The sequence below is a fragment of the Chryseobacterium sp. WG23 genome, from assembly GCF_024586575.1.
GTDB lineage: Bacteria > Bacteroidota > Bacteroidia > Flavobacteriales > Weeksellaceae > Chryseobacterium.
On the sequence record NZ_JALCZE010000009.1, the window covers coordinates 115343 to 173013 of the forward strand.

Below are 57671 nucleotides of genomic sequence, written 5' to 3' on the forward strand. Positions count from 1 at the left end.
AACCATTGGGGAACTTCACACTGGATGATCAAAGATCTTCCAACAAAAGACTGGATTCATTGGTTTAAGGACGGAGATGAAGGTTTCAAACGCTCCAATTATAAAACCACCACACAGTTTGATACCAATGCTTCAGATATTGATAAAAAATATGCGCTGGATGGCTGGTTTGATAAAACAATGCCAGATATCAATCAAAACAATCCTTTAGTTTTAAAATACCTGACGCAAAATGCAATCTGGTGGATAGAATATGCCGGATTAGGAGGATTTCGTGTAGATACTTATCCTTATAATGATAAAGAAGCAATGGCGAAATGGGCCAAAGCGATTACCGACGAATATCCCAAATTTAATATCGTAGGCGAAACCTGGCTGTATACAGCAGGGCAAATTTCAGCCTGGCAGAAAAATTCCAAAACAGGAGAAGCAGCAGGCTATAACTCCAATTTACCATCAGTAATGGATTTTATGCTGTTTGCAGATATGCCTAAAGCCTTTAAAGAGAAAGAAAGCTGGAATACAGGAATGATAAAAATTTACGATTCCTTTACCAGTGATTTCCTGTATCCGGATATTAATAATATGCTGGTATTTTTTGAAAATCATGATACCGAAAGATGGAACGAGATCTTCAATGCTGATCCTAAAGCCTATAAAATGGGTCTTGCCATGATTTCCACAGTTCGCGGAATCCCCCAGATTTATTACGGATCAGAAATAGGAATGCGTGGAGATAAAAACAAAGGAGGAGATGCAGATATCCGCAGAGATTTTCCCGGCGGATGGAAATCAGATAAACAGAATGCATTCAACCCATCTTCACAAACCGCTGAACAAAAAGAATTCTTTCAGTTCACCAGCAAATTACTGAACTGGAGAAAAGGTAAAGAGGTGATCCATAGTGGTAAAACTAAAAATTACGTTCCGCAGGATGGTATTTTTACTTATTTCAGATATAACGAAAAAGAAAGCGTAATGGTGATCGTGAATAATAATGAAAAAGATCAGACGTTAGACTTAAAACGTTTTGAAGAATCACTCAAAGGATTTTCAAAAGGAAAAGATGTTATTTCAGGAAAAGAATTTATGTTGCAAAATACGATCAATATTTCTGCAAAAACGCCATTGATCATTGAACTTGAAAAATAATTAATACATATGAAAAAACTAACGACAGCTTACATATTAATCCTCTTTGTACTGGGATTTTCTGTATTTTCTGCACAATCAAAAAATGGGTTTGAAAAAGAAAAGTCGGAAATCAGCACCATGCTGGATGCCTTTAATGTAGCAGCCGCAAAAGCAGACTATAATACCTATTTCAATTATTTTGCAGACGAATCAACATTTATTGGAACAGATGCTACCGAAATCTGGGATAAAAAGGCATTCATGGTATGGGCAAAACCTTATTTCGATAAAAAGAAAACCTGGAACTTTACTGCGCTGAAAAGAAATATATATTTCAGCAAAGACGGAAAGTTAGCCTGGTTTGATGAGTTATTGGATACTCAAATGAAAATATGCAGGGGTTCCGGAGTGGTAGAAAAAATTAATGGAAACTGGAAAGTAAAGCAATATGTTCTTTCTGTAACAGTTCCTAATGAGGTGGTAGATAAAGTGGTTGCCGAAAAAACAGCCCTTGAGGATGTGCTGATCCAACAACTGAAAACTAAATAATACCATCAAATAATGGCTAAAAAAATAAAACCGGAGCTGTCAATTAACCGGATTATCAACATGAGTATGGGATTTCTGGGAATCCAGATGGCTTTCGGACTGCAGAATGGAAATGCAAGCCGTATCCTTGCCAATTTGGGAGCCGATGTTCATGAGTTGTCATGGTTTTGGCTGGTAGCACCCATTACCGGACTGATTGTTCAACCCATTATAGGACATATGGGAGACAATACCTGGAGTCCCTTAGGAAGAAGGAAACCCTATTTCCTGATTGGAGCCGTTTTGTGTGCCATAGGATTGGTATTACTTCCTAATGCAGCTTCCGTAACTCAGATGTTTGCTGCCAATGCACTGTTGTTAGCTGTTATTTTTCTTGCTATGATGGATGCTTCTGTTAATATTGCCATGGAACCCTTCCGGGCGCTGGTGGGAGATATGCTTCCGAAACATCAGGGAACATTAGGGTTTTCCATACAGACGATTTTAATTGGTATTGGAGCGGTACTAGGCTCATACCTGCCGGATTGGTTAACCAAACTAGGCGTTTCTAACGTTGCTCCAGAAGGCTTTGTGGCAGATAATGTGATTTATTCTTTTTATGTGGGCGCAGCATTGCTCTTGGCAGCTATCCTGTATACCATTATAAGTACCCGGGAATATTCTCCTAAGGAGTTTGAAGAGTTTGAAGAAGAAGATGATAAAGAAAAAGAACATTCCAGGTTTTCAGATATTTTTAAAGATTTCGCCACCATTCCAACCCAGATGAAAAAGCTGGGTATTGTTCAGTTTTTCTCCTGGTTTGCACTGTTTACCATGTGGGTATTTACGACCAGTGCACTGGCTACTCATCACTTTGGTCTCTCCCCGGAGGATACCCATTCCAAAGAATTTAATAATGCAGGAGATTTAACCGGCAAACTATTCGGAATGTATAACCTCTGGGCAGTTCCATTTGCCTTCTTATTAACTCCTATCGCCAAATGGATTGGTAAAAAACAGACTCATGCATTGGCATTACTTTGTGGGGGGCTGGGACTGATTTCTATGTATTTTATTAAAGATGTAAACAATCTCTGGATCTCAATGATCGGCCTGGGATTTGCCTGGGCAAGTATCCTGGCAATGCCCTATGCAATGTTGATTGAGGTAATTCCACAAAAGAAAATGGGAGTTTATATGGGAATATTCAACTTCTTTATTGTAATCCCACAGATCATCAATGGCTTGTTTGGAGGACCTATCGTAAGCAATATCTTTGGAAATCAGGCAATGGATTATGTAGTAGTAGGGGGTATTTGTATGCTGATTGGAGCAGTGGTTACCATGATTTTTATTCAGTCAGACAACGAAACACCAAAAGAAATTGAAAAAGAAATTCAGCAGGTGCATTTTTAGTTAGGAGTTAGGAGTTAGGAGTTAGGAGTTAGGAGTTAGGTGGGGTGTTGTAGGAAGAACTGAAAGTACAAACAATAGAATTAATATCAATAGGAGTGGGCTTTAGCCCACTTTCTCTTTAAGGATTCATCATTTGGCTTTAGCCAAAACTTACTATTCAGAATCTATTAATCTCCCACAGATAGCACAGATGTTTGCACTTATTCATATAATCTGCTTAATCTTGGAAAAAAAGCATATTCGGGCTTGAAATTTTATCGCAGATAAAACCCTTGCCTCTTAAAAAATATCGAATGTAGAAAAATAGCGTCTTTGTGTAATCCAACATATCTATATTTTCACTTCCTCAACCATTTTACACCATAAACTTCCTTTCTTAACCTATATCAACTTTTAAAATTCAGCAAGTGCATTTTTAGTTAGGAGTTAGGAGGGTGTTGTAGGAAGAACTGAAAGCATAGCGTCTATAGTACAAACAATAGAATTAATATCATTAGGAGTGGGCTTTAGCCCACTTTCTCTTTAGATATTCATCAATTGGCTTTAGCCAAAACTTACTATTCAGAATCTATTAATCTCCCACAGATAGCACAGATGTTTGCGCTTATTCATATAATCTGCTCAATCTTTGAAAAAAAAGCATATTCGGGCTTGAAATTTTATCGCAGATAAAATCCTTGCGTCTTAAAAAAATATTGAATGTAGAAAATCGCGTCTTTGCATAATCCAACCTATCCTATATTTTCACTTCCTCAGCATTTTTACGCCATAAACTTCCTTTCTTAACCTACATCAACTTTTAAAATACCCGTATCCCGTACATTTGTACCATAAATAATCACAGAAATGAAAACAGTATATCATAAAGCAGATTCAAGAGGCCATGCCGATCATGGTTGGTTAAATTCATACCATACATTCAGTTTTGCAAACTATCAAAACAGAGAAAGAACAAACTTTGGTGTTTTGAGAGTATTGAATGATGATACCGTTTCTCAGGGAATGGGATTCGGAACACACCCGCACAGAGATATGGAAATTATATCCATTCCTTTAGAAGGAGATCTGGAACATAAAGATTCAATGGGAACTACAGCAGTGATCAAAAAAGGAGAGATTCAGGTGATGAGTGCCGGAACCGGTGTAATGCACAGCGAATACAATAAAAATAAAGATGAAGCGGTAAAATTTCTACAGATCTGGATTTTTCCTAAAGAAGTGAACGTTGAACCTAGATATGATCAGAAAAGCATTAAAGAAGGAGAAAAGATCAACGGGTTCCAACAGATTTTATCACCCAATAAAAACGATGACGGAGTTTGGATCCATCAGGATGCATGGTTTAATCTGGCTAACTTTAAAAAAGGAAACGGTAAAAACTATATGCTCAACAAGAAAGGAAACGGAGTCTATGCTTTTGTTTTAAAAGGAAGTGCTAAAGTGGGAGACCGCATCCTCAATGAAAGAGATGGTTTGGGAATCTGGGATACCCAAAGCTTTACTATCGAAGCAGTGGAAGACACGGAAGTATTATTAATGGAAGTGCCAATGGAATTGCCGGCCTATCTTAAATAAAAAACTAAATTTGTATCCTTAAAAAATAAAAATAATATGAAATTACCATCAACGAAAATTCTTGCAGATAGTGATTTTATATAACAGAAAAATAAATACTACATATGAAAATTTTAGCAATAGCGGGAAGTAATTCTGAGGCTTCAATGAACAAGCAGTTAGTGGCCTATGCATCAACATTATTTGAAAATGCAGAAGTAGAAGTAGTGGATTTGAATCCTTTCGAAATGCCTATCTATAAGCATGAGAGAGAATTAGCAGGAGGAGTTCCTAAGGAAGCTCATGATTTTGCAGCCAAAATTGATGGTGCAAACGTATTGTTGGTTTCTTTGGGAGAACATAACGGAACCTATTCCACGGCATTTAAAAATGTGTTCGATTGGGTATCGAGAATTAAAGACAGAACCGTATGGAATGAAGTACCTATGTTATTGATGTCTACATCCCCTGGAGGTAGAGGAGGAGCCGGAGTTTTGGAAGCAGCATCAAAGCGTTTCCCTTTTCACGGTGGAAATGTAGTGGAAACATTCTCACTTCCTTTCTTTAATGATAATTTTGATAAAGCGGGTCAGAAAATTTCTAACGAAGAGAAAGACAGCGAATTAAAAGAAAAAATTAAGAAGATTGCAGCCATTGAATCAATCCTTGAAAAATAGAATTTGAATATTCATTTAAAATTACTATTTTTGCAAAAAGAAAAGAGATGAAAATTCAGACCTCCTATAAACAATGTTTTTCTGATAAAGGGAAAACTGTGGGCTCTGAAATTCTGAGATAAAATAACGGCCGATAATCTGAAAAGATTGTCGGCTTTTTTGTTTTCTAAATTGAATATAAAAAGTAATTATTAAAATAAAATGTACCAATATACTCATGTACCAATTGACCAATTCTCCGGTTTCCAAAGTGAAGCTATTGTTACATTGCTAAACTGATATATTGTTACATTATTAAATTATTAAACATGAGCAACACTTACAAATCAGCAGGAGTAGACAAAGAAGAAGGATACAAAACGGTTGACAAGATCAAAAAAGCGGTCGGTGAAACCCATAATTCCAATGTACTGAATCAGTTGGGAAGCTTTGGTGCTTTCTATGAAATCGGAGGATATAAAAATCCTGTCCTTGTTTCAGGAACAGATGGAGTAGGAACAAAGCTGAAAGTAGCTTTGGATACCAAAAAATATGGCTCTATCGGTATCGACTGTTTTGCAATGTGTGCTAATGATATCCTTTGTCACGGGGCAAAACCTCTATTCTTCCTGGATTATTTAGCTTGTGGAAAGCTGGATTCAGAAATCGCAGCAGAAATCGTGCTGGGAATGGTAGAAGCTTGTAAGGACAACAACTGTGCATTAATTGGTGGGGAAACCGCTGAAATGCCGGGAATGTACCAGCCGGGAGATTATGATGTTGCCGGATTCTGCGTAGGAATTGTAGAAAAAGACCAGATTATTGACGGTTCTAAAATTAAAGCAGGTAACAAAATTATTGCATTACCAAGCTCAGGATTTCACTCAAATGGATTCTCTTTAGTAAGAAAAGTATTCCCGAACTTTGAAGAAGAGTTTGAAGGAAAACCTTTATATGAAACACTTTTAGTTCCTACAAGATTATATTATAAAGATATTCACAAAGTATTGGAAGAAGTAAAAGTAAGCGGTATTGCTCACATTACCGGCGGTGGTCTTTATGAAAATGTTCCAAGAGTCATTCCTGCAGGCTTATGTGCTTCCATTGACGCTTCCAAAGTGAAAATTCCAAGTGTTATGCTTGAACTGGAGAAAAGAGGAGGAGTGACACGTGAAGAAATGTACGGAACATTCAATATGGGTGTAGGTATGGTGATTGTAGTAGATGCTGAACATGCTGAAAAAGTATTACACCTTCTGGATGATGCTTACGAAATTGGTGAGATCACTGAAGGAGCAGAAAAAATTAATTTATCACTATAATATAGCAATATAACAATGTACCAGTGTATCAATTAAAATCATTGTTACATTGCTAAACTGATACATTGTTACATTATTAACATGAAAAATATCGTTGTCCTTGTATCCGGTTCCGGTACCAATCTGCAGAGAATCATAGATACTATTGAAGCTGGAGAAATCCAGAATGCAAAAGTAGCATTGGTAGTAGCTGACAGAGAATGCTACGGACTGGAAAGAGCAAAAAATCATAATATAGAAACCATACTGATTCCAAGAGGAAAGAATTTCAGCAGTGAATTGGCTAATGTAATCCCACAAAATACAGATCTTATTGTATTGGCAGGATTCTTATCCATTTTAAAATCTGAATTCTGTGAAAACTGGAATGGTAAAATAATCAATATTCATCCCGCATTACTTCCCAAATTTGGAGGAAAAGGAATGTGGGGAATGAACGTTCATCATGCAGTTATTGAAGCTAAAGAAGTAGAGAGTGGTGCTACGGTACATTTTGTAACGCCGGGAATTGACGAAGGAGAAGCTATTCTTCAGAAGTCTTTTGAAGTAACACCGGAAGATACTCCTGAAACCCTGGCTCAGAAAGTTCACCAGATTGAATATGAAATATTTCCGATAGCGATCAATAAGGTCCTGGGAAATTGATAATGTAACAATCTATCAATGTACCGGTTTACCAATCATTTAATTGTTACATTGTTAAACTGATACATTGCTAAATTAGCAAAAATCTAAGTAAAATAAAAGTAAGTTCGGAGGTGAAAGACCCGGACACAGTTTGAAATAGCTGTAAAAAGTAAAAAATCAAAAGTAAAATGAGTAAAAAGAGAGTTTTAATCAGTGTTTCTGACAAAAGTGGATTAATTGAATTCGCACAGTTTTTGGAAGCTCAGAATTATGAGTTGATCTCTACAGGAGGAACGTTCAAACATTTGAAAGACGCTGGTTTAAATCCCATTCAGATTGATGAGGTTACCAATTTCCCTGAAATGTTGGACGGAAGGGTGAAAACATTACACCCTAAAGTTCACGGAGGATTGCTGGCTGTTCGTACCAACGAAGAGCACATGAAAACCGTTCAGGAACACGGAATTGGTCTGATAGACATGGTTATTGTAAACCTTTATCCTTTCTTTGAAAATGTAAATAAAGACATTTCTTTACATGAAAAGGTAGAATTCATCGATATCGGAGGCCCTTCAATGCTTCGTTCGGCAGCAAAAAACTTTGACTCTGTTACTGTAATTACTGATGTGGAAGACTATACAACAGTAAAACTGGAAATGGAACAAAACGGAGATACTTACATTGAAACCCGTAAAAAGCTTGCAGGAAAAGTATTCAACCTTACTTCTGCTTATGATGCTGCTATTTCAAGAATGCTTTTAGATGAGGAATATCCTGCATACTTAAATGCATCTTATAAAAAAGTTTCTGACCTGAGATACGGTGAAAACCCTCATCAGACAGCGGCTTACTACGTGTCGACTTTCGAAAACGGTGCCATGAAAGACTTTGAACAGCTTGGAGGTAAAGAACTTTCTTTCAACAATCTTCGTGATATGGACCTTTGCTGGAAAGTTGTTACTGAGTTTAAAGAAGAAATGGCTTGTTGCGCCGTGAAACATTCTACACCTTGTGGAGTGGCGATTGGAACTTCAGCTTTGGAAACTTACCAAAAAACTTTCGAATGTGATCCTGTTTCTATCTTTGGCGGAATTGTTGCAATGAACTATAAAATTGATGCTGCAACAGCTGAAGAACTGAACAAAACATTCCTTGAGATTGTAATGGCTCCGGATTTTGACGAAGAAGCGCTGGAAGTTTTAAGAAAAAAGAAAAACGTAAGAATCATCAAAATTGTAAACCCTGTTTCTGATAAACAGACCTGGGTAAAAGTGGATGGCGGTATCCTGGTTCAGGATAACGATACCTATTTCTCTGATGATATCAAAGTAGTAACTGAAATACAGCCTACCGAAGAACAGAAAAAAGCATTGCTTTTCTCACAGAGAGTAGTAAAATACGTGAAGTCAAATGCAATTGTTGTTTCCAACGGAATTCAGGCTTTCGGAATCGGAGGAGGACAGGTCAACAGAATCTGGGCAACGCAACAGGCTATTGAAAGAGCAAAAGAAAAATTCTCAGGAGACCTTGTATTAGCTTCTGATGCGTTTTTCCCTTTCCGTGACGTAGTGGATTTCTGCGCTCAGGAAGGTATCAAAGCAATCATTCAGCCAGGAGGAAGTGTAAAAGATCAGGACAGTGTAGAAGCTGCCAATGAGCACGGTATTCCAATGATGTTTACTGGTGTGAGACACTTTTTCCACTAATTAAAATAGAATTAAAAAATAATTAGGGATTGTATTTATAGCATTCAAAATTATATATTTGTAAATTAGACTAGATAATAAATAAAGTATGAGAATATTAATCATAGGTGAAGGTGGTAGAGAATCAGCTCTGGCAGCAAAACTTCAGAATGACCCTAGAATTTCTAAAATGTTTTTTGCCAACGGGAATGCTACTACCGATGTAATTGGGAAAAATGTTCATTTATCGGAAATCAAAGAACTTAGAGATTTCGCTATTAAAGAAAAAGTTGACTTAACGATTGTAGGTCCTGAGGCTCCATTGGTAGCCGGTTTAAAGGATGAATTTAAGCAGCACGATCTTAAAGTTTTTGGTCCTACTCAAAAAGTGGCAAGCCTGGAAGGAAGTAAAGCTTTCTCTAAGAAGTTTATGCAGACCTATGATATCAAAACGGCAAAAGCTGTAGTATTTGATTCATATAACGAAGCTAAAGAATATGTACAGACACAGGAATATCCTTTAGTAATCAAAGCAAGCGGTTTAGCAGGCGGAAAAGGAGTGGTAATCTGTGATACACTTGAAGAAGCAGAAGCTACCATCCATGATTTCATGATCAGAAGAATTTATGGTGATGCCGGTATCCGTTTAGTTATTGAAGAATATTTACAAGGTTTTGAGGCTTCAATTATTGCATTCTCTAACGGAGAAAAATTATTCCCTTGTATTGCCGCAAAAGACTATAAGAAGGCTGGAAAAGGAGATACAGGCCCTAATACAGGAGGTATGGGTTCAGTAGCACCAAGCCCTGAATTTACTCAGGAGCATTATGCAGATTTCGAACAGAATATTTTAGAACCTACCGTTAAAGGTCTTAAAGCAGAAGGTTTCAGCTTTAAAGGAATCATTTTCTTCGGATTAATGATCACTAAAAAAGGAACTTACCTTCTTGAATACAACATGAGATTTGGCGATCCTGAAACTCAGGTATTGATGGCTCTTATGGAAAATAATCTTCTGGATGTAATCCAGGATTGTATGGACGGAAAAGATATTGAGCTTAAGTTTAAAGACGAAAAAGCAATATGCCTTGTCATGTGTTCAGGAGGCTATCCAAGAAATATCGAAACAGGTTTCGAGATTACAGGTGAAGATAAAGTAACGCATAGTAAGCTATTATATGCCGGTGCTATGAGAAAAGGAGATAAAGTAGTTTCCAATGGCGGCAGGGTTCTGAACATTGTTGCTACAGGAGCTACTTTCGAAGATGCCCGCAAGAAAGTTTACGAAGACGCAAGCCACGTACATTTCGATTATGGCTTCTACAGAGAAGACATCGGAAAGTTCTAATAAAAATCACGAAAAAAGATTTGGAAACATTCCAAGTCTTTTTTTGTAAAACAGTTAATATTTAGAAATAAGAGTTCAGATGCCAGATTCCAGACTTCAGACCAAAAATCTGAGACCTGATGTCTGAAATCTGATATCTTTCAAACAAATCAATCATCAAAAATGAACAACGGTATTATTATTTTAGATTTCGGATCCCAGTACAATCAGCTTATCGGAAGAAGAATCCGTGAGATGGGGGTATACTCTGAAATCTTACCTTACAATACACCTTTACAAGATATTTTAGCAAAACAGCCAAAAGGAATTATCCTTTCCGGGGGGCCAAGCTCTGTAAATGCAGAAAATGCGCACCTGGTGGAGAAAGCATTATATGAGCAGGGAGTTCCTGTATTGGGGATTTGCTACGGAATGCAGATGACAGCACACCTTTTAGGAGGTAAAGTAAATAAAGGAGAAAAAGGAGAGTACGGTAAAGCAAATCTGGAGATCGTTAAAGAAAGCTCTCTATTAAAAGGGGTTACTCAAAACTCTGTGGTTTGGATGAGCCACTTTGATGAAGTGGGAGAGCTTCCTGCAGGTTTTGAATTAAATGCAAAATCAGGAGTAATTGCTTCGATCTCTAATGAAGAAACTAAAATCTACTGTGTTCAGTTCCACCCGGAAGTTTCTCATACCGAAGAAGGAGGGAAAATGCTGGAAAACTTTGTTTTTGCAATTTGTAATGCAGAGAAAAACTGGAAGCTGACCAACTATATCGAAAAAACAGTTGAAGAAATCCGTGAGAAAGTAGGAGACCACAAAGTGATCCTTGGCCTTTCAGGAGGTGTAGACTCTTCTGTAGCTGCAGTTTTAATTCATAAAGCAATTGGTGACCAGTTGACTTGTATCTTCGTAGATACAGGATTATTGAGAAAGGACGAAGGAAGAAAAGTAATGGATCAGTATGGAGAACATTTCCATATGAACATTAAAATGGTGGATGCTCAGGAAAGATTTCTTTCAAAATTAGCGGGAGTAGATGATCCGGAAGCAAAGAGAAAACTTATCGGAAACGAGTTTATTCACGTTTTTGACGAAGAATCTCACAAAATTGAAGGTGCTAAGTTCCTTGCCCAGGGTACTATTTATCCTGACGTTATCGAAAGCCAGTCTGTAAACGGACCGTCTGCAGTAATTAAGTCTCACCATAACGTGGGAGGACTTCCTGAAGATATGGAATTCGAATTATTAGAGCCTCTAAGAGAGCTTTTCAAGGATGAAGTAAGAAAGGTAGGTGAAGAATTGGGTATTCCTCATCACCTGGTATACAGACACCCTTTCCCTGGACCTGGGTTAGGAATCAGAATATTGGGAGCTGTAGATGCTGAAAAAGTAAGAATACTTCAGGAAGCTGACGATATTTTCATTGAAGAATTATACAAAAATGATCTTTATGAGAAAGTATCTCAGGCATTCGTAGTCCTTCTACCGGTAAAATCTGTAGGAGTAATGGGAGACGAAAGAACTTACGAATACACAGCAGTAGTTCGTTCTGCCAATACCATCGACTTTATGACGGCAACATGGAGCAGACTGCCTTATGAGTTCTTAGATACTGTTTCAAGCAGAATCATCAACGAAGTAAGAGGAATCAACAGAGTAGCTTACGATATCTCAAGCAAACCACCTGCAACTATTGAGTGGGAATAACCTTAGATCATCTGTTTAAAATAAAAAAATCCTGTTTATAACTTTATAAGCAGGATTTTTTGTTATAATACATAGACAATTTTTTGAGGTTCTTAGATCCTTATTTTCAATATTTAAGTTAAAAATAGATAAGGATTGTTTATCTGTAGAATTATTATACATTTAGCGTCATAATTCTACTAAAACCTAATCTCCGGAAAATGAAAATAAAACATGTGCTAATAATGATCAGCCTTGGTTCAATACTGGCCAGTTGTATGATTTCCCATAAAAATAGATCTTCTTTAGAAAATTATTCGTGGTTCCCGTTTTCATGGTATTCTGCAAAAATTTCAGGGAAGAATTTTGATAAAGTGGCGATGCTTGTTCCTGTTAAAGTAAATGATTTAAATACTGATTTTACCCTGCAGTTTGATCTGGGAAGTGATGCAACACTGATCTACGGAAATGCAATAAATAGCTACTACACAGAAAGCGAAATAAAAAACTTTCTCATAGAAAGCTCTAAGTCTACAGATAATGGCGGAAAAACAGTATACAAGACAAAAGGACTGATCTATCAATTTGGAAAATTGTCTAAAGATAATTTGGTGTATAAAGACAATTACGGAGATAAAATACCTAAAGACTCACTGTTTACCAAGAAGCCCAAACACATGGGAACGTTGGGCGCAGATGTATTTGAAAATAAAGTATTAGTAATCGACTATCCAAATAAAAGAATGTGTATCCTTGATTCATTAGATAACTACTGGAAAAAAGTGACAATATTTGTAGATGCTAAATCTAATAATGGCAGGTTGCACATTCCACTCACTATTGCCAATAAAACCCATTGGTTCTTGTTTGATACAGGAGCAAGCTTATTTCCTATCAATACCAGCAAAGAATTGTGGACTTCATTGGTAGATCAAACCAGTAAAATAGACACTATTATTGCTAATTCATGGGGAGAAAAGGTTAAATTCTATGGACGCCCGATTAAAGAAAAAGTGTATCTGGGAAAAAGAAAACTAGAAAATGATTATGCCTGGTATAACGATAATAAGAGACTTCAGGAGTTTAATAAAGCTGAAGATGTAGATGGTCTGACGGGAAATGCTTTTTTTGTCAATAACATTGTTATATTGGACTTTAAGAATAAAAAATTCGGGGTAGTAAACTAATCCATTTGAATCTAAAAAATAGATTCAAATGAAATAATTTAGCAGAAGCAATTCAGTATTGAACTTGCTATCTAAATCCCGCCCTTTGGTGGGATTTTTTGTTACCAATCTTGTCTTAAAGCAACTCCAATGCTTAAAAAATAAATTAATATTAAAGAGTAAGGCTTGTTAAGTTACATTAAATAAAATCTTTAGCAGAAAAAGAAGTTAGGTTCTCCATATAATCAAAATAAGTATTACAAAAATGATTGTGAAAGCACTTTATCTATAAGAGCTCAAGTGAAATATTTTCCCTAAATTTAGGTAAAATTACATCAAATGCAAATAGAAACAAGACCCCTGAGCGTTCAGGATTATGATGAACTGGTTGTAACAATGAAGCGTGCCTATCCCCAGATGTCAGAATCAATCTGGTCTAAAAAAAGCATTGAAAAACTTACAAGGATATTTCCCAAAGGTCAGATCTGTATTACTGTAGATGGAAAACTGGCTGCAGTAGCACTTTCCATTATTGTGAACTATGATGAATTCGGAGATGATCACACCTATGTGGATATTACAGGGAACTATACATTTAATACCCATTTGTCAACAGGAAATGTCCTGTATGGAATTGAGGTTTTTGTAGATCCGGAGTTTCGTGAGCTGCGCCTGGGAAGAAGACTTTATGACGCCCGAAAAGAATTATGCGAGCTTCTTAATCTGAAATCAATTATTCTGGGGGGTAGAATTCCGAACTATCATAAATACAGTCATGAGCTTTCTCCAAGGGAATACATACGAAGGGTGAGAGACAAGGAAATTTATGATCCTGTATTATCTTTTCAGCTTTCCAATAACTTTCTTCCTATAAGAATTCTGAAAAAATACCTTCCCGAAGACGAGTCGTCATTGGAAAATGCCGTTCTTCTGCAATGGAATAATATCTATTACAGTAAAAAACCGAATACAATGCAGGATAGCATTATCCGGTTAGGGCTGGTACAATGGCAGATGAGGCATTTTAAGAATATTGATGCCTTTTATGAGCAGGTGGAGTTTTTTGTCAATGTAATGGGAGATTACAAATCAGACTTCGTATTATTCCCCGAACTTTTCAATACACCTTTGCTGGCGCCTTTCAATAAACTTTCAGAAAGAGACAGTATGATAGAACTGGCCAAATTAAGTGAGAGTATCAAGAATAAAATTTCCGAGCTGGCTATCAGCTATAATGTAAATATTATTTCCGGAAGTATGCCTGTTTTTGACCCTGATAATAATGATCTCTATAATGTAAGCTATCTGTTACACCGGGACGGCCGTATCGATGAATACAGAAAAATCCATATTACCCCGAATGAAAGGAAATATTATGGAATGAAGGGAGGAAATGAAATTAGAGTTTTTGATACCGACTGTGGCAAAATAGGCCTTGTTATCTGCTATGATGTAGAATTTCCGGAATTACCGAGGATTTTAGCAGACCAGGGCATGAAGATATTATTTGTACCTTATCTTACTGATACACAGAATGCTTATATCAGAGTGCGTCATTGTGCTGCTGCAAGAGCTATTGAAAATGAATGCTATGTAGCCATTGCGGGATGTGTAGGAAATCTTCCGGGAGTTAATAATATGGACATCCAGTTTGGGCAGGCTGCAGTATTTACTCCTTCAGATTTTGCTTTTCCTTCGAATGCAGTGAAAGGAGAAGCTACCCCAAACACGGAAATGACCTTAATAGTGGATGTAGACCTAAATTTACTGAAAGATCTTCATCATAACGGCTCAGTACAGGTGATGAATGACAGAAGAAAAGATCTTTATGATACTTATCTGAAATAACAATAAATAAGTATAATACATAAAACCACCTCAGTAGCAGAGGTGGTTTAAAACGAGTCTATAATAAATAAATTGGAGAAGTATAAATAGGGCGCAATTATACCTTCTTATCATGCTTTACAGCATCTATAAGTAGTTGCTCGTTGTCTTTATATGTTTTTAACTGTGATGGGCTCAGGATCGTTTCAAAATCTTTATCCACACTTTTAAATCCATCAGTGATAATGCGGCGCGCTTCCTGATCATTTGTTTTTTTATTGCTGTTATTCCTTTTATCCAGATCATTCTGCATGCCTTCCGCTGCTTTAAGATTGATCGTATAAGCTTTTGGAATCTGCTCATCAGTAAGATCCAGTAAAGAGATCATAACTAAAGTTCTATAACCGGCCAGCTCTTTGATTCTGTTGGCTTCAAACTTTGTCATTTGTTCAGGAGTTAGAATGGTCCTCAATGATTTGTCACGCTGTACCATAATTCCTATTAACTCACTGGAAATGGCTTTGTTATTCAGGATGTTAGAATTGTCTCCAACTTTCTCATCAAGGGCATCCAGAGATTCAGCAGCCACTTTATTAAAATATAAGGCTTTGTTGGTTTGGCTTTCAGTAAGATTTAAATAATCCATTTTAGAAGTCATTGCTGCAGCAATTGAATTTGTCGAGCCCATTTGTGCTTTTACCTGTGGAGCTACCATTACAAAAAAGATGGTAAGCAGACCTGCTGAAATGATTTTTCGCAACATAATTTGGTTTTTTACTATTTATTTTGTTCTGCTACAAATGTATGCTGCGGAAGAAAACCTTTTATTATCCGAAAACCTTTTTTTATTGTTCCAAATTCTCCATTTGTTGATATATATAGCTTGATGAACAAAAAACAATAAATCCGGAGAATTTTCTCCGGATTTATTAACTATTATCCTTTTCAGGACTTGAATTTACTCTTATTTTTACTTCGGACATACTACAGCCGGGCAGATTAATCCCGGACATTGAGGTCTTCCATCAGTAGGACAGCACTGGTATGAACAGTTACCGATGATGATACCATTCCCTGCAATACCTTTTAATTGTTCTCTTGATAGTTTGTTGTTACGTAAATTTTTCATTTTGTAATACTTTTATTGGTTTGTTTTATTATTTTGTACGCCGTAAATATAGAAAAATATATTATGTTTTATCACTAGTGTTAGAATTTTATTATTATGATTGATTTAAATGCAGTAAAATGTTGATTATATGTTTGAAATTTTTAATATATGCTTCAGAATGATTATATTTATTTTTTAATAAAAACTGAAAAATTATGCAAAAAGGAACTGTAAAATGGTATAACACAGAGAAAGGATATGGCTTTATTACCCTGGAAGGAAGTGAAAATACTATTTTTTGTCATCATTCAGCGATTGTCGGCTCTTTAAAATCTTTGTCAGAAGGGCAGGTTGTAGAATTTAATATTGTACAGGGCCCAAAAGGATCTCAGGCAGAAAATGTCAGGGTAGTAGATAATAACTAAAATAGAATGAAAAGATAAATAAATCTAAAAATTGAGTACAAAAAAACTGTCAGTGTTCTGGCAGTTTTTTTATTAAACACTTTTTTTTTAAATAAGGTTGGGAACAGTTTTTGGAGTAAATTGCACTTATTATTAATATATTATGTTTGACAAGCAGCAACGAAAACTGAAAAGGTCTGCCAGGCTCATTTCCGTGTTGAGTAAATACGGTTTTAAAGATATGCTGGCAAGAATGAATGGAGGAAATAAGCAGGAAGAAGTTTCAGCCAATTCAGATGAAATTATTTCAAAAGGAACAGTTTATGAAAGAATCAGATTGGTGCTGGAAGAGCTGGGCCCTACTTTTGTAAAGCTTGGGCAAACATTTAGCAGCCGGGAGGACCTTTTGCCACCAGAGCTTATTCAGGAATTACAGAAACTACAGGACAAGGTAGAAACAGTAGAAATGGATGTGGAAGATATGCTGGAAAATGAGTTTAATATTTCTGTAAAAGACCATTTTCTGGAGATTCAGAAAAAACCTCTGGCTACAGCTTCTATTGCCCAGGTCTATAAAGCGGTCTTGCAGGATGGAAGCCCGGTGATCTTAAAGCTCAGAAAGCCTGATGTACAATCTGTAATTGAAGACGACCTGCTGTTGATAAAGGATTTGGAGAAACTATTATCAGCCTATTCCGAAATAGGAGAGAAACTCAATCTGAAGCAAGCTATTTCTACTTTTGAAAAATCATTATTGGAGGAGGTTTCCCTGATTAACGAAAAAAATAATATCCAACAGTTCCGTCTTAATTTTAAAAATAATAAAGAAACCTACGTTCCCAGGATATACGAAGAATTTTCCAATAACAATATTCTTTGTATGGAATTTATTGATGGAATAAAGGTGACAGATAAATCAGCTCTTTTAGCCAATCATATTGATCCTGTAAAAGTATCTGAAGCAGGATTGAGGCTTTTTGTTTCTCAGATTTTAGATTACGGATTTTTTCATGCAGACCCGCATGCCGGAAATATTTTAGTGAAAAAGGACGGAAAAATTGTCTTTATTGATTTTGGGGCAGTGGGTAAAATTCAGCCTAATGATAAGGAGATTCTTGAAAATCTGATCGTCAGTTTTGTTGCCAAAAATCCACATAAAATAGTTCGCTATCTCAAAAAAATGGCAATAAGCTATGAGATTCCTGATGAAAGGAGATTTGAAAATGATGTTGAAGATATTCTGAACTTTGTGCACAGCTCATCTCTGCAGGAAATTAATATTCAGGTTATCATCAATAAAATGAAGGATATCCTGAAAGATAACAGGCTTTATATGCCCGATTATTTTTATCTCCTGTTTAAAGGAATCAGCCTGATAGAAGGAGTGGGCAGAAATATTAATCCCGAATTGGATATCGTTAAAAGCCTTCATCCCTACACCAAAAAAATATTCACCAAAAAGATCAATCCCAAGAATATTTTAAAAACGGGATTGGATAAAATGATGAATTTCACGGATAATGTAGATGAAATTCCCCGAGAACTCCGTTCTGTACTTCAAAAACTGGATGAAAATAAATTTACGGTCTCCAGTGAAATCAAAAATATTGAAAAAACGAATCAGCTGATAAAATCCAGTGTGACCAATCTGATTCTGGCGATGATATTGGGTGCAAATATTATTGCTACAGCCATTGTTTTTGCCTCTGAATCGGGACCGCGGATAGGAGAACTCTCTCTGGTTGCTGTGCTGGGATTTGTTTTCTCAGTCATTTTAATTTTAGTTATTTTGCTTAGAATAACAAGGAAATAGGAGAGGAGGAGTAAGGGTTGAAGTTAAGAGTTAAGAGTTAAGAGTTAAGAGGTGGGTTGAAAGTTTTTGGCTTTATCACATATGATCAATAAATTTACACTTCAAAACCAGGAGCTATGTATCCAATAAAAAAACAAAATAATCATGAAAACTAGTATTGTATCTGCTTTTATCTTCTGGAGTTCACTGTTTATGGCTCAGGTAACTTCTGAAAAAGGAGTGTTGGGAGATTTTGACGGTAACGGAACAAAAGAAAATGCCTACACTAAAGTTAATGACTGTAATGATGGCTGTGATGGAAAGTGTGAAACAACTATTTATTTCAGTGATAAAAAGATAAAGCCATTCATCATTTCTCCGGCCTATGACGGTACTTTATATAACCTGGGAGACCTTAATGGTGATAGAAAAGATGAGATGGGCTTTTATCCCGGATGGTGTACAAGCTGCTGGCACCCATTTTATGCATATACATTAAGTGAAACCGGCTGGAAACCTTTAGTTCCTCCTATCTCTACACATTGTAATCAATGGGAGGAAGAAAAATTTCCTATTAAAAAAGACCCGAAAAAGAAAGGATATGTTATCATTACCTCAAGCAAATGGGAAAATGATGATATTAAAGTGAGCAGTAAAAGCTTTAAAATAAATTAAAAATTCTCAGGTTTTTACACAGTTCTGAAATCTGAAATCTCATATCTTATATATCTTTATTCCATTTTCTAAAAACACGATCATTGGCATCAAAAGCTGCTGATTACCGGTTATACGGTCTCAAAGTCTCCATATCCCTCTTCCTCACAGCCCCTTCTGCCTGTCTCCTAAAACCTGATTTTACATTATACATTTTAATACCTATCTTTGCAAAATGGAAAAACTCACTTTTGCAGATTTTGACCTGCCGGTTAAAATTCTTGATGTTTTAGCGGATATGGAATTATTTGAACCTACTCCAATCCAGGAGAAGAGTATAAAGCCTATTCTTTCCGGAAGAGATGTAATGGGAATTGCCCAAACCGGAACCGGTAAAACATTAGCCTATCTTCTGCCAGTTCTTAAAGCTTGGAAATACAATAAAGCAGGAAATCCAACTGTTTTGGTACTTGTTCCTACAAGAGAATTAGTAGTTCAGGTAGCTGAAATTCTTGAAAAACTGACTGTAAATACTACTGCAAGAGTAATTGGAATATATGGAGGAAAAAATATCAATACCCAAAAACTGCTGTTCAATAACGGTTGTGATATTCTGGTAGGTACTCCGGGAAGGGTAATGGACCTTGCCATAGATAATGCCATTTCCCTGAAAGAAGTTCAGAGACTGATCATTGATGAATTTGATGAGATGCTTAATTTAGGTTTCAGACCACAGCTTACCCATATTTTTGAAATGATGAGAGAGAAGAGACAGAATATTCTTTTCTCTGCAACCATGACAGAAGCCGTAGATGTAATGCTGGACGAGTATTTTGCTAATCCGGTAGAAATTTCATTGGCAAAATCCGGAACTCCTCTTGAAAAAATAGAACAGACAGCTTATAAAGTTGAAAACTTCAATACCAAGATCAATTTACTTGAGCATTTATTGAAGACTAAAACAGATATGTCTAAAGTTCTGATTTTTAATAATAATAAAAGACATGCCGACCTTCTTTTTACTAAAATTGATGAGCTGTTTCCTGGGCAGTTTGACGTGATCCACTCGAATAAATCTCAGAACTATAGGCTTAAGGCAATGAAAAGCTTTGAGAATGAAGAGATTAGAGGGCTGATTACCACTGATGTAATGGCCAGAGGTCTTGATATCTCCAATATTACTCATGTGATCAATTTTGAAACGCCTGATATTCCGGAGCAGTATATCCACAGAATCGGTAGAACAGGTAGAGCGGATAAAGACGGTAAAGCAATCACTTTTGTAACGAAGAAAGAAGAGCCTTTGGTTCTTGATATCGAGCTATTGATGGATAAAGAATTGATATTTCATGACTTCCCTGAAGAAGTGAAAGTTAATCCTGCCAAAATTGCTTCTGAAAAAGATGAAGTGGTAATGAAAAACCCTGTACAGGTAAAACTGAATGAAGGAGGAGGAGCATTTCACGAGAAAAAGGATAAGAATAAAAAGGAAAACTGGGGTGGACCTTCAAAAAGAAAAGAGCCGAAAAAATTTGGAGCCAACAGAGCCCAGCAAAAGGCAATATCAAAATCTAAGAGAAAGAAATAAAAAAATAGGCTGCCTCGTTTTGAGACAGCCTATTTTTATATGTTATTCCAGGAAATATTTTATTTCATATAAGGATCCATCACCTTTTTCCAGATCTGGTATCCTTCAGGTTTAAAATGCAGCATATCTTCCACAAAAATATCTTTCCTTACCTTTCCGTTGGCATCTTCCATGGCTTTGGTAACATCAATGAATTCGGCGTTAGGCTGTTTTTTCATAAAAGCGGCAATCTTTTTATTGGCTTCTTTCATCTGTGGCCACAGTTTTTCTCTGCTCGGAGAGTACTTTATTGAGATATAATCCACTTCAATATTTGGAAACCTTTCACGGATTTTTTTGTAGAAAGCCTTGTACCGGTTAACTAATTTTTGAGCCTTCAGCTGATGATTGTCCGCAAAGTCATTTTCACCACAGTAAATAATAATCTGTTTAGGCTGATAGGGCGCTAAAAGGTCATCAGCAAAATCATTGAGGTCTGTAAGCCTTGAGCCTCCAAAACCTCTGTTGATGATTGTCTTGTCAGGAAAATAAGATGCCACATCAGTCCATTTGGTAAAAGATGAACTTCCTAAAAACAAAATAGCATCCTTAGGGGGTGGATTTTGTTGATTTTCTTTTTTGAAATTTTGGATGTCCTGCCAGAACATTGGTTTTTTTTCCTGAGAAAAGGAAATAGCAAAAAACAGCATTAGAAATGCTGAGAGAATCTTCTTCATTGTTTCAATTTTTAATTTCAGATAAAAGTAATAAAAAACTCCCGATTAATAACGGGAGTTTATCATTTATCTTTTGTAGGATACATACGTCACATCCGGAATTTTATCTCCATCCTGGTCATAGTTACCAAACTGCTGAGCCAATCTAAGTTCTGTACCGGATAATATATCAACCCTATAGTTGTTGTTCTCATCTTCATCAAACTTAATCCCTAAAATTTTAGCATCAGCATCATAGGTGTATTTTCCTTCACTCTTTCCGTTAACCTGGCAGTCTGCCCCCCCTGTGCCGGAATAAGCAGTATAACTGACATAAAAATCGGTTCTGAAGAAAAGAGTGTTTTTTTGATCGCACCCTTCTGGAGTAGAAGAAGAAAGCACCGTTTTATTATCTTTTCCGGAAATAACTTCTCTTTTGGTTTCTTTCCAATCTCCTTTAATAATATCCATTTCATAAGCTTGCATATCATCATCTTTACAAGAAGTAAGCGCCAAAGCAGAAAAGGCAAATAAAAGTAGCTGTTTTTTCATTTTCACAAATTTAAGAATATGCTAAAATATAAATAAATTTGAAATATTTATAATGAAATCATTATTTTTTAAACAAATGTTTATAAATAAGATAATTTGGAATTATGGTCTGGCTTTAAAGCTACCAAGCCGGCAGGTAGAAAAACAATTCGTTTGAAGATTCAGCATTTTATTATTAAAATTTGATAGAAAGAACTTTATTCTCCTTAGAATATATATCAAAAAATCCCCAAGAGACGAACTATTTTCAATGAACATCATCCGTATAATGTGCCTGAAGCTTTAGTAACACCTAAAAAAGCGGACTATAGCCCGCTTTTAATATCATTATTGTTTTCCTGTCTATATTAATAGCTCATTTCCACAATTTTAAAAGCATCCTGGGGAGTCAGTTTTTTATATTCTCCAAGACCCAGCCAGTTTCTGTCCGTAAAGGCTTTTTCTACTCTTTCAGCAGTACCTTTGTAGTCTTCTGTGTATTCAGAAAGTTTTGTTTTAATTTGTAGGCTATGGAAGAAGTCTTCCATTTTTTTGATTCCTGCTTCTGCTTTTTCCTCTACAGTTCCGTCTTTAATACCCCAAACTCTTTCAGCGTATTGCGCCAGTTTTCCTTTTTTATTGTCAAAATTATAACGGTAATGAGAAGGAGCAATGATCGCTAAAGTTCTTGCATGGTCAATGCCGAAATAAGCTGTCAGTTCATGTCCCATTGCGTGTACAGCCCAGTCGGTGATTACTCCTTTCTGGATCAGCCCGTTTAAGGCCATTGTACAGCACCACATAAAGTTTCCGGCAGCATCGTAGTTGAAATCATCTGCCAGTACTTTTGGAGCCGTTTCCTGCAGACTGATCAAAATACTTTCAGCAATTCTCTCCTGAAGATCAGCAGAAGACGGTGCAGTCATGTATTGTTCCAAAACATGGGTGTAAGCATCAGTAATTCCGTTAATGATCTGATTTTTAGGAATTGACCTGATTACTTCAGGATCTAAAACAGAAAACTGTGGGAATAGTCCCGGACCACCGGAAGATAATTTTTCGTTGGTTTCCCTTCTGGAAATTACATAGCCGGAATTCATCTCAGAACCTGTAGCAGGAAGCGTTAAAATACTTCCGAAAGGCATTCCTTCCCCTTCAAAAGTTCTTACCTGTTTTTTCAGTATTTCCCAAGGCTCTCCGTTATAGTTAGCGGCTGCAGAAATGAATTTGGTACCGTCAATTACAGAACCACCTCCTACAGCAAGAAGATAAGTAATGTTGTTCTCTTTGATGAAACTTATAGCTTTAATCAGCACTTCATATTCCGGATTGGCAGGAACACCGCCGAACTCATATAAGTCATGATCTTTTAAAGCGTCTTTCACCTGATCATAAATGCCATTGCTTTTGATACTTCCTCCACCATAGATCATTAATATTTTGGCGTCTTTAGGAATTTCCCTGGAAATTTTAGCGATTTCACCTTTTCCGAAAAGTATTTTAGTTGGGTTTTTAAACTCGAAATTAAGCATTCTTTGTAAATTTTTTTATAAGTCAAATTTACAAAATGCAAAAAGAAATTAAAGTTAAGAAAGTGGTAAAATTATGACGATTAAGCGGTCAGGAAAATTATTTTGAAGACCGGGATTTTATTTCGTTGTTGATCTGCCCAAGATTGATAAAGCTTGGTAGAAGTGTAATTAAAGATCCCACGCCTGCAGCTATAAGTACCGGATTTTTACTTTTTACAGATAAAAATAGAAGAATAGCAAAGGCTATCAGGATTACAATGCCAAATCCAATGGTGATATTCTGTAAAATTTTTCTCTTTGTCTGTAATTCTTCCAAAGATAAATGACTTAATTTGTTGTTTTTCATGTTTTTAAGTTATATAACGAAATTACAGAAAAATATGATGTAAACTTATTATAAATTAAAAAGATCTTTAAAAGCTGAAGCTAAATGACAATGTTTTTTAAGAGGAACTATTACCGGAACCTTTAGATTGCGGAGTATATTTAAAAAACCATTTGAAGACGAAATAGTCCGTTTAATTTTTATCGAAGATAAAATCCTTGCGTCTTATAGCATTAAATTTTGTAAATAACTTTGCGGCCTTGCGTTTTTCCAACAGGTTATAAGACCGATCAGTCTTCGCTTTTGGAATAAAATTAAAAATGATTCTTTAATAACAGGATAACCTTTGTAAATAACTTTGCGGCCTTGCGTTTTTTCAACAGGTTATAAGACCGAGCAGTCTTCATTTTTGGAATAGATTCCGTTACTTTTTGCTTCTATTTTTCCGGTTTTCCTATTGATTGTAAGTAAAAATGATTCATTAATAACAGGACAACCTTTAGATTGTAAAGCATATAGTGAAATATAACGGTCTTCTATTTTATAAGAGCCTGTGAATCTATTCTTTGTGTCAATTAAATATCCATACGTTTTTGCCAATAAAATAGCTTCAGGAAGATTATCTATACTTCCAATAAAATCTCTGAGCTGCTGTTCGCTGGAAAAATATACAGATCTTTCGTTTTTACAAGCCAGAATGTATGAAAAACAGTTATTACCAATGCATTTCTGAAAGAAACCTTTCTCGGGAACAGGTTCATTAATGGTCATAAAATCCGGCATCTGACTTTCATAAATAACAGCCTTTTCATAGTCAGTATCATTGCTGAGCACACGCCAGTATTGGTATTCTTTATCAGGAACAATAAACGGGTACAAATAATCGGCAGTATCCAGGATATCCGGAATTTTTTTATAATCATCCGGAACCGTGATCTGGGCAAAAAACAGATTGGATAGGATCAGGGAAAAGGCGATGATTATTTTCATAAAGGAAAGTGCTTTCCTGCAAATTTAGGAATTAACAATTGATCTGGAGAATTTCATTGCTATAAAAATTTCATTGGATATCCTGAAGTAACCTTTCCGTCAGCAATCTTTTTCAGCTTAGATTCTATCATCTTCTTTGTGAGGGGCTTCAGGCAGTCGGTGTATAAAATTCCCTGAGTATGGTCATATTCATGCTGAATAATTCTGGCGGTAAGTCCTATATAGTTTTTGGTCTGTAGCAAAAAATTTTCATCCAGATATTCGATGGTGATCTCCCATGGTCTTTTTACTTTTTGAGAAAGACCGGGAATACTTAAGCATCCTTCATAGTCTTCCCATGTTTCTGCTGAGCTATTGATTATTTTAGCATTGATGAAAGTTTCTTTTATTCCCTTGTCATTTTTACCAAAGTAGAGTATCTGCTCTTCACTACCCAGGTTTTCAAAAACAATTTTACTGTCAACGATGAAAAGCTGTAAGGCTTTTCCTATTTGTGAAGATGACAAACCACAGCCATTGGCATTTTCCATGGTTTCCCACATGTCGGTTATGAGCTTCTGAATTTCCGGGGTATCCCTTTCTGTTTTCGAACATTTTTGTTTTAAAATAGCGTTGCCATATGCCCAAATAGATAATTTCATTGTCATATTTTTCTGCAAAGTTCTGCAGTAGCATGCAGGTATACAATGAACCTATGTTAATTAATCTGTCTGCGAATTCGGCTTAAGGCCTGTGGAGTGATTCCAATATAAGAAGCAATATATTTTAAAGGAACACGTTTCACCATTTCAGGCTGCTCGGTGAATAATTTTAAGTAACGCTCTTTGGCAGTAAGTTTTAGTAAAGAAAGTTCTCTTTTACTCTTAGCTAAAAATAATTTCTCAGAAGCAAAACGGCCCAGGTGATTTCCAACGTTGGTGTGGCTGTAAATTTTCTGTAAATCATCATAAGAAATCTGCCATACCACAGTTTCTGTTAAAGCCTGCATTTCGTATTCAGAAGGGGTTTGGGTAAGGAAAGAATCATAAGCACAGGTAAATTCCTTTTCAAAACCAAAACTGAAGGTATACCCATATTCATCATCAGGAATATAAAATCTTACCAATCCCGATTCTATAAAGGATAAAAATTCTTCGATACCTTTGTGCTGGGTAATAATTTCATTTTTGGCATATACTTTTCTGTGGAAATGCCCTGCAATAAATGCCCATTCCGATTCCTGCAATTTGACAATCTGTTCGTAATATGCTCTGATGTAACCCATAGTCTTAAATATTTGATAAATGTAATGCTTTAAATAAGGTAAATGCTTATTGTGTCATTGAAATGTATCAATTAAGGATATAGTTTCTATTCGTAAGATTATTCATTATCTTTTAAATAATTAGCAGCATTGGTATTAGCAGGATTAAGGAGTAATGATTTTTTATAACTCACAATAGCTTCTTTTTTATGTCCTAATACATCCAGTATTTCTCCATAGCTGTCATATACATTTGAGCTGTTAGGAAAAAGTATTGTATTGAATTTAAAAATTTGAAGAGCTTTATCTTTTAGATTTCTACCCATAAACTGGTAGCCCCAGGCATTAATTTCATCTTCAGATGCTGTGAAATTTTTCTGTTTTTTCTTTATCTTCTGATAGGCTTTTTCAATATTCTGAAATCCATCCTGTGTGGTCTGATGATAAAGAAGTTTCATATTAGGGCTTAGTCCAAAACCATTTTCAATTTTCATATCAGGAATGTAATATCCTGCAATTTCATCAATAAACCATTCAGGATTTGCTCCCTGCAGATTGGTTAAAACAATAACTGATAAACGATCCTCAGGATATACAAAAAGTGCTGAACGCATACCGCCCACAGGAGCTGCGGCAGGATGTTCAGATCTTACAACTGTTGGCCATCCCAAAGCATATCCATTTGTCAATTTGTTGAAACCTCCAATACTTCCATCATTGAGCTTTACTGTGGTGAAAAGTTCTTTTAGGCTTTTTTCACTTTGAAATAATTTTCCATCCTGTAATGCTATAAGCCACTTGCTGATATCTTCAGCAGAAGAAAGAATTCCCGTAGCCGTCCGGAAAAAAATGGGGAAATTGACAAATACATTGTGAAGATTTCTGTCATTAATCCATTTGCCGTCTTTATTAATTATAGTAGAATATGCTCCTGCACTATTCTCAATAATATCGTTGGAGTCTCCAAATTGCGTAATAAGCATTTGGCAGCGTTTGAATTGATTTTCTTCAATAAATTTTGTGAAATGTTTTCCACTAAGTTGTGTGATTATTGTTCCTAAAATATAATAACCGGTTTGATTATAGCTGAACCTACTTCCGGGAATAGACTCCATAGGAAGCTTCCTCACCATTTCCCAGTTCTTTTCTTCTGTTCCATCACCCAATACCTGCTCTTTCTCATCAATGTTATTAGGGAGCCCGGATGTATTACTCAATAATTGTTTAATAGTAATTGTTTTCCATTTCTCGGGGATATCATTAAGGTATTTTGAAATTGGGTCATCTGTTTTTAATTTTCCCTGTTCCTGTAGCTGTAATATGGCAACCCCTACGAATGCCTTGGTCATGGAATTGATGGAAAAGACAGTCTGGTTCTGTGTCACGGCATGATGTTCAATGTTAGCAAACCCATAACTGGTAATTTTCTCAAGTTTTCCATTTCTGATAATCCCCAACTGAAGTCCGGGAATTCTCAGCTGTTCCATTTTACTTTTAATAAAGATATCTATACTGTCGGAGGTATTTCGTGCTGCTTGTCCCGAAAATAGAGATGCATTTAATAATAATGAAAAAAATACTGAGGTTATTAGAATCTTCATGTGAATTGATTTATAAGTAAACACTCTGGAAACCGACTTTATTACAATCCTTCTGTAAATAAATATAAATGGTCAATATATTACTTATATTTCAAATTATCCGATCTGTTTACTTGTGCTGGAATTGAAGTTTATTATATAAATATACAATGGCACTTAAACCAATTGATTTTTAAGCAAAAAATAACATTAATTTTTACTTTTTATTCTTAAATTTTTTGTCATTTGTCAATTAATTTAATACCAAAATCACTTACATTTGTTATATGATACACGACCAACGCGCAGAAAAATTCAGGCAGATTGTGGAGAATAAATTCCAGATTTACAATTCATTATTTATGAGCCTGCCTTACGATAAAATGACCAATATCGGGATGCTTCTTCCGTTTCTTTATGAAGAAAGCAGAACCGGCTATGAAGCAGGAAAAACTCCTGAGGAAATTGTAGAAGAATTTTTTAAGAATCATACAGACCTTCAGACGGAGGAACAAAAACTGGAGCTTCTTTTTAAAATCATTCAATATATAGAAAGACAGGTTGTTTTGTTTGACAGTATTGAGGACGCTGCCTTTCCTAACCTTCATTCCGAAAGTGACAGCGGAACAGTGACCAACCTTTTTGAACGTTCTTTCCAGGATCATAAAATTGAAAAGGTACGCGAAAAATTAAAGGATTTTACGGTCAAGGTTGTATTTACAGCTCACCCTACGCAATTTTATCCGAGCTCAGTACAGAGAATTATTCAGGATTTAAGAGGAGCGATCACCAGTGATTCTGTCACACAGATTGATACCCTTTTGCAGCAGCTTGGAAAAACACCTTTTGTTAATAAGGAAAAACCAACGCCCATAGATGAGGCTCTGAGTATTATTTCCTATTTAAGATATGTGTATTATGATACCATTGGTGAACTGTTTACGAAGATCAAAAAAACTTTCGGAAACGGACATTTTCACCTGCATGAAGATATTATCCAGCTTGGTTTCTGGCCGGGAGGAGATAGAGACGGGAATCCTTTTGTAACAGCTAATGTTACCAAAAGAGTATCGGAAGAACTTCGCTCTGCAATTTTAAAATCCTATTACAGCCATTTGAAATTTATCAGAAGAAGATTGAGTTTTAGAGGGGTTTCGGAGGTTTTGACTCAGCTAAGTGAAGAGTTGTATACTGCTATTTTTGATGGTAAAAGTATTACGGCAGAAGATATTTTAAAAAGAGCCGATGAAGCAGAGAAAATATTAATTAATGATCATAATTCTCTGTTTTTAGACCTTTTGGCGAACTTCAGGGACCGTGTGAAAATTTTTGGAACTCACTTTGCAACTTTAGATATCAGACAAGATAGCAGGATCCATCAGAAGGTAATAGATGATGTTTTTGCCAAAATATATGGAAATGAAGAAGCTGATTCGGAAAAGAAATTCAATACACTGATTCAGATCCCGGAGAAAGTAAATGCAGATGATTTTGAAGATATTGTAAAGGATACTCTGCTAACGGTATCACAGGTTTCGGAGATTCAGCGTCTGAATGGATTAAGAGGAATGAACCGTTATATTATTTCCAATTCTGATGCGGTGAAAGATGTCATGAACGTATATGCTTTCTTTAAAATTTGTGGATACAGAGATGAAGAGATCAATATGGATATTGTTCCGCTTTTTGAGACCATGGAAGGTCTTGCCAACGCTAAAAATGTAATGAGCGAGCTATATCAGAATCCAGTTTATAAAAAGCATCTTGAAAAAAGAGGAAACCAACAGACTATTATGCTTGGATTTTCTGATGGCACAAAAGACGGTGGTTATCTGAAAGCAAACTGGGAAATCTACCAGGCAAAAGAACTTCTTACGAAACTCTCTGAAGAGAATAATATCAAAGTTGTATTTTTTGACGGAAGAGGAGGTCCGCCGGCAAGAGGAGGAGGGAAGACCCATGACTTCTACGCTTCGCAGGGGAAAACAATTGCCAACAATAAAATTGAACTCACTATTCAGGGGCAAACCATTACCAGTATTTTTGGAAACAAAGAACAGGCAAAATACAACTTCGAACAGCTTCTGACCGCCGGAGTTGAAAATGATGTATTTAAAAATGCAAAAAAAGACCTTACCGAAAAAGAAAGAGCATTAATTATTGAACTGGCCAATATGAGCTATCAGAAATATTCAGATCTTAAGGCCCATCCCATGTTTGTTCCCTATCTGCAGGAAATGAGTACTCTGGAATATTATGGAAAAACAAATATAGGAAGCCGTCCTTCCAAAAGAGGAAATGGAAACGAACTGAAATTTGAAGATTTAAGAGCCATTCCGTTTGTGGGATCATGGTCACAATTAAAGCAAAATGTTCCCGGATTCTTTGGTTTTGGATATGCTATGCAGCAGATGAAAGAGAAGGGAAGGTTTGAAGAAGTAAGAGAACTGTATAAAGGTTCTGATTTCTTTAAAACTTTAGTGTTAAACTCTATGATGAGTATGAACAAGTCTTATTTTCCTTTAACCTATTATATTAAAAATAATCCTAAATTCGGTGCATTCTGGAATGTTTTGTTTGACGAGTATGAACTTTCAAAAGAGATTATGCTGGAGTTAACAGGTTTTAAAATGCTTCAGGAGGAAGATCCTTTATCCAGAAAGTCGGTTAAAATCCGTGAAAAAATTGTACTTCCGCTGCTAAGTATTCAGCAGTATGCTTTAATGAAAATCCAGAAAGGGGAAGGCAATAAAGAAGCCTATGAAAAGCTGGTGACCCGTTCCTTATTCGGAAATATTAATGCAAGCAGAAATTCAGCGTAATGTAATTTTTCACAATACAATGAAAATAGATATCAAAAAACGGGCTTATGTCCGTTTTTTTGATTTTTAACCTAGACCTAATGGTTTCAGCCGTAATTTAATTTCTATAATAAGGCAGGACGATATTTATAAGCATTACAGATTAAAAAAATATTATTCTTTTATGAATTTTTCAAAATGAAACCTGTCTTTCAACTGAATTTTAAGGTAATAAACCCCTTTTGCAAAATCTTCCACCTTTATAGATTTTTGTTTATTGTTTTTCCTGATCAGTCTTCCCAAATGATCATAAACTTCCAATGAGGTTACTTCATTTTCAGTTCTTACATTCAGGATATTTTTAGCAGGGTTCGGATAGATGATAAAGTTGTCTTTTTTGGCAGTTTCCGAAGTGCTTAATACTGAATTATATAAACTTCCGAAATTCAGAATACCATATCCCATCTGATCGGTGTGGTTGGGGTAAAGAGAAGCTGTTTGTCTCAGCTTTGTCCTCATCAGATCTCTGTCCATCGTTGGGAATGCCTGAATGAAACAAGCGGTACCACCTGCTGCAATGGGGGTCGCAATAGAAGTTCCGTTGAGAATAATAGTGGTATTATTATTAACTGTAGTGGTGGCTGTACCCTGGGCACTTCCATCAGGTTTTATTGTTCCCGAAGAATTAGGCCCGTAAGAAGAAAATCCTGAAGAGTTTCCCGAAGAGTCTACAGCTCCAACTGTGAATACTTTCGCATTGTCTGCCGGTGTTAACAGATAATGCCAGGGTTCCAGCCCGGAATTTCCAGCTGCAGCAAGAACAAATATTCCTTTTTCGGCAGCTATTTGTGCCGCTCTTGCAATAAAAGAAGTTGTTCCGTTCATATCTGCATACGTGTAATTGTATTGGGAATCATCAAAAACACTATATCCCAGAGATGAGGTGATCATTTCTACGCCCTTTCTGTCTGCTTCCTCAGCAGCCTCAATCCAATATACTTCTTCTTCCGGGATTTCTACTCCAGCCTTTTCACTGCGGTAAAGATAAAAATCAGCATCCGGAGCAGATCCTACAAATGTATTTTCCAAATAACCTCCCATAGCACCCAAAACCACAGAACCATGCTCACTTAAAGAAATATTATAAATGTCATTGGTTTTAGTCACAAAATCATAACCTCCTTTTATATGATTATTGGTCCGCAGCCTTGAGAATGCAGATCCGGTATCTACAAAAGGAAATCCTGCATCAATAACAGCTATGGAAATTCCTGTTCCTGTATATCCTGCCAGATGAAGGGGTCTTATATTGAGCTGGTCTATCTGTGCTGTTCCTGATCCATAATCAAAAGTTGTAAGTGTTTTACCGGTGCCAGAAGTATTTTTCCATTTATCAACAGGCTTTATTTTAGGAACTCCGGAACTGTTTCTTGCAAAACTTTGAACCGATAAAACAAAAGGCTGTGCCTGTAAAGTTGCTATTTGAGCTGGAGTGGCATTCACAGCGGCTCCGTTCAGCCATTTGGAATAATCGGTAACCGTGAATCCCAGATTTTGCAGATTCTGGAGATAAGAAAGTTCAATAGGAGCGTCCTTATCATCAAGCGATATTCCCAGTGCAGTACGTCTGTCAAGGGATTTTTGAGAAAGTTCTGAAAGTGGATTGGCAAAAAAAGAGGCTTTATTGGGCTTATCTGTGAAATATACAAAAACGAGCTGTGTTTGGGCCTGAGAAATGGAATAACCTGCTAATAAACAAAAGAGTAAAATTTTATTCATCGTATTATTTTGTATAAAGATAAAAACAAAATCAATAAAATTTTTGATAGGATTTTAAAATCCTTATTTTTACACAAATATTTATTTATGAAAAAAATTCAGATGGTTGACTTGCAAAGTCAGTATTACAAAATAAAAAATGATGTAGACAATGCAGTTTTAAATGTAATGGATTCTGCGGCTTTTATCAACGGACCTGAAGTAAAGTCTTTCCAGAATGAATTGGAGTCTTATTTAGACGTAAAACATGTGATTCCATGTGCGAATGGGACGGATGCTTTACAGATTGCCCTGATGGCATTGGATCTGAAAGAAGGGGATGAGGTCATTACTGCTGATTTTACCTTTGCAGCAACGGTGGAAGTGATACACCTCCTTAAATTAAAATCTGTTTTGGTAGATGTTGATTATGACACTTTTACAATCTCAACAGAAGAATTGAGAAAAGCCATTACGCCAAAAACAAAGGCCATTATTCCTGTACATTTATTTGGACAGTGTGCCAATATGGAAGAAATTTTAAAAATTGCTGAAGAGCATAATTTATATGTTATTGAAGACAATGCACAGGCAATAGGTGCAGAATATACATTCTCTGACGGTACAGTAAAGTATGCAGGAACCATGTCTACAGTGGGAACAACATCTTTCTTTCCTTCAAAAAACCTGGGATGCTATGGTGACGGTGGTGCTATTTTCACCAATAATGATGAGCTGGCACACCGTTTAAGAGGAATTGTAAACCATGGTATGTATGAAAGATACTATCACGATGAAGTAGGTGTGAATTCCCGTTTAGACAGTATTCAGGCGGCTGTTTTAAGAAAAAAACTTCCTCACCTGGATTCTTACAACGAAGCGAGAAGAAAAGCCGCGGATTACTATGATGAAGCATTTGCAGGAAATCCCAATATTCTTACTCCCAAAAGATCCGAAAACTCTACTCATGTTTTCCACCAATATACATTAAGAATCCTGAATGGAAAACGTAATGAACTTCAGAAATTCTTAACGGAGAAAGAAATTCCGGCTATGATCTATTATCCGGTAGCATTGAGAAAGCAGAAAGCCTATTTCCAGGAAAGCAATGATGCTGATTTTGTGAATACAGACAAGCTTTTGGATCAGGTAGTTTCTCTGCCAATGCATACAGAATTAGACGAAGAGCAACTGAAGTATATTACAGATGCTGTGCTTGAGTTTATGAAGTAATGAAAAAAAAGATATTTAAATATAGGCTGGTTTATTACTTAGCGGTAGCAATGAGTCTATTATTTTTTATAATATCATCATTTTCAATTCTGAATTTATTTGATGATTTCAGCATATTTAAAACGATGTTTATTGGTACTTCAATTGTTATTAATTTATTTGCATTTATTAATTTGATTGAAAAATATAATAAAGCTGTTTTATTTCTAAATCTTAGCTTATCTTTAGCTATAGTTGCGCTGGGATATCCTATACTATTAGTGGCTTTAAGTGGAAGATATTATGATGTATGGAATTTCAGATTTAAATTTTGGATTTTATTTATTCTTATTTTAGCCATTGTCAATATATTTAAAGTGAGAGTAAACAGCGGAATTAACGAAATAGAAAACATAGGAAAACACGAAGATTAAAAAATAAAAATGGCAATACTTGTAACAGGAGGACTTGGATATATTGGTTCCCACACAGTGGTAGAACTTCTTAATAATGGCTTTGAGGTCATTATTGTAGACGATTTGTCCCATTCAGAGAGATTTATTTTAAATAATATTGAGGAAATTACAGGTAAAAAGCCGGTTTTTTATCCTTTTGATTTAAAAAGAAAAGAACTGCTTCATCAGGTTTTTGAGGCTCACCCTATTGAGGGCTGTATTAATTTTGCTGCTTATAAAGCGGTGGGAGAAAGCCAGGTAAAACCTGTGGATTATTATGAGAATAATCTGTTTACTCTTATTAATATCCTTCAGGAGTTTAAAGATAGAGAAATTTCCAATTTTATTTTCAGTTCATCCTGTACAGTGTATGGGCAAGCTGATGTAATGCCAATTGATGAAAATACTCCTTTAAAAATGCCTGAAAGTGTATATGGCAAAACAAAACAAATGGGTGAGGAAATCCTGATTGATTTTGCAAAGGCCTACCACAGAAAAATATCATTATTGAGGTATTTTAATCCCATTGGAGCACATCCCTCTGCAAAACTTGGCGAACTGCCTATTGGAGTTCCCAATAATTTAGTCCCGTACGTTATGCAGACTGCTTCAGGAATCCGTGAGAAACTAAGCGTGTGGGGAGATGATTATCCAACAGAAGACGGAACTGCGGTTCGTGATTATATCTATGTAGTTGATCTTGCAAAAGCCCATGTTTCTGCCTTAAGAAAACTGATAGAAAATCAATCCGAAGAAGCCGTGATAGATATTTATAATTTGGGAACGGGAAGAGGATCATCTGTTTTGGAAGTTGTCAAAGCTTTTGAAACAGCAAATGATGTAAAAGTTCCTTATCAGATATGTGCCAGAAGAGAAGGTGATATTACAATTGCCTATGCTGATCCGGGTAAAGCCGAGAAAGAGCTTGGATGGAAGTCTGAAACATCCCTGGAAGAATCTCTACGGACAACCTGGGAATGGCAGAAGTACCTGAATTCTAGAAATTAACTCTTAAAATCACATACTATGGCCTGGAATCCTGAAGTGTATGACCAGTTTAAAGATGAGCGTTCAGCTCCCTTTATTGATTTACTGAAACTCGTTGAGTCAAGATCAGGTTTATCCGTTATAGATTTAGGTTGCGGTACCGGAGAACTTACTTCTAAGCTTTTAGATTATCTTGAAGATTCCAAGGTGTTGGGAATAGACTCTTCTGAAGAGATGCTGGAGAAAGCTGCTCATTTTGAAACAAGCAGACTGAGATTTGAGAAAAAGAGTATCGAAGATCAGCTTCATCTTTCCGAGAGGTATGATCTGATTATTTCCAATGCAGCGATTCAATGGTGTGATAACCATAAGGAGCTTTTTCCAAGGATTATAAGTAAAATTAAAGAAGGTGGCCAATTAGCTGTACAGATTCCATCCAATCATGAATATGTAGTGCATCAGCTGCTTAGAAAAACAGCAGGCAGGGAGCCTTATAAAACAGCATACAATTCCTGGGAAAGAGCATATACAGTTTTACCTATTGAAGACTATGCAAGAATATTATTTGATCATAAAGGCAGAGAAATCACCGTTTATGAAAAGGTATTCCCTCATGTTCTGGCCAATGCCGATGCTGTATTTACATGGGCTTCAGGAACAGCTATGCTTCCTTATATTGAGAGGCTTCCCGATGATATGAAAGAACAATTTAAAAACGATTATAAAACCGAATTACAAAACATCTTCCCTGAATCACCGGTCTTTTATCCATTTAAAAGAACATTTATTTCAGCGAAGTTTTAATTTTAAAATTAATATGAAGACACAGAGAATAGGTATTACATTTTCCTCATTTGATTTATTACACGCTGGGCATATTAAGATGCTTGAAGAAGCTAAAACAGTATGCGATTATTTGATCGTTGGGCTTCAGATTGATCCGTCCCACGACCGTCCGAACAAAAATAAGCCAAGTCAGACTATCGTTGAACGATATATTCAGCTGAAGGCTGTGAATGCTGTAGATGAGATTATCCCTTATTATACAGAAGAAGATCTGTTGGATATTTTGAAATCTTTTGTTATCGATGTAAGAATTATCGGAGACGATTATATGGATAGAGATTTTACCGGGAAAACTTATTGTGAAGAAAAAGGAATAGAGATCTTTTATAACAAAAGAGACCACCGGTTTTCTACCAGCGACCTTAGACGAAGAATTTATGAAGCCGAAAAAGAAAAAGATACAAAGACAGAATCTGTAAAATAAAACAATAAAAAATCCCGAAAAGTGCTTTTCGGGATTTTGTTTGTATTACATCGGACCACCTTGCTGGTCATCGCCGGTTTCATTGGCATTGATGTCTTTTTTCTTCTTAGTCTGTTCTATTTTTTCTCCCTGCTTAAATCTATAGGTTAAAGAGATAGAAAACTGTCTTGGCTGCCACTGCATATAGCTGCTACGGGTATAGTCATTACTGTAGTTAAATGTCTCCATACCTCTTGTATTAAAGATATCCTGAATGTTGAAGGAAATAGTTCCGTCACCTTTCCAGATCGTTTTAGATGCTCCCAGGTTTAATGCGTACATATCCTGTCTGTTCTGGCTGGCTGTTTTTTGTCCTCCTCTGTAGAAACCTTGCAGCTGTACACTTAATGTCTTATCAAGTTTAAATGTGGTATTAAGACGTAACCTTGTAGAGAAACCACTTCCTGTAAAATCCAGTGAGCGTACCTGCTTAAGACCGTTGATGTCTCTTGTTTCATAAGATGCGATTCCGGTCGTTTTATATCCGAAAAGATCTACACTACCCATAATCTTGAACCAGGCAAAAGGATCATAGGTAAAGTTCAGGTCCAAACCATAGCGGTCATCATTACCCAGGTTTTCCGGCTTTGTATAGAAAACTCTCTGTCTTTCATCCGGTCTGTATACCAGCATCTTTGTATCATCTGTTGAATGCCTGTAATATAGGGTAGGGTTGATGGTAAATTTCTTTCTGGTAATATTATAACCTACTTCATAAGAATCTACGTATGATGGGTTAAGGTCGATATTTCCTTCAAAAATATTCTGGTTATTGGTATAGTTGGGGAAAGGAACCATAAAGAATGATCTCGGTCTGTCTATTCTTCGGGAATAGTTTACTAAGATCTGGTTATTCTTGGATATATCATAGCTTAAGAATACACTTGGAAATAGATTATTGTAATTCTTGTTTTTATTTAATGGAGGCTTATCAAGGTTCTGACTGATGTAATTGATTTTAACATTTGAAAGCTCGTCTCTTAATCCTACCTGATAACTAAGACTTCCTATTTTACTTTTAAACTGTAAATAGAAAGCATTGAACATCTCCCTGTAATCCGTATTGTTATTATAATTCGGAATAAGAGGGTTATTAGAAGTACTGCTTACAAAATTATCATAAGTATTATCATTGATATCCAATCTGTAGCCGGCTTCAAGTTTGGAGTTTTCTCCTATTGGTAATTCATAGTCTGCTTTACCTATGATGGTTTTGCTTACAGAATGTCTTCTGGTAATATCCTGCACAGAAGGTACGTAATCAACACTTTCCAGAATATCAGCATTATTATTGCTTCTGTTTCTTTGTAAACTTACAGATAATGATAAATTTTGCCCTTTATCGTCAAACTTATGGTCTAAACCTACATCTCCCTGGAAGGCAAGATTGTTAAAGGTTGTCTTGGAATCTCTCAGGGTATAAGGATTCTTGAGATTCCAAAGATTAGAAGCGTCTCCTGTATATCTGTAAAAAGTATCGTAAGTGTTTACAAGTTCATTTCCGTCACCGTCAAAAGTTCTCACTAATCCTGTCAGATTTAATGATGTTTTTTCAGAAATATCATATACAAAACCGGCACTTATATTATAGTTTTTGTTGTAAGTTTTGTTGACAGAGTTTTGCTGCTGATGTACAGGTACATCCTTTGGTGCTACACCAGGAACTATATCAGGGAATACAATATTATGATAGGTTGTTTCCGAGTTACTCTTGGTTTTGTTTTCTGTGTAGCCTCCGCCACCGTTCATAAACCAGGTCCAGTTATTTTTTCTCCAGCTTAAATTGGCATTCAGAGATGTTCTTGGGAAATATCCTAAAGCCCCCACTACACTTCCGTTAAATCCTACTTTTTTACTCTTTTTAAGAATAATATTTAAAATACCCGAAGTTCCGCTTGCTTCAAATTTTGATGAAGGGTTGGTAATGACTTCAATTCTTTCGATCTGATCAGCAGGAATACTCTGTAATGCATTAGCTCCGTCATCAATTCCCAGAAGAGAAGAAGGCTTTCCGTTAATGAGGAATTTTACATTGGTACTTCCTCTCATAGAAACCGTTCCATCCGTATCTACGGTAACAGAAGGAACATTACTTAAAACATCCTGAAGACTTCCTCCCTTACTTACGATATCCTGTGATGGGTCATAAGTCTTTTTATCCAGCTCTACTTTATAGGCTTTAGTGGCTGCTGCTGTAATAACAACACCCTGCAGCTCCTGAGTTTTGCCATCCAGAGTAGTAGTTGCTTCAGGTTCTATGGAGAGTGCACCAATATTTCCGTTTGCTGCTATATTTTTACTGACTATACTTTTCTTATAGTCTATTGCTTCTACTGTAATGTCATACTCTCCGGGAACAAGCTGCAGCTTATATTGCCCTTTTTCATCAGTGAGTACAGCGTCGCTTAATGTTTTATTAGCTTTATTGCTAAAAGTTACAGAAGCATAAGGTACAGGCTGGTTCTTCTTATTGACAATAATTCCTGAAATATCTGATTTCTCCTGAGCAAAAGCCATAGCAGCTGCCGAAAGAACCAGAGTAAGCCCTAGTGTTTTTTTTGTGAAAATATTGACAATTTCCGTCTTATTCATAGGTTATTTTTTGTATAAAAATCATGAAGGGATACCCCTAATACCATAGATCTTCAGATTGCTCTGATTCTCATGATATTATGATTTGTGTATTATTTTTTTACTGTTTAAAGTTTTTAAATGCTTGCTTTGCCTATTTTATATTTTTTGAATTAAGCCAATCCTGATAGGCTTTTGCATTTACAGCATGCTCTTCTGCACTTGCCGTAAATTTGTGATATCCAAATCTTGCAGGATCAGCACACATAAATATATAATTATTGTTTTCTGCGTTTAAAACAGCATCTACAGAATTCTTGTCCACCACACAGATAGGCCCCGGAGGGATACCTGCATTCGCGTAGGTATTATATGGAGAAGGAGTTGATAAATGCTTATATAAAACCCTTTTAATAGGTTCTTTAAAATTAGTCTGCTTATTGATGGCATAGATTACCGTAGGGTCAGACTGAAGCTTCATTCCTTTTCGGTAACGGTTCAGGTATAATCCTGCTATCGTTTTCATTTCATCCTTCTTTCCTCCGGATTCTTTATACACAATAGACGCCAGTGCATAGATCTGATCTCTTGTTAAAGCAGACTGCTGCTCCTTATTTTTTCTTTCACCGGTCCAGAATTCATTATACTGATCTTCAAATTTTGCAAAAAACTCTCTTGGGCTTACCGTCCAGAAGAAGTTATAAGTATCTATGAAAAAATATTTTTTTAAATCTTCAACATTTTTATACCCTTTTTCCTGTGAAATACCATCAAGGTCTTTTACGAAATGTAAAGAATCCAGTTCCGTTTTTTTAGTCACTTTGCCAATCATCTGGTACATATCTCCAAAATCTCCGATTCTGAAAGAATTGGCTGTTTGATTACCTGCTTTAATCATGTTCACAAGATCAGAGTTGCCTTTACCCTCCTGAATATGATAACGCCCGGCTTTAAAAGCGGTAGTAAGACCTTTATCTTTAGCCACTGCTTCAAAAGACTCCCTATCTTTTAAGTGGGGAGCAATAGAGTCCATGATCTGTTTGAAATCCGCTTTATGAGGAATCAATACATATCCGTCTTTTTCTACGTTGTTTCCGAAGTACTTATTATAAAATCTCAATCCAAAAAAACCTGCGATTACAAAAACCAGCAGAATGACAATGAGAATAGCTTTTTTCATTCTTATACTATTGATTAAAAGTTTATGGTTTCTAAAGAATATCTATCTTACCTTTAAAAACCTGCTTTGCAGGACCTTCCAGCCAGATGCTTTGAAAGGAGTCTCCGTTTTTTTCAGCATATACCTTCAGATTTCCTCCTAACGTTTTAACTTTTACAGAAGTTAGATTGTCTTTTTGTAGAAAAGTTAAAGCAGAAGCTGTAACTCCTGTTCCGCAGCTGTAAGTTTCATCCTCAACGCCTCGTTCATAGGTTCTTACAAAAATTTCATTATCGGAAATTTTTTCCACAAAGTTGACATTAATTCCTTTTTCTTTATAATTTTCTGAATTTCTGATCCCGTTCCCTTCGGCATACACCTTATAATTTGCTAAATCCTCTACATATCTTACATAATGAGGAGAACCGGTATTAAGAACAGAATCATTGCCGTCATGAGAAATGGTATTTACATCAATCATTTTTAATTTAACGATCCCGTTATGGATTTCCGCTTCATGCTCACCATCTATAGCAATAAACTTACATTTATCTTCAAAAATATCCAGGAAAAAAGCAAATGCTACCAGGCATCTTCCTCCGTTTCCACACATGGTACTTTCTCCACCATCAGAATTATAATATACCATTTTGAAATCGTAATGATCATCGTTTTCCAATAAGATAAGGCCATCAGCACCAATTCCAAAACGTCTGTCACATAGTTTTTCAATATTCTTTTTGTCTTTAGGAAACTGAAGGTCACGGTTATCTACCATCACAAAATCATTTCCAGTACCCTGATATTTATAAAATTCCATACCTTTTTATCTAATTTAAAGAAGCAAAATTAATATATTTAAAATGAAAAACGAACAGTGTTAACTGTTCGTTTTCTTATTTATAATCGTTTTACCTAACCGTTTTTATCTAAATCCTCCGTTGTTCTGTCTGTTTGTGCTGCCTGAACTATTTGAATTGCCCGAGCTGCTGCTGTTACTGGAACTTCCTCTGAAGCCTCCGCTATTTGAAGAAGGTGGAGGCGTACTGTTGTTGCTTCCTGAACTTCTGAATCCACCGCTGTTTGAGCTTCTCTGAGGAGCCTGATAAGTGTTGTTCTGATTTCTGAACCCTCCGGAATTGTTGGTATTTTGATTTCCCTGATTATTCTGGCTGCTGTTGTTTCTGAAGCCTCCACTGCTTTGGTTTCTAGTACCCTGATTATTGTTATTCTGGGAATTGTTGTTTCTGAAACCACTGTTATTGTTATTATTACGGTCGTAATAAGGCTCTCCTCTGAATCCGGTATTCGGTCTTGTAGAGTTATTATCTGATCTCCTTTCTACATATACCTTTCTTCTTGAGTTATTCGCATTATAGTAATAATAAGGGACACCATTGTCATAGTAATAATTAACATTGTCCCTGTAATAATACCCATCATTACCATAATATCCACCATTTCCATAGTATCCGGATGGTGCATAATAATATCCATTATTATAATATGGATCACCATAACCGCCATTATTGGCATATCCGTCTGAGTATGCTAAACAAGATGTCAAACTTGCAAATGCAACAATACTAGCTGCTATTTTTAATAAATTTTTCATGACTTTATTGTACTTTTTTCTCTTTAAAACTTTTTTTCCAATTAAGGTATCCTAAGATAGCCATTATAGTAAATACCAAATATTGAACCGAAGTGATGCCAAGTCCCTTAAAAATCATCATAGGCATGCAAATAAAATCTCCGATAATCCAGAAAATCCAGTTCTCAATGCGCTGTTTGGCCATAAACCACATTCCTACTAAAAATATGGAAGTGGTAAAAATATCCAGCCAATTTGCCCAATCCAAATGATATAATCCGAAATTGGTTTCTTCCATTTGGTCAATATAAGGCTTATAATAATAAATCAAAGTAACCAGCGCTAAACTAAGGATAAAAAGAATACCCGCATAGATCCATTCCTTTTTTGTGGCCCAGGTAACTTCTATATGAATATGATCTTTAGAATTCTTAGACCATAATATCCATCCGTAGATACTCATTACAGTATAATAGACATTGATCAGGCAGTCTCCCAATAATCCGAAATTAAAAAGAATATAAACATAGATCAATGTAGAGATAATGCCGGTAGGGTATACCCAGATATTTTTTTTGATAGAAAAATAAACGCTTAAAATACCAAAAACAGCCCCCGAAGACTCCAGCAAAATCTGTGCTGCTGTATAGTTTTCATACGGCTTCACAAAAAGATCATATAAATTCATGTGATCAAAAATAAACAAAATTTAACACGTAATAAAATACTTTGAATAATGTGTCGGTCAGGTTTTTAGATTTTTTTATTTAAAATAAATGACGAAAGTTTGTCAATAAACATGAGAGTACGTAAAATTTTTATATTTTCGTAAATCCTTAATAAATAAAAAAACATGTCTAAAATTTGGGTTAAGAAGCCGCTAAGTGCCTATGAGGCTGATATGAAGAAAAGTGAGCTGAAGAAAGTCCTTGGAAAATGGAGTTTAACAGCAATTGGAGTAGGTGCTATCATTGGTGGTGGAATCTTTGTACTTACCGGAACCGGAGCTTATTATCATGCAGGGCCGGCTCTTGCAATCTCTTTTATCATAGCAGGTATAGCCTGTGTTTTCGCAGCATTATGTTATGCGGAATTTGCTTCCATCATTCCTGTTGAAGGGTCTGCTTATGCATATGCGTATGGAACGGTAGGGGAAATTTTTGCCTGGGCAATGGGGTGGTGTCTCATTCTGGAGTATGCCATGGCGAGTATGGCGGTTTCCGTGAGTTGGTCCGGGTACTTTACCAAATTTTTAAAAATATTTGGCGTTCATTTGCCAACATATCTTACTTCAGATCCTGCCAGCTATACAGGAGATGGTTTTTCAATGAATCTTCCTGCTTTTATCCTTGTATTACTGATTACCGCATTGCTGGTAAAAGGGACTAAGGAAGCTGCCGGCGCAAATAACCTGATCGTATTAATGAAAACTTCTGCCGTTATTTTCGTAATCATTGCAGGTGTTTATATTATCTTCTCTAATACAAATCTTTACAATGCTGTAGATGGAGTGAAAAACTGGAATCCTTTTATCCCAGATCCGATAAAAATTAAAAATTCTGAAGGAGATCTGGTCTCTGCATATGGTATAAAAGGAATTATTTCCGGAGCAGCAGCTATCTTCTTTGCGTATATAGGTTTTGATGCTGTCTCTACACAGGCAGGGGAAGCTATTAACCCTAAAAAAGATGTGCCTTTCGCCATTATTGCTTCATTATTGGTTTGTACTGCATTATATATTTGTGTATCTCTTGTATTGACAGGGATGATGCACTATACAGACTTTAACCCTGAAGGAAAATATCCTGATGCAATTAAAGCACCGGTAGCGTATGCTTTTGAAATTGCCGGAAAACACTGGGCAAGTAATGTGGTAACGATTGCTGCTACAGTAGGTTTGATTTCTGTAGTAATGGTAATGATGATGGGACAGTCCAGAATCTTTATCGGAATGGCAAAAGACGGTTTGATTCCTAAATTTTTCGGAGAACTTCACCCAAAAACAAAAACTCCTTACAAAGGAATTATCCTGCTAGGAATAATAGTAGCGCTTATCGCTGCATTTACCCCAATTTCAACATTGGCAGATATGACCAGTTTCGGAACTCTGTTTGCATTTACATTGGTTTGTATTGCGGTTTGGGTGATGAGAAAGAAAGAACCGAATTTAATCAGACCTTTCAAGGTTCCTGCGTATAAAATCGTTGTAGGATTAGGAGTATTTATCAATATATATTTAATATTTAACTTAAGTGCTCATGCATTGGAACTTTCTGCTGTATGGCTTTTCTTGGGAGGGTTAGTATATTTCCTTTATGGAAAATCAAACAGTAAACTTAATAATCCGGAAAAATATAAAGACGTAGATTAATTTAATATAAAACCGCTTCGGCGGTTTTTTTGTTTGTATAGCTTATGAAAAAGATTTTCTCTATTCTATTCCTTTGTGCAGGAATTTGTGCATTTTCCCAGCAGGTGGAAAGCATTGAAAACATTTTTAATGATAAAATAAGTATCAGAGCTCTTGAGCTGTATGATAACAAAGTCTGGTATAGTGGTACAGACTCCAAATTTGGGTTTGTGGATGTAAAAGATCCGAAGAATCAAAAACAGATCAGATTATCAGAAGACAAGCTTCAGTTTCGAACACTGGCACAGGATCAACATTCTTTTTATGCCATTAATATTGAAAGCCCTGCTCACTTCTTTAGAATTGATAAGAAAGATTTAAAAGCTCAGGTTGTTTTTACAGATACTACGAAAACTGCATTCTATGATGCGCTGCATTTTGTAAATGATAAACTGGCTTATACTTTCAGTGATGCAGATAAAGATCATGCCCTGAAGTTAGCGGTGTACAAAGAAGGGAAGTGGAGTATGCTTAAAAATACCATAATGTTGAATGAAGGAGAGGCAGCTTTTGCAGCCAGTAACACCAATATCTCTTCCACCAAAAATTTTGTATGGATTGCAACAGGAGGTAAGGCTTCGAGAATTATAAGACTGAATTTAAAGAATGAAAAATTTGAAGTGTTCAATACCCCATTTATACAGGGGGAATCTTCGCAGGGAATGTATTCTTTAGATTTTACTGATGACCGTTTCGGAATTGCAGTGGGAGGAGATTATACAAAGCAGGATGCCAATATCAATACTATTGCTACTACAAATGATGGAGGTAAAACCTGGCAGATTCAGGCATCAGGACAGAATGCAGGATATACTACCTGTGTGAAAATTAAACCCGGCTCAAAAGGAAAAGATATTATTGCAGCAGGAGATCAGCACATCAGTTATTCCTCAGATTTTGGGAAAACATGGAAGAAGATTTCTGATGAAAAAGGCTTTTTTGTCTGCCAGTGGATAGATCGTAACACTGTTGTCTTTGCAGGAAAAGACAGAATTGCGGTGATGAAATTGAAATAGTAAAGGATTTAATAAAAATAATAAAATACTAAACGCAAGAAGGATCTTCTTGAGAAATGGATACATCTAAAAAATAAATAGTATATATAGAATTTATCATTATTAACGAAAGGGCTTACAGACGGTATTTAGACTCATTATAAAATAAAACCTAATATATTTCATAGGTCAAAATTCATAACTTATAGTTAATTTTGTACAATGAAGTTATAAGATTCTTAAATTTCATGACCTTATAAAATTTTAATTTTCGAAATGAATTCTTTAATAGATAAGTATAATATTCCCGGACCACGCTACACCTCTTATCCTACAGTTCCATATTGGGATGAAAGTACATTCTCACCGGAAAAGTGGAAAGAAAGCGTAATCAGGTCCTTTCACGAAACCAATGCAGAGGAGGGGATTTCTATTTATATCCATTTGCCTTTTTGCGAGGCATTATGTACATTCTGTGCGTGCCATAAACGTATTACAAAACAGCATAGTGTTGAAGTTCCATATCTGGAAAGTGTTTTAAAAGAATGGAACCTTTACCTTGATCTTTTCAACGAAAGACCCAAACTGAAAGAATTACACCTGGGAGGAGGAACCCCTACGTTTTTTTCGCCTGAAAATCTGAAAAAACTTCTGGAAGGGATCTTTGAAACCGTAGATATTGCTGAACATCCTGAATTTTCTTTTGAAGGACACCCGAATAATACAACGAAGGAACACCTTCAGACATTGTATAATCTGGGCTTTAGAAGAGTAAGTTTTGGTGTTCAGGATTACGATCCTAAGGTACAGAAAGCGATCAATAGAATTCAGCCTTTTGAAAACGTGAGAAATGTTACCGAATGGGCTAAAGAAATTGGTTATAGAGGAATCAGCCATGACTTGGTTTTCGGGCTTCCGCATCAGAACTGGGAAGCGATGGAAAATACCATCAGAAAGACTATGGAGCTAAAACCGGACAGGCTTGCCTTTTACTCATATGCACACGTTCCATGGGTGAAAGGAGTTGGCCAGAGAGGATTTGATGAAAATGACCTGCCTAGTGGAGAAGAAAAACGAAGATTATACGAAGATGGTAAAAAACTGCTTCAGGACTTAGGCTATATTGAAGTAGGGATGGATCATTTTTCCCTTGAACATGATGATCTCTACCAGTCTTTGATTCATAAAAAGCTTCACAGGAACTTTATGGGCTATACTTCAAGCAATACTCAGCTAATGATAGGACTTGGAATGTCTGCTATTTCAGATTCTTGGTACGCTTTTGGGCAGAATGTAAAAACGGTGGAAGACTATCAAAGATCTGTAGAAGAAGGGGAAATTCCTGTGGTGAAAGGCCATGTCCTGGATGAAGAGGATTTGAAGGTAAGAAGACATATCCTTAACCTGATGTGTCAGCTTGAAACCACTTTCCATACTCATAACTCTTTCCCGGGACTTGAAAACGCGCTGGAAATGCTGAAGGAAATGGAAAAAGACGGATTGGTTGAAATTAATGGCCATGAAGTTAAAATTACAGAAGCCGGAAGAGCATTCACAAGAAATGTTGCCATGGTTTTTGACCTTAGGATGATGAGAAATAAACCCGAAACGAGAATTTTCTCGATGACGATATAAAATAAAAAAGCGGTTCAGTTTTGAACCGCTTTTTTAATGTATTTAAAATTTTAGTTGAAATACTTTTTATGAAATTTTTATTCAGTTTGTATGAATCTTTTGCGGCATATTGCATTAAAAGTATAGCTGATAGAGTATGTTAATATAATATTCCTTATTTAATAATTAATTTCTGACTGTACGATTTCAGGTTTCCTGATTTTATATTGATGAAATAAACTCCGGCAGGCAGGGTGGAAATATCAATACTTTTATCATTGATCACTTTATCAGTTTCCCAAATTTTTCGTCCTTCTGCACTCATAATTTCTGCACTTACTTTTTTATCTTTAACACCAGTAATAAAGATCTCTTTGGATGCGGGATTAGGGTAGATGTTTATTTTACCTAAAGAATTTTCTTCCTGTACACCTAAAGTTCCCGTTGAGATTTTAAAAATTTTTCCACTGCTGACAGCTGCTACATACAGTTCCTTTTGAGAATCCTGCCCGAAGGTAGAAAAATTATTTCCACTGTAAGCAGACGACCATGTGATAGCATTGTTGGTATCCAGCACACCGATTTGTGCAGAGCAGTAATCAGCAAAGAAATATTTGCCCTGAAGAGACGGATATTGGGATCCCCTGTAAACATATCCTCCTGTGATGGAACATTTCCCCCCGGAATGATCATATACAGCGATGGGGAATGTCATAGTTCCGGTACCTGGGCATCCTGCAGTATTATAAGCTGTATTTCCTTCATAGCAGCGCCATCCGTAATTAAGCCCGGCCTGGGTGATGGGCATTCGATTGATCTCCTCGATTGCTCCCTGGCCTACATCAGCAATTAAAGCATTCCCATTGGTTAGGTCAAAAGAAAATTTCCATGCATTTCGGAGTCCATATGCCCATATCTCATCAGCACCGTCAATACCTACAAAAGGATTGTCTGCAGGAATATTGTAAGGACCGGTAGCGTCTACATCAATTCTCAGCATTTTTCCCAGCAGTGAATTTTTATTTTGTGCATTATTATTGGGGTCTCCGGCACTTCCTCCGTCTCCGGTAATGATCCAGAGCTTTCCATCCGGTGCAAAATGAATGCTTCCTCCGTTATGGTTCGCAAAAGGTTTGGGAATATTCAATAAGATTTTTTCGGAGTTAGGATCGGCAATGTCCGGGTCCGCTGCACTTACACTGTATCTTGCTACAATAATATTTCCTGCAGGGTTATTATAATAAACAAAAAAATACCCATTGGTAGAGTATTGAGGATGAAATGCAAGTCCCAACAGACCTCTTTCTCCGCCAAAAATAATTTTTGAAGCGATATTCAGAAAAGGAGTGGTATTAATAATTCCCGTTGGCTGGATAATTTTAATAATACCATTCTGCTGTACTACGAAAAGACGGCTGTCATTAGCGTTTGTAATCTCTACCGGGCTGGTAAGTCCGGTCACAAATTCTTCCAAATTAATACTTTGAGAATTAACGAATAAGGAAGAAAGGATACTCATAGTAAAAAGTAACTTTTTCATAATATTGTGATAGTTAGCGTGTTGATGAATGAATGAAAATTTTATACCAATCAAAATTTGAAAACTTCACTAAGATACCATGAAATAATTGTTAAATCTTAAATAGAAGTCGAAATACCAATATATCTGAAAATAAACCATTTCTGTTGTTAAAAATTCATAAAATACCAGAAAATCATTATATTTGCCGACTTAATTTAACGTAGTTATAACAAAATGCAAGGAAAAGGACTTATTACAATTGTTGCTATTGTCCTGGGGTTGATTTGCTTAAATGAGCTATTACCAACCTGGTACGCCAGCAAAATTGAATCGCAGATAGAAGCTGCGAAAGGAAACGAGAAAGAGATCAAACGCATCAAGGAAGATACTCTTAATCTTGGGTATACAAAGCTTTATTATTCAAAAGCTAAAGACAAGGAGATGAAGCTTGGTCTTGACTTAAAAGGAGGGATCAACGTTCTTTTGGAAATTAACCAAAGAGATCTGGTAAATGATTTAACTAATTATTCTACCAATCCTATCCTTATTGAGGCTTTAAACAAGACTGATGAAGTTCAGAAAAGCTCAATAAAATCTTACATCGACAACTTTTTTGAGCAGTTCGATGCCATCAACAAAGCGAAAGGTACAAACCTGAAGCTTGCAGATCCGGATCTTTTCGGAAATACAAATTTATCTGAAATCAAGTATAACACTACTGATGAGCAGGTAAGAAGTATTGTAAAAAGAAGAATTGATCTTTCTGTAGGTACAGCTTTCGAAGTAATCAGAACAAGAATAGATAAGCTTGGAGCTATCCAGCCAAATGTTCAGAGAGTACCTGGTACTGCTAGAATTTCTGTAGAAATGCCTGGTATGAAGGATATTGACAAGGTTAAGAAAATGCTTCAGACTTCTGCAAAACTTCAGTTCTGGGAAGTACAGCAGGTTCCTGAAATTGCGCCTTATTTCCAGACTTTGACAACTATGACTGCTGCAAAAGGAGATTCTATGGGAGTGGCAAAAAATGTCAATTTCATGAAGCTTATTCAGCTTGACAAATTAAGAAGTAATGGTGTTGCTAATGTGAAGTTATCTGATACTGCGGTTGTTAATAAAATTTTAAACAGCAAAGTAGGTCAGGCTTTACGTCCTGCAAACATTAAATATACACAGTTCATGTGGGGTTACAAACCTGAAGCTACAAGTCCGGACGATTTGGTATTGTATGCAATCAGAAGTAACATCAATCAAAAAGCTCCGGTAGACGGTGCTGTAGAAACGGCAAGCATCAGCTATGACGAACTTGGAAGAGTAGTGGTAGACATGCAGATGGATTCTAAAGGAGCTAAAGAGTGGAAAACTCTGACAGAGAAAAACGTTGGAAAGCCGGTTGCGGTAACTCTTGACGGCAGAGTATATACTGCTCCTAATGTGGTAAATGCTATTCCTAACGGTAGAACTCAAATCTCTGGTAACTTCTCTCAGGAAGAAGCTAAAGAACTAGTTGACGTTTTAGGAGCTGGTAAATTGCCTGCTGGTGCTAAAGTAGTTCAGGCTACGCAGGTAGGTCCGTCTTTAGGACAGGAATCTATCAACGCGGGTATGATTTCATTTGCTATTGCATTTTTAATTATCATTGTTTATATCATTTTCTATTATGGTGGTGCGGGAGTATACGCTGTAATTGCAATGGTTATTAACCTTTTCTATATTTTCGGAATTATGGATTCCGGAGACTTTACGCTTACCCTTCCTGGTATTGCCGGTATCGTATTGACGATGGCCATGGCAGTGGATACAAACGTAATTATTTATGAAAGAACAAAAGAAGAATTATTTGCCGGTAAGAATATCTTAGAAGCTTATAGAGACGGTTTCAAACACGCATTAAGTGCGATTATTGATGGTCACTCAACTACGTTACTGACCGCTGTTGTGTTATTCTTCTTCGGTACAGGACCTATCAAAGGATTTGCTTTGACATTGATGATCGGTATTATCATGACATTATTTACTTCGGTATTACTTTCAAGAGTAATGATCTTCAGTAGATTAAATAAAGGAAAACACCTTTCAGTATGGACGCCTCCAACGAAAAACCTATTCAGAAATACATGGATTGATTTTATCGGAAAGAGAAAATATGCTTACATTATCTCTGCAGTTTTAACAGTGATCTGTCTTGGTTCTATGTTTACCAACGGATTCAAATATGGTATTGACTTTACAGGAGGTAGAAACTATATCGTAAGATTTGATAAAGATGTTAATGCTAATGATGTTGAAGAAAAATTAGTAAAGATTTTCAAAACTGAAGATGGTAAAAACTCTTCTGTAGAGGCTAAAACTTTTGGAAATGCAAATCAGCTGAAAATTTCTACAGATTACCTTATTGAAGATGAGTCTTTAAAAGCTGACCAGACTATTGAGCAGAAATTATTTGAAGGGTTAAAAGGAGATCTTCCGGCTACTCTTACACTTCAGGATTTTAAATCTGCGGATAAAGACCATGCAGGGATTATTTCATCTGAAAAAGTAGGCCCTACAGTAGCTGATGATATTCAGACACATGGTATTCTTGCCGTTGTTGCTGCTCTTGCAGGTATCTTCATCTATATCTTGTTCAGATTTAGAAAATGGCAGTTCTCTTTAGGTGCTGTAGCAGCGTTATTCCATGATGCGGTTATTATTTTAGGAATGTATTCATTACTTCACAAATACATGCCGTTCAATATGGAAATCAACCAGGATTTCATTGCTGCAATCCTTACAGTATTAGGATACTCTATTAATGACACGGTAATTATCTTCGACAGAATCAGAGAATATCTGAGAGAGAAGAAAGCGTTAACATTGGCAGGATTATTCGATGATTCTATTTCAAGTACTTTAGGTAGAACATTTAACACTTCATTTACTACGATTTTGGTGATCCTTGCGATTTTCATTTTCGGTGGTGATAACTTGAGAGGATTTATGTTTGCGATGTTAATCGGTATTGGATTCGGTACTTATTCATCCATCTTTATTGCATCTGCAATTGCTTATGATTTCCTGAAAAAAGGAAAAGAAGAAGAGGTACACGGAAAAAGTACTTCTGAAAAAGAAGTGCTTGCTTCAAAGTAATACAAACTACAATAAATAAGTAAAAAGCCTTTCGGAAGAAAGGCTTTTTTGTTTTTTGGCAATGGCCCGGCAAACGAATTTTAAAGTTGGGGATAATATAACTTACACCAATACAGATTTTGATGAAGCTCACTCTTTATATCGCTTGTTCAGCGGCAAAGTGGCCATTCTTTGTTTTCTTAAAATAGAACATCCGAATGATTATTCCTTTTGCGTTAAAGTAAAAAGTTATTTTCATCCATTTCTCAAGTCAAATAAAATCACATATTTTATTTTAATGCATCAGATTTCTGAATGTCATCCAAACAAGAGGCTTTATATTTAATTCAATTTGCTTAGCCCGAATTTATAACCTGATCCATTTAATTAAATAACTCAGAAAGTCTTTTTATAAAATGGGTACCCAGCTTTTTGTTTATTATTAAACTTTTTGGATGGCTAGTTTCATATTTAAAGTATTTTTTTTAATAACTGGGATTGCAGTGTTAAAAATTTTCATATTATGAGTGGTAAAAATATATTTTTTATAGGTTTTTCACGTGTTTTTGTATTTTAATGAAAAAAAAGTAAAGTAATATGTAAATGTGCATTAAATTATTATATATTTGCAAAAAACAAAGCAAATATGAAATTTAAAAAATTATTCATTGCTGCGGCATTAATTGCCAGCAGCATTACCTTTGCGCAGGTAGGTATTGGTATTGCTAATCCTGATAAAAGCGCAATGTTAGATGTCACTGGTTCTAATAAAGGAGTATTAATCCCCCGAATTTCTGATCTTACCACAATACCCACTCCCGCGAATGGTTTATTGGTCTATGATCTTAAAAGGCAGGCTTTAGCTCAGAATATTGGAACACCTGCCAGCCCGAACTGGGTTCCGATCAGTGGAAATATAGTGAAGTTCTTCTATATGCCATCCATCAGTATTGATACCTCAACTACCGGAACAGGCAGAACGCTGGATTTATACCAATTGTATAAAACACAGTTTTCAACCCCGAAAGTTGTAAGTGCGGGAGCCCCCGCTGCTATTCCTTTTTTCTTGAATGCTTCGGATCTGTATTATTATGTAACAGATTTTGATGCTACTGTTTTAAGGAATGTGAGTATTGATGCCAATGGAATATTACGCTATGATGTCATTGGAACGGCTACAGCATGTTCTTTCGTTAATATTGTATTTGTAATCAAGTAATTTTAAGTGACATAACGTCACGCTATCATCCTTACACAAGGGTGAGTATTCTTCCGTGTATAATTAATTGCTTAAAATTATTAATGATGAAAACAAGTTCGATATTACGCTATATTTTTATAGCAATATGCCTTTTTGTGTCTGGCAAAATGGCATCTCAGGAGATGGTTTCCCTTCCGAATGGCGGTTGTGGCAGGCTGCTGGATACTAATACTTCCAGTGCCAACAATGGTGGACTGCTATGCTTCCGGCTGGGAAAAGAAGCAGCTAATCCTGCTAATATGACAGATATTGATGTAAACTCTTTTGCGTCTTTAAAACCGGGTACAGGAGCAGGTCTTTTTTGTAGTATGCATGTGGGCGTAGGAACAACAGGAGCCGATTTTCCGGCCAATAAACCTATTTATATAGATTTTGCTTCAGATGGATTCAACTTTAATCCCAGTTTTAACGGTGGTGAGTTTGTTTTTTACAGCAATGGTCAGGAGATCTATCGTACAGGTGTTAACGGACATTTTTTCTTTGATTTCGGAGACAACCAGGAGCGGCGGATCATCAAAGTAATTCCTCCTGTAGCATGGGATGAAGTACGGTTAACGTTTGCAGAGGTGATAGGTATTGGGTTTTCATTTAGCCAAATGAGAGTTTATAATATACTTTCAGAATATTACATAGATCCTATGACCTATTTGTCTCAGCCTTCTGATAAAACTGTGGCAGTGGGTGGATCTACCACTATGACTGCGGTTATTAACAATACTCCTACAGATGAGACCCCTGAAAATGTTACTTACCAATGGCAGGTCCTGAATGGAAGCACATGGACAGATCTTGCGAATGGTCCTAACTATAGTAATGTGACGTCTTCAACGCTTACTATCAACAATGTTCCGATAGGTTTTAACAATAATCAGTACAGGGTGGTTGCAAAATCAAGTTTTTATACCTGTTCCTTCCAGGCCATTTCTAGTATAGGAAGACTTTTTGTAAATTCGGTAAATAATCCCGGAACTATTGCTGCAGATCAGACATTATGTAGGGATATCAACAATGATCCGGCAGCATTTACGCAGGTTTCAGCTGCCCAGGTGACCGGAACTGCCGAATACCAATGGCAGAGTTCCACAGATAATATAACATTTGTAAATGTGGCTAATGCAACTTCTGCAACGTATGATGCTCCACCAGTTACGCAGACCACTTATTACCGTCGCGGTGTGAGGTCTGTTCTCAATGGAAATGTAACGGCCTATCAGTTTACCAATGTAGTTAAGATTACAGTTAAGCAGAGCTGTTTGATTAAATGTATTATAACCAACAGGATGATTTATACAAAGCTTAACAGCAACTAATACAGTATTCACAACTTTTATAATAACCTATTTCATACGGATGTTGAAATAGGTTTTTTTATCATCTGTTGCTGAAAATATTTATTCTTTTTCTGCTAATCATTAAGATAAAAGCTTTTTTAGGTACTCATCTATTGTTCAGGAGTATATTTATTTAATATAATGAAATTTAGAATCATTATTTTTAAGATTTGATTAATTTTGCAGAATCATGGAAAAATCAAAAAAAAATACAGCGATAAGCTTTATATTTATTACGTTACTTATTGATATTACAGGCTGGGGAATCATTATTCCCGTTGTTCCAAAGCTAATAGAGGAGCTTATTCATGCCGATATCAGTGAGGCTGCAAAATATGGAGGATGGCTGGGATTTGCCTATGCATTTACACAATTTATATTTTCTCCGATTGTAGGAAATCTGAGTGATAAATATGGACGCAGGCCTATTATTTTGATTTCTCTTTTTGGGTTTGCGGTGGATTATATCTTTCTGGCATTAGCCCCAAGTATCTGGTGGCTGTTTTTAGGAAGAATCATTGCAGGGGTTACAGGAGCCAGTATTACAACTGCCAGTGCCTATATTGCAGATATTTCAACAGATGAAAACAGAGCTAAAAACTTTGGAATGATAGGAGCTGCATTCGGGCTCGGATTTATTATTGGTCCTGTTCTGGGAGGTGTATTAGGACACTACGGAGCCAGAGTTCCTTTTTATGCGGCGGCGGGTTTATGTCTGCTTAATTTCCTTTATGGCTATTTTATTCTTCCTGAAAGTTTGAGCAAAGATAAAAGAAGGGAATTTGACTGGAAGCGTGCAAATCCTGTAGGTTCATTCAAGTTCCTGGGAAAGCATGCTGAAATTTCAGGATTGGTATTTGCACTGATTCTAATTTATATTGCAGGCCATGCTGTACAGAGCAACTGGAGTTTTTTCACCATGTATAAATTTGACTGGACAGAAAGAATGGTAGGGATTTCCCTGGGAGTAGTAGGTCTATTGGTAGGGTTGGTACAGGGAGGTTTAATCAGATGGACTACTCCAAGGCTGGGAGAGGAGAAAAGTATTTACTATGGATTGGCTTTTTATGCTGTGGGAATGCTTTTATTTGCTTTCGCATCTGAAGGGTGGATGATGTTTGTATTTTTGATTCCATATTGTTTGGGAGGAATCTGTGGACCCGCTCTGCAATCAGTTATCACAAAGAGTGTTCCAGCTAACGAACAGGGCGAGCTTCAGGGAGCATTAACGAGTCTGATGAGTGCCACTTCAATTATAGGACCTCCGATGATGACCAACCTGTTCTATTTTTTCACCCATGATGAAGCTCCGTTCAAATTTTCCGGAGCACCATTTTTCTTAGCATTTATCTTGATGGCTATCAGTGTAATTGTTACTTATTCTGTTTTTCATAAAAAAAAGAAAATCTAAAACTTTGCATTTTTAAGAGAAGGCCGGAAGGAATAAATCATTACTTTTAAGATATGAAGCGTATTCCTCAATATAAGCCGGATGAATTTAAACCGATCCTTAATCTGGACTGGGCAGGGAAGGCTATGTTGAAAAAAGGGCTGAACGAATTCTTTATAGAGCCACTTCAGGTTCTCAGCGAAGCAAAAACTCCTTCCCAGCCACATCGTAAAACGGTAAACGATTTTGTGTTTATAAAAAAAGGATTTCTTGAAAAAATGGTTTGTTCAGATACGTTTTCTGTACAGGAAAATATGATGATCCTTCTTCCTCCGTATAAGATCCGTACATTTCTTAAAAATACACCGGATATTGAAGGGTTCTACTGTCATTTTTCCGATGATTTTATTGCAGAAGGTCCCGGGTTGAAATATCTGCAGGATATTCTGAGTTATACAGAGGTTAAAAACAATCCTACACTATATCTGGATGAACAACATCAGGAAAGGATTTACCTGATTCTGCAGCAGATGGAAAGCCTTTATGCAGCCACTGATAATATGGAACTGCTGAGGCTATATCTTTTTACCCTATTGGGAGAGATCCGGCATTTTATAGAAAAGCTTCCGAAGCAGAATCTCTCGATTAATGAAACCATTGCGCTAAAATTTAGGAGGTTGATAACCAGTCAGATTCAGAATTTACATGCTGTAAAAGAATATGCCGATCTGCTTAATGTTTCTCCTAATCATTTGAATAAAACAATAAAAAAATCAACCGGAAAAACGGCCTCTGAGATTATCACTGAAGCTCTTTTGATGGAAGCAAAGGCTTTACTCTCCTTACCGCAATATACTGTTTCTGAAGTCGCTATGGCCTTAGGAATAGAAGATATTTCTTATTTTTCCCGTCTATTTAAAAAGCATACCGGTATCAGTCCTTCAGATTATCGGAAAGGGATTGATTTATCCTACTAATGGATGCATCTGTTCTAACCTTATCTTATTGTATTTAAGAATTTTGTAAGTACAATTATGATGGTTTAGAAAATGAAACAAATATTACTTTTCAGTATTGGATTGGCACCCTTATTATTTTTTTCTCAAAATAATAAACAAGTTCCCAATCCTCCCGTTGTCTTTGAAGCTTTAGCTGGTAATAAGGGAATTGCTACCCAGATGACCATTAATAAAGGTTTTCAGGATATTAGAGGATTGGGGTTTTTTAGTGCTGCCAATATTTCTTCAAAATGGAATGAAGACCGTTCCAATGATGCGATGATTCAGGTGAATATAACTTATGAGGTGATAAGAAATATCCGGGTGCTGGGTGGAATGCATTACACGCCTACTACCGGGCTTAGACCCACCGCAGGATTATTATACTCATTAAGCACTCCCGAATTTTTACTGATTGTCAATCCCCGATTCATTGGGTTTTCCGAAAAGAGTATTGCAGAAGGGATGATGTTATTGGAATATAAGCCCGCAATCAACAAAAACTGGAAAGGATATTCGCGGGTTCAGGCCCTTTATTCGGAAACTATAAAAGATGGAGCACATGCCCGCAGCTATCTGATGCTTCGGCTTGGTGTAAGTTATAAACCCCTCACTTTTGGACTTGGCGCCAATTGGGATCGCTATGGACCCTTTAAGGAAAGTAAACAGAACTTTGGGGTATTTGCCGCCATCAGGCTATTTAACTAAAATATATACATTTTTACTCTAATTATTTTATTCTTATTACTATGAAACATTTAATTTTTCAAACGAATAATACCTGGACCGGGACTTTGCTGAGATGGACAATAGGTATTGTATTTATACCTCACGGGCTGCAAAAAACGTTGGGTTTATTTGGAGGAATGGGATGGAGCAAAACAATGGATTTTTTTACAGAAAGCTTACATCTTCCATATTTTGTAGCGTTTACGGTTATTTTGGTGGAATTTTTGGGCTCAGTATCACTGTTACTGGGTTGGGGAACCAGATTCTGGGCTTTATCATTTATAGGATTACTGACCGGAATTATGTTTACTTCTCATTGGGATAACGGATTTTTTATGAACTGGTTTGGTACCCAAAAAGGTGAAGGATGTCAGTTTGATATTCTTGCGATTGGAATAGTTGTAGCTTTGCTTATTGAAGGAGGAGGAAAATTATCCGTAGACCATTGGATTTCTTCTAAAAATATCCTGAACAAAGAATCATAAATGAAAGTCATGAATCAGTTAAAATTAGAAAAATATCTGGAAAGAATCCATTTTTCCGGAATCCCGGAAATGAATATGGAAACACTGAAAAGAATCCATCAGCTTCACCCTCAGTACATTCCTTTTGAGAATATTGATCCCTATACCGGAAATGTTCCGTCTCTGAATCCGGACGATATTTTTAACAAATTGGTAAATGAATCAAGAGGAGGCTACTGCTATGAGCAAAATTTACTTTTAAAGGAAGTTTTAACTTTTCTTGGATTTACGGTTGAGCTGCAGCTAGGAAGAGTGTTATGGAAGAGAGAGGAAAATGCTAAGTCTGCCAAAACACATGCATTGCTGACTGCTGAAATTGACAATCAAAAATATATTGTAGACTGTGGTTTCGGAATAGTAACACTTACAGCTCCCTTGCTTCTAAATAATAAAGAGCCCCAGGAAACCTCGAATGGTTTGTTTAAGGTTTCTCAGAAAGATGGATCTTATATGCTTTGGATATGGAAAGAAAAATGGCTTCCGATCTATCGTTTTGCTCTGGAAAATGTAGAACCTTTAGATTGGGAGATTGCCAACTGGTATCTCTCTACTTATCCCGAATCT

50 protein-coding genes (2 of these 50 running past the window's edge) are annotated in these 57671 nt (G+C 36.2%); 33 read left to right on the forward strand and 17 right to left on the reverse strand.

Annotation, left to right across the window (positions count from 1 at the left end):
* From MP477_RS14890 to MP477_RS14945, 12 genes are all read left to right on the forward strand, one after another.
* Positions 1–1152 carry the 3' portion of a glycoside hydrolase family 13 protein gene (locus MP477_RS14890; protein ID WP_257191020.1) on the forward strand. Its footprint begins 708 nt before the window's first position, so the window shows 1152 of its 1860 coding nt (coding positions 709–1860); its start codon lies off the left edge, out of view; its stop codon occupies positions 1150–1152.
* Between the two features lie 9 nt (positions 1153–1161).
* Complete coding sequence (locus tag MP477_RS14895) at positions 1162–1683, forward strand: nuclear transport factor 2 family protein (protein WP_257191021.1); 522 nt, start codon at positions 1162–1164, stop codon at positions 1681–1683.
* 12 nt (positions 1684–1695) lie between these two features.
* Positions 1696–3078: an MFS transporter gene (locus tag MP477_RS14900; protein WP_257191022.1), complete on the forward strand. Its 1383-nt coding sequence runs from the start codon at positions 1696–1698 to the stop codon at positions 3076–3078.
* An 846-nt stretch (positions 3079–3924) separates the two neighbouring features.
* Complete coding sequence (locus tag MP477_RS14905) at positions 3925–4653, forward strand: pirin family protein (RefSeq protein ID WP_230034638.1); 729 nt, start codon at positions 3925–3927, stop codon at positions 4651–4653.
* A gap of 104 nt (positions 4654–4757) precedes the next feature.
* Positions 4758–5309 carry an NADPH-dependent FMN reductase gene (locus MP477_RS14910; protein WP_230034640.1) on the forward strand — a complete coding sequence of 184 codons (552 nt, stop codon included), beginning with the start codon at positions 4758–4760 and terminating at the stop codon, positions 5307–5309.
* A gap of 308 nt (positions 5310–5617) precedes the next feature.
* Positions 5618–6610, forward strand: coding sequence for a phosphoribosylformylglycinamidine cyclo-ligase (gene purM / locus MP477_RS14915; protein WP_230034642.1), 993 nt, complete (start codon positions 5618–5620; stop codon positions 6608–6610).
* A gap of 81 nt (positions 6611–6691) precedes the next feature.
* Positions 6692–7255: a phosphoribosylglycinamide formyltransferase gene (purN, locus tag MP477_RS14920; protein ID WP_230034644.1), complete on the forward strand. Its 564-nt coding sequence runs from the start codon at positions 6692–6694 to the stop codon at positions 7253–7255.
* Positions 7256–7425: 170 nt separating this feature from the next.
* Entirely contained in the window at positions 7426–8943 is a 1518-nt protein-coding gene (gene purH / locus MP477_RS14925) for a bifunctional phosphoribosylaminoimidazolecarboxamide formyltransferase/IMP cyclohydrolase (protein WP_257191023.1), read from the forward strand.
* Between the two features lie 88 nt (positions 8944–9031).
* Positions 9032–10270: a phosphoribosylamine--glycine ligase gene (gene purD, locus MP477_RS14930; RefSeq protein ID WP_047485326.1), complete on the forward strand. Its 1239-nt coding sequence runs from the start codon at positions 9032–9034 to the stop codon at positions 10268–10270.
* Positions 10271–10432: 162 nt separating this feature from the next.
* Positions 10433–11962 (forward strand): glutamine-hydrolyzing GMP synthase, encoded by a 1530-nt coding sequence (gene guaA, locus MP477_RS14935; RefSeq protein WP_257191024.1) that lies wholly within the window; start codon positions 10433–10435, stop codon positions 11960–11962.
* Between the two features lie 200 nt (positions 11963–12162).
* Complete coding sequence (locus MP477_RS14940) at positions 12163–13128, forward strand: hypothetical protein (protein WP_257191025.1); 966 nt, start codon at positions 12163–12165, stop codon at positions 13126–13128.
* Positions 13129–13446: 318 nt separating this feature from the next.
* Entirely contained in the window at positions 13447–14955 is a 1509-nt protein-coding gene (locus MP477_RS14945; protein ID WP_257191026.1) for a carbon-nitrogen hydrolase family protein, read from the forward strand.
* Positions 14956–15052: 97 nt separating this feature from the next.
* Here MP477_RS14945 and MP477_RS14950 read toward each other — a convergent pair whose 3' ends face one another.
* Positions 15053–15697 (reverse strand): hypothetical protein, encoded by a 645-nt coding sequence (locus MP477_RS14950; protein WP_257191027.1) that lies wholly within the window; start codon positions 15695–15697, stop codon positions 15053–15055.
* Between the two features lie 207 nt (positions 15698–15904).
* Complete coding sequence (locus tag MP477_RS14955; protein WP_230034656.1) at positions 15905–16063, reverse strand: hypothetical protein; 159 nt, start codon at positions 16061–16063, stop codon at positions 15905–15907.
* A 197-nt stretch (positions 16064–16260) separates the two neighbouring features.
* On the opposite strand from MP477_RS14955, the gene MP477_RS14960 reads away from it, so the two are divergent.
* From MP477_RS14960 to MP477_RS14975, 4 genes are all read left to right on the forward strand, one after another.
* The gene (locus tag MP477_RS14960) at positions 16261–16470 is read left to right on the forward strand and encodes a cold-shock protein (RefSeq protein ID WP_230034658.1); all 210 of its coding nucleotides are present in this window, start codon (positions 16261–16263) and stop codon (positions 16468–16470) included.
* A gap of 142 nt (positions 16471–16612) precedes the next feature.
* Complete coding sequence (locus MP477_RS14965; RefSeq protein ID WP_257191028.1) at positions 16613–18262, forward strand: AarF/ABC1/UbiB kinase family protein; 1650 nt, start codon at positions 16613–16615, stop codon at positions 18260–18262.
* 144 nt (positions 18263–18406) lie between these two features.
* The gene (locus tag MP477_RS14970) at positions 18407–18916 is read left to right on the forward strand and encodes a hypothetical protein (RefSeq protein WP_257191029.1); all 510 of its coding nucleotides are present in this window, start codon (positions 18407–18409) and stop codon (positions 18914–18916) included.
* 214 nt (positions 18917–19130) lie between these two features.
* Positions 19131–20483 (forward strand): DEAD/DEAH box helicase, encoded by a 1353-nt coding sequence (locus MP477_RS14975; protein ID WP_257191030.1) that lies wholly within the window; start codon positions 19131–19133, stop codon positions 20481–20483.
* Positions 20484–20542: 59 nt separating this feature from the next.
* On the opposite strand, the gene MP477_RS14980 is transcribed toward MP477_RS14975, so the two are convergent.
* The 8 genes from MP477_RS14980 to MP477_RS15015 form a co-directional block, all read right to left on the reverse strand.
* Positions 20543–21199 (reverse strand): GDSL-type esterase/lipase family protein, encoded by a 657-nt coding sequence (locus MP477_RS14980; RefSeq protein WP_257191031.1) that lies wholly within the window; start codon positions 21197–21199, stop codon positions 20543–20545.
* Positions 21200–21265: 66 nt separating this feature from the next.
* On the reverse strand, positions 21266–21730 hold the full coding sequence (locus MP477_RS14985; protein WP_230034670.1) for a lipocalin family protein: 465 nt from the start codon (positions 21728–21730) through the stop codon (positions 21266–21268).
* Between the two features lie 347 nt (positions 21731–22077).
* A complete protein-coding gene (locus MP477_RS14990; RefSeq protein WP_257191032.1) occupies positions 22078–23241 on the reverse strand; it encodes an iron-containing alcohol dehydrogenase in 1164 nt (387 codons plus the stop codon).
* Between the two features lie 97 nt (positions 23242–23338).
* On the reverse strand, positions 23339–23587 hold the full coding sequence (locus MP477_RS14995) for a hypothetical protein (RefSeq protein WP_257191033.1): 249 nt from the start codon (positions 23585–23587) through the stop codon (positions 23339–23341).
* Positions 23588–23950: 363 nt separating this feature from the next.
* The gene (locus tag MP477_RS15000; protein WP_257191034.1) at positions 23951–24556 is read right to left on the reverse strand and encodes a hypothetical protein; all 606 of its coding nucleotides are present in this window, start codon (positions 24554–24556) and stop codon (positions 23951–23953) included.
* A 59-nt stretch (positions 24557–24615) separates the two neighbouring features.
* Positions 24616–25197, reverse strand: a complete 582-nt coding sequence (gene def, locus MP477_RS15005) for a peptide deformylase (RefSeq protein WP_257191035.1) — start codon at positions 25195–25197, stop codon at positions 24616–24618.
* Between the two features lie 56 nt (positions 25198–25253).
* The gene (locus MP477_RS15010; protein WP_257191036.1) at positions 25254–25820 is read right to left on the reverse strand and encodes a Crp/Fnr family transcriptional regulator; all 567 of its coding nucleotides are present in this window, start codon (positions 25818–25820) and stop codon (positions 25254–25256) included.
* A 98-nt stretch (positions 25821–25918) separates the two neighbouring features.
* On the reverse strand, positions 25919–27400 hold the full coding sequence (locus MP477_RS15015; protein ID WP_257191037.1) for a serine hydrolase domain-containing protein: 1482 nt from the start codon (positions 27398–27400) through the stop codon (positions 25919–25921).
* A 266-nt stretch (positions 27401–27666) separates the two neighbouring features.
* Here MP477_RS15015 and MP477_RS15020 point away from each other — a divergent pair, with 266 nt between their 5' ends.
* On the forward strand, positions 27667–30201 hold the full coding sequence (locus MP477_RS15020; RefSeq protein ID WP_257191038.1) for a phosphoenolpyruvate carboxylase: 2535 nt from the start codon (positions 27667–27669) through the stop codon (positions 30199–30201).
* 153 nt (positions 30202–30354) lie between these two features.
* Here MP477_RS15020 and MP477_RS15025 read toward each other — a convergent pair whose 3' ends face one another.
* Positions 30355–31959 carry a S8/S53 family peptidase gene (locus MP477_RS15025; protein ID WP_257191039.1) on the reverse strand — a complete coding sequence of 535 codons (1605 nt, stop codon included), beginning with the start codon at positions 31957–31959 and terminating at the stop codon, positions 30355–30357.
* Between the two features lie 87 nt (positions 31960–32046).
* Between MP477_RS15025 and MP477_RS15030 the strand changes: the two genes are divergently transcribed.
* From MP477_RS15030 to MP477_RS15050, 5 genes are read left to right on the forward strand one after another with little or no spacing between them, the layout of a single operon-like run.
* A complete protein-coding gene (locus tag MP477_RS15030) occupies positions 32047–33171 on the forward strand; it encodes a DegT/DnrJ/EryC1/StrS aminotransferase family protein (protein ID WP_230034686.1) in 1125 nt (374 codons plus the stop codon).
* Entirely contained in the window at positions 33171–33584 is a 414-nt protein-coding gene (locus MP477_RS15035; RefSeq protein WP_230034688.1) for a hypothetical protein, read from the forward strand. The genes MP477_RS15030 and MP477_RS15035 overlap by 1 nt, the downstream gene beginning before the upstream one ends.
* A gap of 9 nt (positions 33585–33593) precedes the next feature.
* Complete coding sequence (galE, locus tag MP477_RS15040; RefSeq protein WP_257191040.1) at positions 33594–34613, forward strand: UDP-glucose 4-epimerase GalE; 1020 nt, start codon at positions 33594–33596, stop codon at positions 34611–34613.
* An 18-nt stretch (positions 34614–34631) separates the two neighbouring features.
* Positions 34632–35396, forward strand: coding sequence for a methyltransferase domain-containing protein (locus MP477_RS15045; RefSeq protein ID WP_230034692.1), 765 nt, complete (start codon positions 34632–34634; stop codon positions 35394–35396).
* A 13-nt stretch (positions 35397–35409) separates the two neighbouring features.
* Complete coding sequence (locus MP477_RS15050) at positions 35410–35862, forward strand: adenylyltransferase/cytidyltransferase family protein (protein ID WP_230034694.1); 453 nt, start codon at positions 35410–35412, stop codon at positions 35860–35862.
* Positions 35863–35907: 45 nt separating this feature from the next.
* On the opposite strand, the gene MP477_RS15055 is transcribed toward MP477_RS15050, so the two are convergent.
* From MP477_RS15055 to pnuC, 5 genes are all read right to left on the reverse strand, one after another.
* The gene (locus tag MP477_RS15055) at positions 35908–38493 is read right to left on the reverse strand and encodes a TonB-dependent receptor domain-containing protein (RefSeq protein WP_230034696.1); all 2586 of its coding nucleotides are present in this window, start codon (positions 38491–38493) and stop codon (positions 35908–35910) included.
* Positions 38494–38626: 133 nt separating this feature from the next.
* Positions 38627–39652 carry an endolytic transglycosylase MltG gene (gene mltG, locus MP477_RS15060; RefSeq protein WP_257191041.1) on the reverse strand — a complete coding sequence of 342 codons (1026 nt, stop codon included), beginning with the start codon at positions 39650–39652 and terminating at the stop codon, positions 38627–38629.
* A 31-nt stretch (positions 39653–39683) separates the two neighbouring features.
* The gene (gene dapF / locus MP477_RS15065) at positions 39684–40451 is read right to left on the reverse strand and encodes a diaminopimelate epimerase (RefSeq protein WP_257191042.1); all 768 of its coding nucleotides are present in this window, start codon (positions 40449–40451) and stop codon (positions 39684–39686) included.
* Between the two features lie 105 nt (positions 40452–40556).
* Positions 40557–41246, reverse strand: a complete 690-nt coding sequence (locus MP477_RS15070; RefSeq protein WP_257191043.1) for a hypothetical protein — start codon at positions 41244–41246, stop codon at positions 40557–40559.
* A 4-nt stretch (positions 41247–41250) separates the two neighbouring features.
* Positions 41251–41913, reverse strand: a complete 663-nt coding sequence (gene pnuC / locus MP477_RS15075) for a nicotinamide riboside transporter PnuC (protein WP_230034705.1) — start codon at positions 41911–41913, stop codon at positions 41251–41253.
* A 165-nt stretch (positions 41914–42078) separates the two neighbouring features.
* Between pnuC and MP477_RS15080 the strand changes: the two genes are divergently transcribed.
* The 3 genes from MP477_RS15080 (at position 42079) to hemN (ending at position 46265) form a co-directional block, all read left to right on the forward strand.
* Entirely contained in the window at positions 42079–43596 is a 1518-nt protein-coding gene (locus MP477_RS15080; protein ID WP_230034707.1) for an amino acid permease, read from the forward strand.
* Positions 43597–43640: 44 nt separating this feature from the next.
* Positions 43641–44651 carry a glycosyl hydrolase gene (locus MP477_RS15085; RefSeq protein ID WP_257191044.1) on the forward strand — a complete coding sequence of 337 codons (1011 nt, stop codon included), beginning with the start codon at positions 43641–43643 and terminating at the stop codon, positions 44649–44651.
* Between the two features lie 255 nt (positions 44652–44906).
* Complete coding sequence (gene hemN / locus MP477_RS15090; protein ID WP_257191045.1) at positions 44907–46265, forward strand: oxygen-independent coproporphyrinogen III oxidase; 1359 nt, start codon at positions 44907–44909, stop codon at positions 46263–46265.
* A 154-nt stretch (positions 46266–46419) separates the two neighbouring features.
* Here hemN and MP477_RS15095 read toward each other — a convergent pair whose 3' ends face one another.
* Positions 46420–47784 (reverse strand): PQQ-dependent sugar dehydrogenase, encoded by a 1365-nt coding sequence (locus MP477_RS15095; protein WP_257191046.1) that lies wholly within the window; start codon positions 47782–47784, stop codon positions 46420–46422.
* A gap of 216 nt (positions 47785–48000) precedes the next feature.
* Between MP477_RS15095 and secD the strand changes: the two genes are divergently transcribed.
* From secD to MP477_RS15135, 8 genes are all read left to right on the forward strand, one after another.
* Positions 48001–50895, forward strand: coding sequence for a protein translocase subunit SecD (gene secD, locus MP477_RS15100; RefSeq protein WP_257191047.1), 2895 nt, complete (start codon positions 48001–48003; stop codon positions 50893–50895).
* Between the two features lie 625 nt (positions 50896–51520).
* On the forward strand, positions 51521–52093 hold the full coding sequence (locus MP477_RS15105) for a hypothetical protein (RefSeq protein WP_257191048.1): 573 nt from the start codon (positions 51521–51523) through the stop codon (positions 52091–52093).
* Positions 52094–52179: 86 nt separating this feature from the next.
* Entirely contained in the window at positions 52180–53445 is a 1266-nt protein-coding gene (locus tag MP477_RS15110; protein ID WP_257191049.1) for a hypothetical protein, read from the forward strand.
* A 211-nt stretch (positions 53446–53656) separates the two neighbouring features.
* On the forward strand, positions 53657–54877 hold the full coding sequence (locus MP477_RS15115) for a TCR/Tet family MFS transporter (RefSeq protein ID WP_230034721.1): 1221 nt from the start codon (positions 53657–53659) through the stop codon (positions 54875–54877).
* A 53-nt stretch (positions 54878–54930) separates the two neighbouring features.
* Positions 54931–55833 carry an AraC family transcriptional regulator gene (locus MP477_RS15120; protein WP_257191050.1) on the forward strand — a complete coding sequence of 301 codons (903 nt, stop codon included), beginning with the start codon at positions 54931–54933 and terminating at the stop codon, positions 55831–55833.
* A gap of 72 nt (positions 55834–55905) precedes the next feature.
* Positions 55906–56562, forward strand: coding sequence for a hypothetical protein (locus MP477_RS15125; RefSeq protein WP_257191051.1), 657 nt, complete (start codon positions 55906–55908; stop codon positions 56560–56562).
* Positions 56563–56603: 41 nt separating this feature from the next.
* A complete protein-coding gene (locus tag MP477_RS15130; protein ID WP_257191052.1) occupies positions 56604–57068 on the forward strand; it encodes a DoxX family protein in 465 nt (154 codons plus the stop codon).
* 9 nt (positions 57069–57077) lie between these two features.
* Positions 57078–57671: the 5' portion of an arylamine N-acetyltransferase gene (locus MP477_RS15135; RefSeq protein WP_257191053.1), read on the forward strand. Its footprint extends 210 nt past the window's final position; 594 of the gene's 804 nt are visible here — the first part of the coding sequence; the start codon lies at positions 57078–57080; its stop codon lies off the right edge, out of view.

Coding starts and splice junctions, on each gene's coding strand:
- MP477_RS14895 (WP_257191021.1), top strand. CDS start 1,162: ATGAAAAAACTAACGACAGCTTACATATTAATCCTCTTTGTACTGGGA.
- MP477_RS14900 (WP_257191022.1), top strand. CDS start 1,696: ATGGCTAAAAAAATAAAACCGGAGCTGTCAATTAACCGGATTATCAAC.
- MP477_RS14905 (WP_230034638.1), top strand. CDS start 3,925: ATGAAAACAGTATATCATAAAGCAGATTCAAGAGGCCATGCCGATCAT.
- MP477_RS14910 (WP_230034640.1), top strand. CDS start 4,758: ATGAAAATTTTAGCAATAGCGGGAAGTAATTCTGAGGCTTCAATGAAC.
- purM (WP_230034642.1), top strand. CDS start 5,618: ATGAGCAACACTTACAAATCAGCAGGAGTAGACAAAGAAGAAGGATAC.
- purN (WP_230034644.1), top strand. CDS start 6,692: ATGAAAAATATCGTTGTCCTTGTATCCGGTTCCGGTACCAATCTGCAG.
- purH (WP_257191023.1), top strand. CDS start 7,426: ATGAGTAAAAAGAGAGTTTTAATCAGTGTTTCTGACAAAAGTGGATTA.
- purD (WP_047485326.1), top strand. CDS start 9,032: ATGAGAATATTAATCATAGGTGAAGGTGGTAGAGAATCAGCTCTGGCA.
- guaA (WP_257191024.1), top strand. CDS start 10,433: ATGAACAACGGTATTATTATTTTAGATTTCGGATCCCAGTACAATCAG.
- MP477_RS14940 (WP_257191025.1), top strand. CDS start 12,163: ATGAAAATAAAACATGTGCTAATAATGATCAGCCTTGGTTCAATACTG.
- MP477_RS14945 (WP_257191026.1), top strand. CDS start 13,447: ATGCAAATAGAAACAAGACCCCTGAGCGTTCAGGATTATGATGAACTG.
- MP477_RS14950 (WP_257191027.1), bottom strand. CDS start 15,697: ATGTTGCGAAAAATCATTTCAGCAGGTCTGCTTACCATCTTTTTTGTA.
- MP477_RS14955 (WP_230034656.1), bottom strand. CDS start 16,063: ATGAAAAATTTACGTAACAACAAACTATCAAGAGAACAATTAAAAGGT.
- MP477_RS14960 (WP_230034658.1), top strand. CDS start 16,261: ATGCAAAAAGGAACTGTAAAATGGTATAACACAGAGAAAGGATATGGC.
- MP477_RS14965 (WP_257191028.1), top strand. CDS start 16,613: ATGTTTGACAAGCAGCAACGAAAACTGAAAAGGTCTGCCAGGCTCATT.
- MP477_RS14970 (WP_257191029.1), top strand. CDS start 18,407: ATGAAAACTAGTATTGTATCTGCTTTTATCTTCTGGAGTTCACTGTTT.
- MP477_RS14975 (WP_257191030.1), top strand. CDS start 19,131: ATGGAAAAACTCACTTTTGCAGATTTTGACCTGCCGGTTAAAATTCTT.
- MP477_RS14980 (WP_257191031.1), bottom strand. CDS start 21,199: ATGAAGAAGATTCTCTCAGCATTTCTAATGCTGTTTTTTGCTATTTCC.
- MP477_RS14985 (WP_230034670.1), bottom strand. CDS start 21,730: ATGAAAAAACAGCTACTTTTATTTGCCTTTTCTGCTTTGGCGCTTACT.
- MP477_RS14990 (WP_257191032.1), bottom strand. CDS start 23,241: ATGCTTAATTTCGAGTTTAAAAACCCAACTAAAATACTTTTCGGAAAA.
- MP477_RS14995 (WP_257191033.1), bottom strand. CDS start 23,587: ATGAAAAACAACAAATTAAGTCATTTATCTTTGGAAGAATTACAGACA.
- MP477_RS15000 (WP_257191034.1), bottom strand. CDS start 24,556: ATGAAAATAATCATCGCCTTTTCCCTGATCCTATCCAATCTGTTTTTT.
- def (WP_257191035.1), bottom strand. CDS start 25,197: ATGAAATTATCTATTTGGGCATATGGCAACGCTATTTTAAAACAAAAA.
- MP477_RS15010 (WP_257191036.1), bottom strand. CDS start 25,820: ATGGGTTACATCAGAGCATATTACGAACAGATTGTCAAATTGCAGGAA.
- MP477_RS15015 (WP_257191037.1), bottom strand. CDS start 27,400: ATGAAGATTCTAATAACCTCAGTATTTTTTTCATTATTATTAAATGCA.
- MP477_RS15020 (WP_257191038.1), top strand. CDS start 27,667: ATGATACACGACCAACGCGCAGAAAAATTCAGGCAGATTGTGGAGAAT.
- MP477_RS15025 (WP_257191039.1), bottom strand. CDS start 31,959: ATGAATAAAATTTTACTCTTTTGTTTATTAGCAGGTTATTCCATTTCT.
- MP477_RS15030 (WP_230034686.1), top strand. CDS start 32,047: ATGAAAAAAATTCAGATGGTTGACTTGCAAAGTCAGTATTACAAAATA.
- MP477_RS15035 (WP_230034688.1), top strand. CDS start 33,171: ATGAAAAAAAAGATATTTAAATATAGGCTGGTTTATTACTTAGCGGTA.
- galE (WP_257191040.1), top strand. CDS start 33,594: ATGGCAATACTTGTAACAGGAGGACTTGGATATATTGGTTCCCACACA.
- MP477_RS15045 (WP_230034692.1), top strand. CDS start 34,632: ATGGCCTGGAATCCTGAAGTGTATGACCAGTTTAAAGATGAGCGTTCA.
- MP477_RS15050 (WP_230034694.1), top strand. CDS start 35,410: ATGAAGACACAGAGAATAGGTATTACATTTTCCTCATTTGATTTATTA.
- MP477_RS15055 (WP_230034696.1), bottom strand. CDS start 38,493: ATGAATAAGACGGAAATTGTCAATATTTTCACAAAAAAAACACTAGGG.
- mltG (WP_257191041.1), bottom strand. CDS start 39,652: ATGAAAAAAGCTATTCTCATTGTCATTCTGCTGGTTTTTGTAATCGCA.
- dapF (WP_257191042.1), bottom strand. CDS start 40,451: ATGGAATTTTATAAATATCAGGGTACTGGAAATGATTTTGTGATGGTA.
- MP477_RS15070 (WP_257191043.1), bottom strand. CDS start 41,246: ATGAAAAATTTATTAAAAATAGCAGCTAGTATTGTTGCATTTGCAAGT.
- pnuC (WP_230034705.1), bottom strand. CDS start 41,913: ATGAATTTATATGATCTTTTTGTGAAGCCGTATGAAAACTATACAGCA.
- MP477_RS15080 (WP_230034707.1), top strand. CDS start 42,079: ATGTCTAAAATTTGGGTTAAGAAGCCGCTAAGTGCCTATGAGGCTGAT.
- MP477_RS15085 (WP_257191044.1), top strand. CDS start 43,641: ATGAAAAAGATTTTCTCTATTCTATTCCTTTGTGCAGGAATTTGTGCA.
- hemN (WP_257191045.1), top strand. CDS start 44,907: ATGAATTCTTTAATAGATAAGTATAATATTCCCGGACCACGCTACACC.
- MP477_RS15095 (WP_257191046.1), bottom strand. CDS start 47,784: ATGAAAAAGTTACTTTTTACTATGAGTATCCTTTCTTCCTTATTCGTT.
- secD (WP_257191047.1), top strand. CDS start 48,001: ATGCAAGGAAAAGGACTTATTACAATTGTTGCTATTGTCCTGGGGTTG.
- MP477_RS15105 (WP_257191048.1), top strand. CDS start 51,521: ATGAAATTTAAAAAATTATTCATTGCTGCGGCATTAATTGCCAGCAGC.
- MP477_RS15110 (WP_257191049.1), top strand. CDS start 52,180: ATGAAAACAAGTTCGATATTACGCTATATTTTTATAGCAATATGCCTT.
- MP477_RS15115 (WP_230034721.1), top strand. CDS start 53,657: ATGGAAAAATCAAAAAAAAATACAGCGATAAGCTTTATATTTATTACG.
- MP477_RS15120 (WP_257191050.1), top strand. CDS start 54,931: ATGAAGCGTATTCCTCAATATAAGCCGGATGAATTTAAACCGATCCTT.
- MP477_RS15125 (WP_257191051.1), top strand. CDS start 55,906: ATGAAACAAATATTACTTTTCAGTATTGGATTGGCACCCTTATTATTT.
- MP477_RS15130 (WP_257191052.1), top strand. CDS start 56,604: ATGAAACATTTAATTTTTCAAACGAATAATACCTGGACCGGGACTTTG.